General features: G+C 66.9%; 54 protein-coding genes (2 of these 54 running past the window's edge). 5 read left to right on the top strand and 49 right to left on the bottom strand.

Annotation, left to right across the window (positions count from 1 at the left end; genetic code table 11):
- The 29 genes from B5F40_RS06045 to ffh all read right to left on the bottom strand — a co-directional run.
- On the bottom strand, positions 1-174 hold the 5' end (the start) of the coding sequence (locus tag B5F40_RS06045) for a deoxyguanosinetriphosphate triphosphohydrolase (protein WP_087193478.1). 870 nt of this gene lie to the left of the window's left edge; the window shows 174 of its 1,044 coding nt (coding positions 1-174); it begins with the start codon at positions 172-174; the stop codon falls past the left edge of the window.
- Positions 175-244: 70 nt separating this feature from the next.
- Complete coding sequence (gene mtnA / locus B5F40_RS06040) at positions 245-1,294, bottom strand: S-methyl-5-thioribose-1-phosphate isomerase (protein WP_140396434.1); 1,050 nt, start codon at positions 1,292-1,294, stop codon at positions 245-247.
- Positions 1,295-1,506: 212 nt separating this feature from the next.
- Entirely contained in the window at positions 1,507-2,694 is a 1,188-nt protein-coding gene (locus B5F40_RS06035) for an XdhC family protein (protein WP_087193476.1), read from the bottom strand.
- Positions 2,695-2,772: 78 nt separating this feature from the next.
- A complete protein-coding gene (locus B5F40_RS06030; RefSeq protein WP_087193475.1) occupies positions 2,773-3,273 on the bottom strand; it encodes a hypothetical protein in 501 nt (166 codons plus the stop codon).
- Between the two features lie 25 nt (positions 3,274-3,298).
- Positions 3,299-4,390 (bottom strand): hypothetical protein, encoded by a 1,092-nt coding sequence (locus B5F40_RS06025; protein WP_087193474.1) that lies wholly within the window; start codon positions 4,388-4,390, stop codon positions 3,299-3,301.
- 22 nt (positions 4,391-4,412) lie between these two features.
- A complete protein-coding gene (locus B5F40_RS06020) occupies positions 4,413-5,354 on the bottom strand; it encodes an FAD binding domain-containing protein (RefSeq protein WP_162610909.1) in 942 nt (313 codons plus the stop codon).
- Positions 5,355-5,364: 10 nt separating this feature from the next.
- Complete coding sequence (locus B5F40_RS06015; RefSeq protein WP_087193472.1) at positions 5,365-7,662, bottom strand: xanthine dehydrogenase family protein molybdopterin-binding subunit; 2,298 nt, start codon at positions 7,660-7,662, stop codon at positions 5,365-5,367.
- Entirely contained in the window at positions 7,662-8,372 is a 711-nt protein-coding gene (locus tag B5F40_RS06010) for a (2Fe-2S)-binding protein (protein ID WP_140396433.1), read from the bottom strand. The genes B5F40_RS06015 and B5F40_RS06010 overlap by 1 nt, the downstream gene beginning before the upstream one ends.
- Positions 8,373-8,477: 105 nt before the next feature.
- Positions 8,478-11,075, bottom strand: coding sequence for a LuxR C-terminal-related transcriptional regulator (locus B5F40_RS06005; RefSeq protein WP_087193471.1), 2,598 nt, complete (start codon positions 11,073-11,075; stop codon positions 8,478-8,480).
- Positions 11,076-11,115: 40 nt separating this feature from the next.
- On the bottom strand, positions 11,116-11,505 hold the full coding sequence (locus B5F40_RS06000; protein ID WP_087193470.1) for an iron-sulfur cluster assembly scaffold protein: 390 nt from the start codon (positions 11,503-11,505) through the stop codon (positions 11,116-11,118).
- Positions 11,502-12,752: an aminotransferase class V-fold PLP-dependent enzyme gene (locus tag B5F40_RS05995; protein WP_087193469.1), complete on the bottom strand. Its 1,251-nt coding sequence runs from the start codon at positions 12,750-12,752 to the stop codon at positions 11,502-11,504. Before B5F40_RS05995 ends, B5F40_RS06000 begins: the two co-directional genes overlap by 4 nt.
- Positions 12,742-13,356, bottom strand: a complete 615-nt coding sequence (locus B5F40_RS05990) for a nucleotidyltransferase family protein (RefSeq protein WP_087193468.1) — start codon at positions 13,354-13,356, stop codon at positions 12,742-12,744. Before B5F40_RS05990 ends, B5F40_RS05995 begins: the two co-directional genes overlap by 11 nt.
- A 365-nt stretch (positions 13,357-13,721) precedes the next feature.
- Positions 13,722-16,460, bottom strand: a complete 2,739-nt coding sequence (gene ppdK, locus B5F40_RS05985) for a pyruvate, phosphate dikinase (RefSeq protein ID WP_087193467.1) — start codon at positions 16,458-16,460, stop codon at positions 13,722-13,724.
- A 292-nt stretch (positions 16,461-16,752) separates the two neighbouring features.
- Complete coding sequence (locus tag B5F40_RS05980; RefSeq protein ID WP_087193466.1) at positions 16,753-17,640, bottom strand: pyruvate, water dikinase regulatory protein; 888 nt, start codon at positions 17,638-17,640, stop codon at positions 16,753-16,755.
- A 1-nt stretch (position 17,641) separates the two neighbouring features.
- Complete coding sequence (gene glyS / locus B5F40_RS05975) at positions 17,642-19,738, bottom strand: glycine--tRNA ligase subunit beta (RefSeq protein WP_087193465.1); 2,097 nt, start codon at positions 19,736-19,738, stop codon at positions 17,642-17,644.
- Entirely contained in the window at positions 19,731-20,714 is a 984-nt protein-coding gene (locus B5F40_RS05970) for a glycine--tRNA ligase subunit alpha (protein ID WP_087193464.1), read from the bottom strand. Before B5F40_RS05970 ends, glyS begins: the two co-directional genes overlap by 8 nt.
- 45 nt (positions 20,715-20,759) lie before the next feature.
- A complete protein-coding gene (gene lepB / locus B5F40_RS05965) occupies positions 20,760-21,326 on the bottom strand; it encodes a signal peptidase I (RefSeq protein WP_087193463.1) in 567 nt (188 codons plus the stop codon).
- Between the two features lie 369 nt (positions 21,327-21,695).
- Positions 21,696-22,262: a signal peptidase I gene (gene lepB / locus B5F40_RS05960; protein ID WP_087193462.1), complete on the bottom strand. Its 567-nt coding sequence runs from the start codon at positions 22,260-22,262 to the stop codon at positions 21,696-21,698.
- 434 nt (positions 22,263-22,696) lie between these two features.
- Positions 22,697-23,431 carry a tRNA (guanosine(37)-N1)-methyltransferase TrmD gene (gene trmD, locus B5F40_RS05955; RefSeq protein WP_087193461.1) on the bottom strand — a complete coding sequence of 245 codons (735 nt, stop codon included), beginning with the start codon at positions 23,429-23,431 and terminating at the stop codon, positions 22,697-22,699.
- A gap of 26 nt (positions 23,432-23,457) precedes the next feature.
- Complete coding sequence (locus tag B5F40_RS05950; RefSeq protein WP_087193460.1) at positions 23,458-23,976, bottom strand: ribosome maturation factor RimM; 519 nt, start codon at positions 23,974-23,976, stop codon at positions 23,458-23,460.
- The gene (locus B5F40_RS05945) at positions 23,977-24,231 is read right to left on the bottom strand and encodes a KH domain-containing protein (RefSeq protein ID WP_087193459.1); all 255 of its coding nucleotides are present in this window, start codon (positions 24,229-24,231) and stop codon (positions 23,977-23,979) included.
- Positions 24,232-24,235: 4 nt separating this feature from the next.
- Complete coding sequence (gene rpsP / locus B5F40_RS05940; RefSeq protein WP_087193458.1) at positions 24,236-24,481, bottom strand: 30S ribosomal protein S16; 246 nt, start codon at positions 24,479-24,481, stop codon at positions 24,236-24,238.
- A gap of 235 nt (positions 24,482-24,716) precedes the next feature.
- On the bottom strand, positions 24,717-25,223 hold the full coding sequence (locus B5F40_RS05935) for a GNAT family N-acetyltransferase (protein WP_087193457.1): 507 nt from the start codon (positions 25,221-25,223) through the stop codon (positions 24,717-24,719).
- Positions 25,224-25,356: 133 nt separating this feature from the next.
- Positions 25,357-27,798, bottom strand: a complete 2,442-nt coding sequence (locus B5F40_RS05930) for an FtsX-like permease family protein (protein ID WP_087193456.1) — start codon at positions 27,796-27,798, stop codon at positions 25,357-25,359.
- Positions 27,799-27,810: 12 nt separating this feature from the next.
- On the bottom strand, positions 27,811-28,584 hold the full coding sequence (locus B5F40_RS05925) for an ABC transporter ATP-binding protein (protein ID WP_087193455.1): 774 nt from the start codon (positions 28,582-28,584) through the stop codon (positions 27,811-27,813).
- Positions 28,585-28,647: 63 nt separating this feature from the next.
- Entirely contained in the window at positions 28,648-29,826 is a 1,179-nt protein-coding gene (locus B5F40_RS05920; protein ID WP_087193454.1) for a sensor histidine kinase, read from the bottom strand.
- Entirely contained in the window at positions 29,823-30,524 is a 702-nt protein-coding gene (locus B5F40_RS05915; protein ID WP_087193453.1) for a response regulator transcription factor, read from the bottom strand. Before B5F40_RS05915 ends, B5F40_RS05920 begins: the two co-directional genes overlap by 4 nt.
- Before the next feature lie 76 nt (positions 30,525-30,600).
- On the bottom strand, positions 30,601-31,374 hold the full coding sequence (locus tag B5F40_RS05910) for an REP-associated tyrosine transposase (protein WP_162610908.1): 774 nt from the start codon (positions 31,372-31,374) through the stop codon (positions 30,601-30,603).
- 67 nt (positions 31,375-31,441) lie between these two features.
- Positions 31,442-32,860: a signal recognition particle protein gene (gene ffh / locus B5F40_RS05905; protein WP_087193451.1), complete on the bottom strand. Its 1,419-nt coding sequence runs from the start codon at positions 32,858-32,860 to the stop codon at positions 31,442-31,444.
- Positions 32,861-33,090: 230 nt separating this feature from the next.
- On the opposite strand from ffh, the gene B5F40_RS05900 reads away from it, so the two are divergent.
- Genes B5F40_RS05900 through B5F40_RS05890 form a run of 3 tightly spaced genes read left to right on the top strand, consistent with a single transcriptional unit; the run spans position 33,091 to position 34,745 of the window.
- Positions 33,091-33,447 (top strand): helix-turn-helix domain-containing protein, encoded by a 357-nt coding sequence (locus B5F40_RS05900; protein ID WP_162610907.1) that lies wholly within the window; start codon positions 33,091-33,093, stop codon positions 33,445-33,447.
- Complete coding sequence (locus B5F40_RS05895) at positions 33,437-34,201, top strand: ImmA/IrrE family metallo-endopeptidase (protein ID WP_087193449.1); 765 nt, start codon at positions 33,437-33,439, stop codon at positions 34,199-34,201. The genes B5F40_RS05900 and B5F40_RS05895 overlap by 11 nt, the downstream gene beginning before the upstream one ends.
- On the top strand, positions 34,194-34,745 hold the full coding sequence (locus B5F40_RS05890; RefSeq protein ID WP_087193448.1) for a hypothetical protein: 552 nt from the start codon (positions 34,194-34,196) through the stop codon (positions 34,743-34,745). The genes B5F40_RS05895 and B5F40_RS05890 overlap by 8 nt, the downstream gene beginning before the upstream one ends.
- A gap of 14 nt (positions 34,746-34,759) precedes the next feature.
- On the opposite strand, the gene B5F40_RS05885 is transcribed toward B5F40_RS05890, so the two are convergent.
- From B5F40_RS05885 to B5F40_RS05870, 4 genes are all read right to left on the bottom strand, one after another.
- Complete coding sequence (locus B5F40_RS05885) at positions 34,760-35,743, bottom strand: MBL fold metallo-hydrolase (protein WP_087193447.1); 984 nt, start codon at positions 35,741-35,743, stop codon at positions 34,760-34,762.
- A 6-nt stretch (positions 35,744-35,749) separates the two neighbouring features.
- Positions 35,750-36,670, bottom strand: a complete 921-nt coding sequence (gene ftsY / locus B5F40_RS05880) for a signal recognition particle-docking protein FtsY (RefSeq protein WP_087193446.1) — start codon at positions 36,668-36,670, stop codon at positions 35,750-35,752.
- Between the two features lie 479 nt (positions 36,671-37,149).
- Complete coding sequence (locus B5F40_RS05875) at positions 37,150-37,683, bottom strand: DUF2812 domain-containing protein (RefSeq protein ID WP_087193445.1); 534 nt, start codon at positions 37,681-37,683, stop codon at positions 37,150-37,152.
- Positions 37,676-38,017, bottom strand: coding sequence for a PadR family transcriptional regulator (locus B5F40_RS05870; RefSeq protein WP_087193444.1), 342 nt, complete (start codon positions 38,015-38,017; stop codon positions 37,676-37,678). Before B5F40_RS05870 ends, B5F40_RS05875 begins: the two co-directional genes overlap by 8 nt.
- 178 nt (positions 38,018-38,195) lie before the next feature.
- On the opposite strand from B5F40_RS05870, the gene B5F40_RS05865 reads away from it, so the two are divergent.
- Complete coding sequence (locus B5F40_RS05865; protein ID WP_140396432.1) at positions 38,196-38,516, top strand: hypothetical protein; 321 nt, start codon at positions 38,196-38,198, stop codon at positions 38,514-38,516.
- Positions 38,517-38,657: 141 nt separating this feature from the next.
- Here B5F40_RS05865 and smc read toward each other — a convergent pair whose 3' ends face one another.
- The 12 genes from smc to B5F40_RS05805 form a co-directional block, all read right to left on the bottom strand.
- The gene (smc, locus tag B5F40_RS05860) at positions 38,658-42,218 is read right to left on the bottom strand and encodes a chromosome segregation protein SMC (protein WP_087193442.1); all 3,561 of its coding nucleotides are present in this window, start codon (positions 42,216-42,218) and stop codon (positions 38,658-38,660) included.
- 3 nt (positions 42,219-42,221) lie between these two features.
- The gene (gene rnc, locus B5F40_RS05855) at positions 42,222-43,166 is read right to left on the bottom strand and encodes a ribonuclease III (RefSeq protein ID WP_239442926.1); all 945 of its coding nucleotides are present in this window, start codon (positions 43,164-43,166) and stop codon (positions 42,222-42,224) included.
- On the bottom strand, positions 43,163-44,203 hold the full coding sequence (plsX, locus tag B5F40_RS05850) for a phosphate acyltransferase PlsX (protein ID WP_087193441.1): 1,041 nt from the start codon (positions 44,201-44,203) through the stop codon (positions 43,163-43,165). Before plsX ends, rnc begins: the two co-directional genes overlap by 4 nt.
- A 270-nt stretch (positions 44,204-44,473) precedes the next feature.
- Positions 44,474-44,653, bottom strand: a complete 180-nt coding sequence (gene rpmF / locus B5F40_RS05845) for a 50S ribosomal protein L32 (protein ID WP_087193440.1) — start codon at positions 44,651-44,653, stop codon at positions 44,474-44,476.
- A gap of 142 nt (positions 44,654-44,795) precedes the next feature.
- Complete coding sequence (locus tag B5F40_RS05840; protein ID WP_239442925.1) at positions 44,796-46,613, bottom strand: ABC transporter ATP-binding protein; 1,818 nt, start codon at positions 46,611-46,613, stop codon at positions 44,796-44,798.
- The gene (locus tag B5F40_RS05835; protein WP_087193438.1) at positions 46,600-47,154 is read right to left on the bottom strand and encodes a YceD family protein; all 555 of its coding nucleotides are present in this window, start codon (positions 47,152-47,154) and stop codon (positions 46,600-46,602) included. Before B5F40_RS05835 ends, B5F40_RS05840 begins: the two co-directional genes overlap by 14 nt.
- The gene (locus B5F40_RS05830) at positions 47,154-47,627 is read right to left on the bottom strand and encodes an ATPase (protein WP_087193437.1); all 474 of its coding nucleotides are present in this window, start codon (positions 47,625-47,627) and stop codon (positions 47,154-47,156) included. The genes B5F40_RS05835 and B5F40_RS05830 overlap by 1 nt, the downstream gene beginning before the upstream one ends.
- Positions 47,628-47,803: 176 nt before the next feature.
- Positions 47,804-48,289, bottom strand: a complete 486-nt coding sequence (gene coaD, locus B5F40_RS05825) for a pantetheine-phosphate adenylyltransferase (RefSeq protein WP_087193436.1) — start codon at positions 48,287-48,289, stop codon at positions 47,804-47,806.
- Complete coding sequence (rsmD, locus tag B5F40_RS05820) at positions 48,286-48,906, bottom strand: 16S rRNA (guanine(966)-N(2))-methyltransferase RsmD (protein WP_087193435.1); 621 nt, start codon at positions 48,904-48,906, stop codon at positions 48,286-48,288. The genes coaD and rsmD overlap by 4 nt, the downstream gene beginning before the upstream one ends.
- A 1-nt stretch (position 48,907) precedes the next feature.
- On the bottom strand, positions 48,908-51,094 hold the full coding sequence (locus tag B5F40_RS05815; RefSeq protein WP_087193434.1) for an ATP-dependent DNA helicase RecG: 2,187 nt from the start codon (positions 51,092-51,094) through the stop codon (positions 48,908-48,910).
- A 177-nt stretch (positions 51,095-51,271) separates the two neighbouring features.
- Positions 51,272-52,903, bottom strand: a complete 1,632-nt coding sequence (locus B5F40_RS05810) for a DAK2 domain-containing protein (protein WP_087193433.1) — start codon at positions 52,901-52,903, stop codon at positions 51,272-51,274.
- 91 nt (positions 52,904-52,994) lie between these two features.
- Positions 52,995-53,342 (bottom strand): Asp23/Gls24 family envelope stress response protein, encoded by a 348-nt coding sequence (locus B5F40_RS05805; RefSeq protein ID WP_087193432.1) that lies wholly within the window; start codon positions 53,340-53,342, stop codon positions 52,995-52,997.
- 222 nt (positions 53,343-53,564) lie between these two features.
- Between B5F40_RS05805 and rpmB the strand changes: the two genes are divergently transcribed.
- Positions 53,565-53,756, top strand: a complete 192-nt coding sequence (rpmB, locus tag B5F40_RS05800) for a 50S ribosomal protein L28 (RefSeq protein ID WP_087193431.1) — start codon at positions 53,565-53,567, stop codon at positions 53,754-53,756.
- 380 nt (positions 53,757-54,136) lie between these two features.
- Here the strand turns inward: rpmB and B5F40_RS05795 are convergent, their stop codons facing one another.
- From B5F40_RS05795 to B5F40_RS05780, 4 genes are all read right to left on the bottom strand, one after another.
- Positions 54,137-54,856, bottom strand: coding sequence for a zinc ribbon domain-containing protein (locus B5F40_RS05795; RefSeq protein ID WP_087193430.1), 720 nt, complete (start codon positions 54,854-54,856; stop codon positions 54,137-54,139).
- A 47-nt stretch (positions 54,857-54,903) separates the two neighbouring features.
- The gene (locus B5F40_RS05790; RefSeq protein WP_087193429.1) at positions 54,904-55,812 is read right to left on the bottom strand and encodes a Nif3-like dinuclear metal center hexameric protein; all 909 of its coding nucleotides are present in this window, start codon (positions 55,810-55,812) and stop codon (positions 54,904-54,906) included.
- Positions 55,813-55,899: 87 nt separating this feature from the next.
- Entirely contained in the window at positions 55,900-56,709 is an 810-nt protein-coding gene (locus B5F40_RS05785) for a histidinol-phosphatase HisJ family protein (RefSeq protein WP_087193428.1), read from the bottom strand.
- Positions 56,710-56,728: 19 nt separating this feature from the next.
- Positions 56,729-56,979, bottom strand: partial view of a cysteine desulfurase family protein gene (locus B5F40_RS05780; protein WP_087193427.1) — the 3' portion only. It continues 961 nt past the right edge of the window; 251 of the gene's 1,212 nt are visible here — the last part of the coding sequence; the start codon falls outside the window, past its right edge; it ends in the stop codon at positions 56,729-56,731.

The raw sequence follows: 56,979 nt of genomic DNA, 5'->3' as shown, positions 1-56,979 counted from the left end.
GCGGCGAAACGATTTCGTGTGCAGTATCTTATCGCGGTCGCGCTGATAGTCCGTGCGCAGACGGTCGGGCTCGACCGAACGGTCGCGGCCCTCGCCCTCGTCGGAGAACGCAGCGTCGTCCGACAGCGTCGCGTGCTCGCGACGCTCCTGATCCTCGCGTTGGACGATGAGCATGGCGTCCCTCCTGTCACCCTCGGCCCTAAGCCGTCCAGCGGCTTGCGAACCGCCCGACCGACGACAGGAATCAGTATAGCAGTTCCGAAGGGCGCAATGCCCCCTTCTCGGTGACGATGCGCGTGACGAGTTCGGCCGGCGTGACGTCGAAGGCGGGGTTCCACACCTCCACGCCGGGCAGGGGATCGGCCACCTCGGCAGGATCCCGCTCCTCGATAGGGATGCGCGAGCCGTCGGGAACGGAACGGTCGATGGTCGATTCGGGCGCGGCCACGTAGAACGGAATGCCATGATGGCGAGCGAGCACGGCCACACCGTACGTGCCGATCTTGTTGGCCACATCGCCGTTGGCCGCGATGCGGTCGGCTCCCACCACCACGGCGTCCACCTCGCCTTCAGCCATGAGGCTCGCCGCCATGTTGTCGCAGATAAGCGTGACGGGAACGCCCGCGCGCGCCAGCTCCCAGGCGGTGAGACGCGCACCCTGGCCCACCGGACGCGTCTCATCGGCGTACACGCGAGCGACCTTGCCCTGCGCGGCAGCGGCGTACACGACGCCGAGAGCCGTGCCGAAGAACACGGTGGCGAGGCTTCCGGCGTTGCAGTGCGTGAGAACGCGCGCGCCTTCCGGCAGCAGCGCCGCACCGTGCGCGCCGATGGAGCGGTTCGCAGCCTCGTCTTCGGCCTCGAGGGCCTTTACGGCGTCGAAGAGGTCCGCGGCCACCTCCCCGGCCCCTCCTCCAGCGCGCACGCGCTCCCGCGCCGCGCGCTCTATGCGCCTCACGCCCCAGGAGAGGTTCACCGCCGTGGGGCGCGCCGAGGCCACTTGGGCGCACACGCGCTCGAGCTCAGCGAGGTAGGAGCCGTCTGCGCGCGACGATGCGCGCGCCTGGGCCCACAGCGCCACTGCCGCAGCCCCCGCCGCGCCGATGGCGGGGGCGCCGCGCACCGAAAGCGACCTCACGGCGTCCACGACCGCGCGCCAATCGCGCGTCCGCGAGAACGCGAGCCTGCCCGGCAGCAGGCGCTGGTCGACATAGACGAGCTCTGCCGCGCCATCGGCGGCCCGGACGAGCTCGATGGTGCGCGGCAGGTTGTCGAGGTGGAGGGCAAACGTCACGAACAGTCCCTTTCGTCGATGGCCAGCTGCAAAGAGCGACTCCCGGCAAGGATCGGCGCCCTCCTCCATTGTAGGGCTTCTCGAGGCTTCAAGGAAGGGGCGGCATGCGCAGCGCGGCCTCCGCGCTCCCAGGCGACCGCAAGCGCGCAGCGTTCCCGGGACGGATATCGCGATCCCGGCAAGCTCGCCACGCTCCGAGATCGCCGCAGATCCTATTTTAGCGCCGCTTCGGAGCAGGCTGCCTCCCTGCGCGCCGTTTCCTCCATGGTGGACATCGGAATCTGGCCGCCGTGGCGCACCGCCGTGATCTCGGCCATGATGGAGAGCGCGATCTCGGCAGGCTCGCGCCCCTTCAGATCGAGCCCGATGGGGCCGAACACGCGCGCAAGGGCCGACTCCCCGTATCCGAGCGCGGCGAGCTGGCGCGCTCGCGAAAGCTGGGTCGAAGGCCGTCCGAGCGATCCGAGGTAGAACGCCTGCGACTCGAGCCCGCTCGCAAGCGCGGGCACGTCGATCTTCGGATCGTGGGTGAGCGCGCACAGCGCCGTCCGCTCGGTGAGGCGTACGCGGCCGAACGCCTCCTGAGGCCAAGCGTGCACAAGCTCGTCCACGAACGGGAAGCGCTCGGCGGTGGCGAACACGCGCCGCGGGTCGACGACGACGGTGCGGTACCCGAGGGCCTTCGCCATGCGGCACAGGTGGATGGCTATGTGCACGCCGCCGACGCACACGAGCTGCGGCTGGGGGGACCGCCGAACGAAGAACCACGGCGATCCACCATGCTCGACCACGCCCGACTCCTCGAAGCGTGGCCGCTCCGCCGCCTTCCGGGTCACCGCGACGGCCGCCTCCTCCAACGCGGACGTCGCCTCCCCGCACGAGCGCATAAGGACGCAGAGCCCCTCGCCCGGAACATGGGCGAGCCCGATCCCCCCGTCGCCGCAACGATCGAGCGCCTCTTCGGCATCCGTCTCCGCGGCGACGATAAACGACGTCCCCGTCGGCGCGTCGCCGCAATCCCGCAGGACGCTCGCCCGAACGTATTCGCACTCCGTCCGGGCAAGCTCCGCCTCGACGTGGAACAGCCCCGGATCGAGCGGGGACACGAGCACTTCGACGCTCCCGCCGCACGAAAGCCCCGCTTGACGGGCGGACGCCGTGGACGCGCGGAACTCCTCGAGCGACCCCCGGCCGGCCTCTAGGCTCTCGACCGCGATCCGGGCGACCGCGGCCTCGATGCATCCACCCGACACCGACCCCGCGATCCGCCCGCTGCCGCTCACGGCCATGACGGAGCCCGGCAGCCTCGGAGACGATCCCCACGTCCTCACCACCTGCGCAAGCGCCACGGCTTCGCCCTCCGAAAGCCACCGCAACACGTCTTCAGCCACTTCTCGCATGCTCGTTCCTCCTCCAGAATCCCGATTCACCGAGGCCCGAGGCCCGTCGAGGCGCCTTCCGCCGGGCAAAGCGCGCTGCTATTCCGCCTCATGGCAAGAGGCGCACTCTTCGTTCCCGAGGCCCGCATCCTCGTGGCTCGCCGGCATGCGAACCGAGGTCCCTTCCCCTTCATGGCAGCTGAGGCACTCGGTGCGATCACCGTCGTGGCCCATGGCCGGAGCCTGATCCTCCATCCCGTAACGAGGAACGTAAGACCCTTCCGAACCATCGACGATGCCTTCGAGAGGCTCGAGGTTCTGCGACTTGATGGTCGTGTCCACCGCGCCTCCCGCGATGCGCTCCTGCTGCAGCTTCTCCTCATCGGAGCCCTCGATGGCCTTGCCGGCCGTGAGCTCGGCCTCCTTTGCAGGATCGTAGGGCGTGTACTCCCCCTTCACCGCCGTGTCGTTGCCGGCCGAGGCGCCCTCGTCGACGGTCGACGCCCCGTTCGGAGCGCACGAAGCCAGCGCGAGAACGAGCACGATCGCGGAAGCGAGCGCGCTCGCGCGCATCGCGCGCCTTCCCTTCGCTTTGTCCATTCCTTCCTCCATTCGTTCGATGTTGTCATTCGCCGAGCAAGGCGGCGATCCGGCTCAACCGGTTCTCGTCGAACCCGACGACGCGCCGCTCGACGGGCGCCACCGTAGGATCGTCGAGCATCCCATCGGGAAAAGCTCCTTCTTCGTCGAAGGTGACTGCTTGAACGGGCCGCTGCGAGCGCGCCGCATTGATCCGGGCCACGAACGAGCTCGTATGCGCCGGGCGAGACAGGTCGGCCGGCTCGAGCACCTCCACCATCAGATCGTTGGGCACCTGCCAACGCTTCTGTCGATCGACCACCACGCCCAGCTCTTCCACCGAGCCGAGCCGGTACAGCAGCAGCACCCGATGCGCGACGAGGCCCTCGGTGTTCCCGCCGGCGGACGTGTCGCGCCTCCGCTCGATCTTCACGCCGTAGTAGTCCAGCTCGCGCGCCGCCTCCATCTTGAGGGCGAACACGCGCCCGTCCGCCGTCTCGAAGGCGGCCTCTGGTATGCGCCGCTCGGGAGAGGCGACCTGGAAGCCCGCGCCCACTTCGTCGGTTTCCATGGCGCGAACGTCCTCGGCATCGACCGAGGCGGCCGCCCAGAACCTTCTCGGCCCGAGCGCCGCCACCACGCCGAAATAGACCCACGCCTCGTAGGCGTTGCGCCGCATCGAAGCGCAGAACGGCACGAGTTCGAGACGGGCGCGCTCTTCAAGGCCGTCGGGCTCCTCGCCCCGCTGGAGCGCGTCGAGCACGAGCGCGAACGCGGGCTTCGCGAGCGTCGCCTCCGCATCCTTCAAGAACCTCTCCAGCGTGGGAGCGACGCGATAGGCCCTCAGCCCGCTCATCTCGACCAGCCGCCCCCGCATGGCAGCAGCGCGCTTCGCCGTCTCGCGCGCCAACTCGAGCCGCGCGCCCAGCACCTCGCGCGCTAGACGCTCCTGCACGCGCTCGACCAGTCCGTAGAACTCGCCGCGCAACGCGCCCGGCACCGACAGGCCCATCTCGTCGATCCTGATATCCCCGCGCCCTCCCACGAAGCGCGCGAGCTCGACGTACGCCTCCCGCCACGAACCGCGGAATCCGTCCGCTTCGTCGGCGGCGGTTGCGCACGCATGCCGGACAGCCATGATCGCGCTCCCTCCTTCCGCGTCAGTCGGCAAGCTCGAGCAAGGTGCGCTTCACGAGCGTGCGGGCTATCTCGACCTTGTACTCGTTGTTCGACAGCGGCCTGCAATCGACCACCGCAGCATCGCCCGCCTTCGCGGCCGAAGACTCGCCGATGCCGCCTACGACCTCAGCCTCGGCGGATGCGGAGCGCACCGGAGCCGGATACACGCCGCCCAGGGCCACGCGCACCGAGCCGTCGGCCAGGCGCGCCGCCGCGCAATTCGCCACGGGGAAGTCGATGGACTTGCGCAAGGCGAACTTCTGAAACGCGCTCTTCTGCGCTTTCGGCACGCGGATCTCCGTGACGACCTCGCCGTCTTCCAGAACGTTCGAGCGAACGCCGTTGGCCTTGAAGAACTCTTCTGCGGGCACCTCGCGTTTCGTGGTCTTGACGACGGCGCCGAGCGCCACGAGCGCGGGCGCGGTGTCGTGGGAGCTGGACGCGAAGCAGCCGTCCTGGTCGCCGAAGATGGAGTGGTAACGGTTGTCTCCGATGCGCGCGGGACAATAGTCACCGCCCTTGCGTCGGCAATGGAACCGGTCGTCGGGGACGCGGAAGTACCAGCAGCGGTGCATCTGGCACACGTTGCCCCCGATGGTGCCCATGTGCCGGATCGTGGGCGACGCTGCGCGGGCGCACGCTTCGGCCAATGCCGAGCAGTTGGCGCGCACCGTCTCGCTCTCGGCCACGTCGGCAAGCTTCGCAAGCGCCCCGATGACCACGTCGTCGCCGTCTTCCGAGATGCCGTCCATGCCGGGGATCGCTTTGAGGTCGACGACCGTCTCGGGATACGTTGGAAGGATCTCGTCCTTCAACGTTCCCAAGAGATCCGTGCCGCCAGCCATGACCAGCGCATTGCCTTTTCCGATCACCGAAGCCGCCTCGTTGGCCGAGGAGGCCTGCATATGCTTGAAATGCCTCATGGTTGTCCTCCTACCGGCCGATCTTGCCCAAGGCGGCCAGCACTTTGTCGGGCGTGTACGGCAGCATCTCGATGAAGTCGCCGCCTGTCGCATTCTGGATGGCCAGACCCACCAGGCCAGGGTTCGCATGCGCATGAGCCACGCCGGTCGAGCCGTACGCGCCGCCGCCGCAACGGGTTTCCACAGCAACCGGTTCGAACTTCGGCTGGTCAAGCGACGTGGGCACCTTGTAGTCGTACATGGTCCCGTTCAGCAGCACGCCGGTGTCCGCATCCCAGACCAGCTCCTCGCGCAAGGCGCGGCCCGAGTTCATGGTGACGGCGTTCTCGATCTGGCCGAGCGCCGATGAGGGGCGGATGACCTTGCCGAAGTCGTGGGCCACGACGTAGTCGATGATCTCGACGAGCCCTGTCTCGGGATCGACCGCAACCTCGCACATGTCCACGTTCATCGTGCGGATGACGTCGTTTTGGAACGGAACTTTCGGCTTGCCGCAATAGCCGACGGCGAGCTGCCCGATGCCGACGAGCGAGACTTGCTTGGAAGGGTCGGATTTGAGGGTGATCATGGAGTCGACCAGATCGACCTCGTCAACGGAGGCGCCCAGAAGGGAGGAGCCCGTCTCGAGTATCTGGGCCTTCAGCAGCACGGCCGCCTCCTTCGCAGCCCACGTGCAGGTGGCGCCTCTATCAGCCGCGTCGCCCTGCTGCCAGTTGTTGTAGTTGGGCGCATAGTAGACGATGACGTCCTCAGGCTTCATGCCCATCTCCTCAGCCACCACCAGCTGCACGGCGTCGGGCCAGTACGTGCCGATGAGCGCCTCGGCGTAAGGCAGGTAGATCTTGCCGTCGACACCCATGCGCAGGTTGATGTTGTACGATATCATGCCCCAGGTCTGCGACGCTCCGTAACGGCATGCCACGCCGTGCAGGCGGCCGTCTTCGAGCGTGCGCTCCCCTGCGAGGTGCCACTTGCCCTCCCAGTCGAACGCCTCCTTGGCAGCGGCCATGCACGCGGACAGCGACGGCTCGGTCACTTTGACGTTCTTCATGATGACCTCGGAGACGTCCATCCCCAAGCTGTCGGCGATGCGCGCGAAGGCCAGGTTGACCGGCTCGTAGTTCGGCTGCCCGGGATCAGCGGTGGTGCAGGCGCCGTTCGTCACGTAGTAGGCCATCTCGGAGTAGATGTTGGGGCTGACCGTCTGCTTGAAACCCTGCGCGTTCGGCGGCAGCACCAGATGCCCGTGCGTCTTGTCGCCGTAACCGCCGCGCGCGCCCGTCTGGTGCACGTTCTTCGACTGCACGGCCACCAGCGTGCCATCGTCTTTGAAGCCGATGCGCACAGTGAGGTAGGTTTGCGGGACGGCCGCGTCGAACGACTCGCGGCGGCTCTGCACGTAGCGCACCGGAACGCCCCCCAAGCGCTTCGACAGCACCGGAGCGAACTGCGCGCCGCGCTTCTCGACGAAGTCGCAGTACCGGGCGGCCATGTACGGCGAGAGCGCGCGGTACTTGTCCGCGTACGATCCAGCGCCCATGAAGGCCGACACGATGGGGCCGTTCGAGGGGAAGTGCGCATGGTTCGTGACATAGCACATCTTCTCGCCATCGGGGTTGCCCCAAGGATCGTTCGCCCAGTAGGAGAAGTACGCGGGCGGCATGGGCCTGAACTGGCTCCACATGGGACGCCCGTAGTTGATCACCTCGATATGGTCGGCCTCCTTGAAGCCGTCCTCGACGCACCCCTGCTCCCACTGCACCGCGGCCCCGAACGTGTTGCCGGTCATGTTGGAGTCGGGGTTCATCTCGGGGCGCAGGATGGGCGCGCCGGGCTTGGCGGCCTCGCGCGCATCGAGAACGAATGGCAGGACCTCCCACTCGACCTTGATCGCGGAAAGGGCCTTCTTGCAGATCTCCTCGTTGAGGGCCACGACGACGGCGCCCACCTCGTCGCCTTCGAACTCGGCCTCGTCGCCCAGAAGAGGGCTGCCGCCGAACTCGTAGTAGGACGGACGGTACTTGGGCATGCTGGCAAGCTCTTCGTCCTCATAGGTGAGCACGAGCTTCACGCCCTCGATCTTCTCGGCCTCCGACACGTCGAGGCTCTTGACCTTGGCATGCCCGTAGGGGCAGCGCAATGCCATCGCGGTGAGCGTGCCCTCCATCCACAGGTCGGTGGGGTACTTGGCCGCCCCCGACACCATGTCCCACGACTGGCGGCCGGGATGGCCCCAGGTTCCCACTACCTTGAAGTCCTCGCGGTCCTGGTTGGTTCCTTCGGGAACCCACGTGCTGGTCTCGCCCATCAGTTGCCTCCCTCGATCGCGGCCGCGGCCTCCTGAATGGCCTGCACGTGGCGAGAGTAGGTTCCACACCGGCAGATGTTGCCGGAAAGCTCCGCGCGTATCTGCTCCTCGGTGGGCTGGCCGTACTTCTCGATAATGTACTTGGCCACGGTGAACTGGCCAGGGGTGCAGTAGCCGCACTGCGCGGCGTCGTGCTTCGCGTAGGCTTCCACGAGCGGGCGCCATCTCTCGTCGGCAGCGATGCCCTCGGACGTCTCGATCTGCTTGCCCTGGCATTCCACGGCCAGCGTCGTGCACGAGAGCGCCGGCACGCCGTCGATGAGCACCGTGCACGACCCGCAACCGCCGCGATCGCACATCTCCTTCGCATTGCCGGTGAGCCCGACCGCTTTCAGCAGCGTCTCGCGCAGCGTCCAGTGAGGCTCCACCTGCACCTTGAACTCCGTGCCGTTGATGGCGAGCGTCGCGCACTCCGGCACCGCCGCTTCGGGATGCTCCTCCTCGAAGTGCTTGACGAGCGCATCGTAATCCGTGGTCTGCCGGCCGCATAGCGGGCAGGTGTACACGAAATCGGTGACGGTGATCGTCTCGGCGCGCGCTTCGGCCGGAGCGCCGAGGATCGAACCGATCCCCAGGCCGACCGCGCTGGCGGCGACGCCGGCCATGCCGCCGACTTTGAAGAAGTCGCGGCGTGAAACCTTTTGCGCCATACAGGTCCCTTCTTCTCGTTTCCGGTTTTCCACGCCTCAAACGATACCCGGCGCTTCGAACGCAGAACATTACCCGCATGGGTGAGAAGAAGGGTGAAACGAAGGTCAGATGACCCCTTCGTCGCGCAGCACGGCAACCGCCTGCATCTTCGAGTGCACGCCGAGCTTCGCGTACGCATTCGCCAAATGCTTTTTGACGGTGTCACGCGACACGAACAGGCGCTCGGCTGTCTGGGCCACCGTCGCCCCCGATGCAACGCAGCGCATGACGTCGAGCTCGCGTTCGGTGAGCGACGAGGACGCCGCTCGCTCCTTCGGGCGGAGAAGGGCCTCGACATAGGCCGCCAGCCGCGGATCGTGCAGCGCGGGCGCCAAACGCTTGGCCGCCGGGCGCAGGTAGGCTGCGTTCTGTGCAAGCGCCTCGCCGAGGCCGAACTCACGCGCCGAACGAACGGCCTCTTCAAGGTACACGAGGGCGCGAGCGGGACGGGCCGTCTTGTCCGAGAACGCAGCCGCAACCGCCAAGCCGTGAACGCGAGCAAGGCGCTCGGCACCGTCGATGGCATCGATGCCCGCGCACGCCTCCTCGTACCGCTCGGGCGCGAGATGGAAATCGAGCATCGCATGAAACACCGTCGTCTGGGAATCCTCGGCCGGCAGCGCGCAGCGTTCGAGCGCCTTGGTCCGAAAAGCCGTGCAATACGCTCGAACGAAATCGAGCGGCGGAAATCCCGAAAGCGCGCCGAGCTCGTCTTGGTCGAGAGCACGGAAAAACACCTGATCGGCCTCAGGGCGCCCGAGCCGGAAAAGCGCTTTCGCCTTCACGGTAGCCGCCTCCGCAACGCAGCTCTCGACCAATCCTTCCGCAGAAAGCTCTGCGAACTTGCCGTGCAGTTCGAGGGCCTCCTCGAACGAACCGCGCTCGTAGGCCGCAATCATCTTCGTCAAGTACGCGTAGGCCAGCATGGGCTTGTAGCGCCGCTCGCGCTCGTCGTACAACCCGAACGCGAGATCGGCGTAGTAGTCGGCTTCCTGCAGATACCCCAGGTTGGCGCATACGCGGGAGAGATTGCAGTACGCCGAGCACGAGAGGTTGGCGTTGTTGCAGCCTCGTTGGAGCTCAACGGCCCGCTCGAACGAGGCCTTCGCCTTAAGGGGCTCGGCATCGAACGACGATGCCCGTATTTGAAGCATCATCCCCCTCAGATAGAACTCCCGCTCCGGAAGGTGGGCGAGAGCCTCTTCCGCGCACGACCGCATCTCGTCGCGACGGCCCTTGAACGAAGCGAGGTAGGCCTTCTGGACGAGGCAGAGCGAGGACAAGGGATCCTCTTCGTCGCGCAGAAGCCCGACAGCCCGGCTCAAAAGCTGCTCAGCTCTTTCGAACCACCCTCTGAGCGCATACGGCATGCTGAGAACCGCGCACAAGCCAGGACGCTTTTCGATCTCCCCCTCGGGAAGACACGCCGCCCAGCGCACGAGCACGTGATGACTGTCGTCCATGTACAATGCCAGCCAGTTCTCCATGATGATCCGGCTCACACGCTCGACGTCGCCCAGTTCGGCCGATACCTCGACCGCGGCGTCGAGAAAACCGTTCTCCTCGTACCAATCGCCCGCCGCGCGCTTCACGCGCGCGAGCTCCTCAGGCTCCAGCGCGCGCAAGCGATCATGCAGCATGTCGTTCAGGAGGCGATGGTAGCGGAACCAATCTTCGCCCTGCTGACGCTCGAACCGCTCGATAAACAGATCGTTCGCAACGAGATAGGCCGTATGCTCGGCAACCTCGGCGCGCGGGAGGCCCGTGATGCGCTCAGCCAGCGGCAAGCAGAACGACTCCACCGCCGACGTGCGCACCAGGAAGCGCCGAGTGTCCTCGTCGAGCACCGAGAACACCTCCTCGAACAGGTACTCGCTCATGCCGCGCTGGGCTTGCTCGAGCGCCTGGTCCAGACCCGCCTGCGATCCACCGCCGCACAAAAGGGCTACGAGCTTGTCGCCGGTCGCCCACCCTTGCGTCGTCTTGCGGATCGTCTCCACTTCGTCGTTCGTCGGATGAACGCCTTTTTGCGCGAACAGGGCCCGCGTTTCCTCGAACGAGAACCGCAGGTCGGCCTCGGTCAACTCCCCCAGCTCGCCAACCACTTTCATCTTGGCCGTCGGGAACAGGAGGGGTCGTCGGGAAGCGATGACGAAGTGGGCGTTGCCAGGCAGGTGGCGAAGCAGGTAGCGCACGCTCTCGCGCACCTCATCGTCCTCCTGGACTTCATGGAAGTCGTCCAAAACGCAGACGAACGCATCCGCGAACTCTTCCATCTGGAGCAGGAGGGAGTCGACGATAGGCCGCATGTCGGCGAAGCCGTCTTCCAGCCTCACGTCGTCGAGGGCCAGGCAGATGCGCTCGTCTGCCGCACGCAGGGCAGTCGTGAGATGCAGCCAGAAGCGCTCGAGCGGCGCATCCTCGGCCTCGATGCGATACCAAGCAGCCGGCAGATCGGAAAGCGAGACGACCCATGAGGCGATCGCGGTGGTCTTCCCGTAGCCCGCCGCCGACACCACCGACGTCACCGGCCGCGTCAGGGTCTGCGACAGCTTCTCGCGCAACGCGGGCCGATCGACGATGGTCGACGGCACCGTCGGAACGCCCACCTTCGAAGGCAGGACGACCCCGCCTTTGCCTCTTTCAGCTTTCCCCTCGCGCACGCTGATTCCCCCGTCGTCTCGCGCCCTGACGCTTGCGCCCCTATTGTAGCAAAGCGAGCGCCCGCTTCAGCACGATGAGGGGCAGCTCGACGCATCCCCGCCGGGTGCGTCCGACCTCGAGCCCCTCCCACAGCCCCAGCACGTCTTCGAAGGCAAGTGCCTCGGCTTCGCTGACGCGCATCCCCTCCACGCGCTCCATGAGCGCATCGGCGCACGCCGTGCACAGCGTGCAGGCGTAGCCGTCGAACGCCGCGCGGGCGACCGCCATGCCGCCGTCGCGGCGCTCGAGGGCCACGCGCACTTCGAGGGCGTCGCCGCAGAACGGGTTGTCGCCCTCCCCCTTCGCGTCGTAGGCTCCCGAGAAGCCCTTGCGCGTCGGATGCGCGGCGCGTTCCACTATCCTCCCGTCGTCGATGCGCACGGCCCTCACGCCCTCCGCTCGACGAGACGCGCCACGGCGCTCAGCAGCGCGTCCACGTCCTCATCGTTCGAGTAGCCCGCGAAGCTGGCGCGCACGCTGGCCCGCGCGCCGAGGGCCGCATGGAGCGGCTTGGCGCAGTGGTGCCCGGCGCGCACGAGCACGCCCTCCGCATCGAGGGCTGCGCTCGCGTCATGGGGGTGCACGTCGTCCACCGTGAAGCTCACGAGCGAGGCGCTGGCGGGAGTCGGCCCGCCCAGCACGCGCACGCCCGGTAGCTCGCTCAGCCCGCGTTGCGCGCGTAAAGCCAATGCGGCCACGTGGCGACGCACCCTTTCCATGCCCGCCTCCTCCAGCATGCGCAGCGCCTCGTTCCAGGCAACCGCCGCGGCGATGGCGGGCGTGCCCGCCTCGAAGCCCTGCGGGCCGCAAGCGGGCACGTAGCCGCACGCGTCCACCTGCGCCACCATCCCGCCCCCTCCGAAAACGGGCCGCATGCGCTCGAACGCCCGGGGCGAGCATGCGAGCGCGCCGATGCCGGTGAGCCCCATCATCTTGTGCGCCGACAGCGCGTAAAAATCGACGGGCAGCGCGGCCAGGTCCACCGGCCCGTGGACAGCCGCCTGGGCGCCGTCGAGCGCCGTGAAGGCCCCCGCCAGGCGCGCGTCGTCCAAGATGCGGGCCAGGTCGGGCTGCTCCCAGCCGACGACGTTCGACTGCTGCGCCAGCGCTGCCAGCTTGGGGCCGCGCTCGGCGATGCGGCACCACTCACCGTAGTCGAGCTGTCCGTCCGCATCGACGGGTATCCAGGCGATCTCGACGCCGCGCCGCTCGGCCAGCATCTGCCAGCACACGATGTTGGCGTGATGGTTGTCCTCGGCCACGGCCACGACGTCGCCCGGGCCGAGCGCATGCTCCGCCCAGCCGAGCGCCGCCAGGTTGAGCGACTCGGTGGCGCCGTGCGTGAACACGACGCGCGCCGGATCGTCCACGCCCAGATGGGCCGCGAGGTGCTCCCGGGCGCACTCGTAGGCGTCGGTGGCCTCCTCTGCCAGCATGTGCGCGCCGCGATGGATGTTGGCGCAACTCGTATGGAGGAAGCGCGTCACGGCTTCGGTCACGCGCAGCGGCACGAGGGAGGTGGCCGCGCTGTCAAGGTAGACGAGCGGGCGGTCGCCGCCGCGCCCGATGCGGCGCTCGAGCACGGGGAACTGCGCGCGGTCGAGCGGCGTCGCGTCCGCCGCGGGCCTAGCGTCCATCGAGGATCGCCTCCTCGATGCGGGCGAGCTCGTCGGGCGTGTCCACGTCGTCGAGCACGCGCGCGTCCGCCGGCACGGCGCGCACGGCAATCTCCGGATGCGCACGCAGCATCGAGCGCGCCCCCTCGTCGCCGTCCAGCTCCTCGATCAGGGGGAAGCACGCCCGATCAAACAGGCAGGGGTTGCCGCGGCGAAGCGCATCCTGCGTGACGCACGCATGCACGCCGCCCGCCGCGTACGCGCGCAGCAGCGCGTCGAGGTGCTCCGCCTCCACGTAGGGCTGGTCGGCCACCATGACCAGCAGCAGGTCGTAGCCGTGCGCCGCGGTGAAGCGCGCCGCCGTGCGCACCGAGGTCGACTGCCCGCTTCTCCACGATGGGTTGTAGGCCTCGCGAACGTCGGCGCGCGCAATCGCGTCCGCCATATCGTCCCGGTACGCGCCCGTCACCGCCACGGCCTCCTCGGCTGCGCATCCGACAGCCGCTTTGAGCGCCCGCTCGAGCAGCGTCGAGCCTGCGAACGGCGCGAGCAGCTTGCACGAACCCATGCGCTTCGACTCCCCCGCCGCGAGCACGCAGACGCACGCGCGCGGAAACACCTGCATCGGCCCCTCCTTTCCTCGCTGCAAGCATAGGGGCTTCGATATCGGCGCGCATCACCCGAACGGGTAGTCTTCAGGGGGAGGTAGGCGTTTGACGGCCTGCGATCAACCGTGCCGGGCGCGGATCGAGCCCGCAGGGCGAAAACTGAGGAAGCCAGGCGAATTCCGTCGACGCGACCGGAGGCCCGATCCTTCCACGGTCTCCAAGCTCGCGAAACGAAGGCCTCCGGCCTCGCGTTCCGAGATCCCCCGATCCAGCGGGCGAGAAGCGCCCTTGCCTTGCGGCTTCATCGGCACGGAGGATGAAGGCCTGCAAAAAGGGTCCGCAGAGTTGCGGACCCTTTGGTCGGAAACGGTCGGGAATGCGGTTACTTGTCGCGCCCGTCGCCCATCTTCTCGGCGAGCGCCGCCTGGCCAGCGGCCAAGCGCGCGAGCGGCACGCGATACGGAGAGCAGCTGACATAGTCGAGCCCGATCTTGTGGAACGTCTTCACCGAATCGGGATCGCCGCCGTGCTCGCCGCACACGCCGCACACGAGATCGGGATTGCCCTCGTGCCCCAGCTCGACGCCCATCTTCACGAGCTTCGCCACGCCCGGGTCGATGGTGGCGAAGGGGTTGTACGGCAGCAGTCGCTCCGCCAAGTACTGTGGAACGAACTCGGCCTCCACGTCGTCACGGCTGAAGCCGAACGTCGTCTGCGTGAGATCGTTCGTGCCGAAGCTGAAGAAGTCGGCCTGCGTGGCGATCTCGTCGGCCGTCACAGCGGCGCGTGGCAGCTCGATCATCGTGCCCACCGGGATGTCGAGCTCCACTCCCTCCTCGGAGGCCACCTGGGCGATGACATCCTCGGCCACACGGCGCAGCTTCTCGAGCTCGGCCGTCACGGACACGAGCGGGATCATGATCTCGGGCTTGGGGTCGAGGCCCTCCTTCTTGAGCTGGGCGCAGGCGGTCGCGATGGCGCGCACCTGCATCGTCGGCAGAATGGGGTAGACGATGCCGAGGCGGCAGCCGCGCAAGCCCAGCATGGGGTTCGCCTCGCTCATGCCGTCGATCTGCTCCATGAGCAGGCGTTTGCGGGCGATCTCTTCCTTGTCGCCGCCCGTGGCCTCCAAGCGCGCGATCTCCACGTCAAGCGCCCGCGGACTCTCCAAGAACTCGTGCAGCGGCGGGTCGAGCAGGCGCACGATCACCGGCAGCCCGTCCATGGCGCGGAACATGCCGAGGAAGTCGCCTGTCTGCGCCTCGAGCAGCTCGCCCACAGCGCGCTCGCGCACGACCTCGTCCTCGTTCAGAATGAACGTCTGGATGATCTGCTTGCGATCACCTAGGAACATGTGCTCGGTACGGCAGAGCCCGATTCCCTCGGCGCCGAAGTTTCTCGAGAGCTCTGCGTCCTCGGGATTGTCGGCGTTGGCCCGCACGCCGAGCGCGCGGAACTCGTCGGCCCATTCGAGGATGGTGTCCAAATCGCCCGTCATCTCCGGCAGCACGAGCTCCACCGCGCCCAGGACGACCGTGCCGGTGGTGCCGTCGATGGAGATCATATCCCCTTCGCGGATAACGATGTCGGTGCCCGTGACGGCGGCCTGCTTGCGCTCCGCGTCGATCTTGAGCGCCTCGACGCCGCAGACGCACGGCGCGCCCATGCCGCGGGCGATGACGGCCGCATGGCTCGTCTTGCCGCCGTGCGAGGTGAGGATGCCCTCGGCGGCGATCATGCCGGCCAGGTCGTCGGGGTTCGTCTCCCAGCGCACGAGCACGCACTTGCGACCGGCCTCGGCGCAGGCCACCGCATCGGCAGCCGAGAACACGGCCTCGCCCACCGCGGCGCCCGGGGAGGCGTTGAGGCCCTTGGCGATGACGTCGTAGCTCGCGTTCTTGTCAAACTGCGGGTGCAACAGCTGGTCGAGCTGCTCGGGATCCACGCGCATGACGGCCTCCTCCTTGGAGATGAGGCCCTCCTTCTCCATCTCGATGGCGATGTGCAGCGCGGCGGCCGCGGTGCGCTTGCCCACGCGGGTCTGCAGCATCCACAGCTTGCCCTGTTCGATGGTGAACTCGATGTCGCACATGTCGCGGAAGTGGTTCTCGAGGGTGACGAACACCTCCTCGAGCTCGCGTCCGGCCTCCTCGAGACCGGCGACGTTTTTCAGATCGGCGATCGGCGAGGTGTTGCGGATACCGGCCACGACGTCCTCGCCTTGGGCGTTCACCAGGTAGTCGCCGTAGAACTCCTTCTCGCCGTTGGCGGGGTTGCGCGTGAACGCCACGCCCGTGGCCGAGGTGTCGCCCTTGTTGCCGAACACCATGGACTGCACGTTGACGGCGGTGCCCAAATCGTCGGCGATCTTGTTCTGCTTGCGGTACAGCGTGGCGCGCGGGTTGTTCCAGCTGCCGAACACGGCCTCGATGGCAAGCTTCAGCTGCGCCATCGGGTCCTGAGGGAACTGGACGACGCCGTCGACCACGAGCGCAGGATGCTCGTCGGCCGAGACGTTCTCGGAGAAGATCTTCTTGAACTCGGACACGAGCTGTGTGAGGTCCTCGGCGGTGAGGTCGGTGTCGGAAGCCGCGCCACGCATGTTCTTCATAGCGGTGATGGCGTTCTCGAACAGGTCGCCGTCGAGGCCCATCACCACGTTCGAGAACATCTGGATGAAACGACGATAGGAGTCCCAGGCGAACCGGGGGTTTCCGGTCTGCTTGATCAGGCCGTTGATGGACTGGTCGTTCAGACCCAGGTTCAGCACCGTGTCCATCATGCCGGGCATGGACATCGGCGCGCCGGAGCGCACGGACACGAGCAGGGGATCCTCGGCATCGCCGATCTTCTTGCCCATGCGAGCTTCGAGATCCTCGCGGTAGGCCTGGATGGTGTCGAGCGCGCCCTCGGGCCAGGTGTTGCCCGCATTGGCGTACTCCATGCAGGTCTGGCACGTGATGGTGAAGCCGGGCGGCACGGGCAGCCCGATATTGGCCATCTCGGCGAGGTTGGCGCCCTTGCCGCCGAGGATCGCCTTCATGCTCGTGTTGCCTTCGGTCACGTTGTTGCCCTCGGCGTCCTTGCCGAACGCATAGACTCGCTTGACTTCTTCGGTCACCTTTTTCTCCTTAACCGCTTGGTTGCAGAAACGCGCCCCGCCTCGTGCGAGCGGAGGCCGCTGCGGCCCGCCCGCGCGTCCGGCGAAGGATGGACGCTCTCGAATCGTAGCACAAAACCCTTCCCGCAGGATCATAGACGCGCCCTGCGGTAAACAAGCTGTGGCAGACGGCCCCTTTATGACCGAGCGCGACAGGCAAACGAGGCAACGCCACGCCCCCGAAAGCCGACGACCGCCCGACATCCGCGGGAACTTGGCTCCGCCCCGCTCTCTGCGCATCCCCTTGCCGCGATCAACGCAGAGCAGGGGTGATCGAAGGAGGATGGACGCGCTCGTAGTAGCGCAGTATCTCCTGAGCAGTCTCCTCCACGGCCCGGTTCTCCGTGTTGACGACGATGCACCCGAGCCTGCGCATGAGCGAGCGAGCCTTCTCAAGATCCTCGTACACGTACTCGGGATCGGCATAGCGCGATGCAACCCCGACAGCCCGCCCAAGGCGGCGCTGACGGATGCCGATGAGCACTTCAGCGGTCGTCATCAAGCCGAACAGACGCGTCCGATCCACGCTCTCCAATTCGGCGGGAGGCTCGGTGGACGGATCGAGCGGGATGTTCGCCACCTTGTAGCCCTGCTGGGACAGATAGATCGACGTCGGGGTCTTCGACGAGCGAGACACGCCTAGAAGCACGATGTCCGCCTGATGCAGCTCCTGCGGGTTGCGCCCGTCATCGTGCGCGATGGTGAACTCGATGGCCTCGATGCGCTGGAAGTAGTATTGGTCCGCCACGTGAAGGCCGCCGGGCTTCGTGGACGGCTCGCGGCCCGTCATGCGCGAGATGGCCCCGATGGCGTCGGTGACCAGGTCGACGGCCACGATGTCGTCGCGCTCGGCGGCGTAGGCGGCAAGCTGGCGCGACAGCACGCGGTCGACGAGCGTGTAGAATATGAGCATGCGCCCGTCTCCGATGTTGCGCGCATGGACGGCCCCGTGCTCGTCGATGAACCGGCGGATCTCCTCGAACGTGCGCACCTTCGGCAGCACCTCGATAGTGGGATTCGTGACGCCGAACTGGGCGGCGGCCGCACGGGCCACCGCCTGGGCGGTGAGCCCCACCGAGTCGCTGATCACATGGATCGTGGGCAGCTCGGTGGAGCTTCCATAGGCGATGAACTCCGACATGCTACTTGCCCTTCGCCATCTTGCCGAAGTCGGCCACGCCCTCGAACACGGCCACGAAACGGTTGAGCAGGCGCAGGCGGTTCTCGCGCAGGGCCCGGTCCTCGTCCATGACCATGACGCGCTCGAAGAACAGGTCGACGGGCTTGCGCAGGCTTGCGAGCTCGGCGAGAGCGGACGGATAGTCGTCGGCGGCCAGCGCGCGCGCCACGCGGCCCTCGGCTTGCACGACCGCGCACGACAGCGCATGCTCCACTTCGGTGAGCAGGGCCTCGTCCACCTCCGCGCCGAGCGACGCGTCGCGCAGGTTGTTCGCGCGGGCGTAAGCCGTCGCCAAATCCGCGAACGCGTCGGGGTCTCCCTCGCGCGCGGCATCGAGCGCACGCACCCGCGACACGAACTCGACGGGCTCCCGAACGCCCGCGGCCAGAACCGCGTCGATCGCGTCGGGCGCGCGCCCCTCGTCGCGCAGCAGCACTTTCGCCCGTGCGACGAAGAAGTCCGCCACCTCATCGCGAACGACCTGCGCATCGAAGGCCACGCCTTGGCGCGCGTAGGACGAGAGCGCCTCGTCGATGGCGCGCAGAAGCCCGATACGAAGCGGCAGCGCCTCGTCGAGCAGCATGGACAGGATGCCGAGCGCGCTGCGCCTCAGCGCGAACGGATCTGACGAGCCCGTGGGCCCCTGGCCCACGGCTATTAGGCCGCAGATGGTGTCGAGCTTGTCGGCCATGGCCACCACGCGTCCCGCAGCGGATGCCGGCAGCTCATCGCCGGCGAAGCGAGGGCGGTAATGGTCGGCGATGGCGCGCGCGACCTTCTCGCCCTCGCCGCACGCCGCGGCGTAGTAAGAGCCCATGACGCCCTGCACGCTCGTGAACTCCACGACGGCGCTCGTCACGAGATCCGCTTTCGCGAGGTGCGCGGCGCGCTCTGCGTCGGCCGCATCGGCCGGGGAGAGCCCCGCATCGGCCGCGAGGTGCCGCGCGAGCGCCGTGATGCGCTCGGCCTTCGCGCGCATCGTGCCGAGCGACTCCTGGAACACCACCTCGTCCAAACGCTCCACGTAGGCCTCGAGCGGACGCTTGAGGTCCTCCTCGTAGAAGAACTTCGCGTCGGACAGGCGCGCGCGGACAACGCGCTCGTTGCCGTCCACGATGGTTGAGGCGCACGCCGGATCGCCGTTGCTCACCACGATGAAGCGGTTCGTCAGCTTGCCGTCCCCGTCGTAAAGCGGAAAGTAACGCTGGTGCATGAGCATCGCGTCCACGATGATCTCCTCGGGCACCTGCAAGAACTCCTCATCGAACGCTCCTGCGAGCACGGTGGGCTGCTCGCAGAGGTTCACGACTTCCAGAAGCGTCTTCTCGGGCAGCTCGGCATGTGCGCCGCACTCCTGCTCGACGCGGGCCACGCCCTCGCGGATGGCCCGTTCGCGCGCTCCCTCGCTCGTCACCACGTGAGCCGCTTCGAGCACGTCCAAAAGCGCGCGCGCCGTCGGCACTTCGTGCGGGCCGGGCGCGAGGAAGCGGTGGCCGCGCGTCAGGTTGCCGGCCTCGAGGCCCGCGAAGCGCACGGGGACGACGCGCTCGTCGAGCATCGCCACGATCCAGCGCACCGGACGCGAGAAATACTCGCTCGTCGAGCCCCAGCGGCACGACTTCGGCCACGAGATGCCGACGATCACGCCCTCGAGCACCTCCGGCAGAAGATCGGCGGCGTCGCGCGCCTCCACGCGGCGCGTAGCGAACACGTGCTCGACGCCCTTCTCCTCGCGCACCTCGAGCGAACCCACGTCAACGCCTTTGCCGCGGGCGAAGCCGACGGCGGCCTTCGTGGGATTGCCGTCGGCGTCGAAGGCGATCTTGACCGAGGGGCCGCGGAACGTCTCCGTAAGGGCCTCGGTGCGCTCGGCCACGTCCTCGACGATGGCGACGAGGCGGCGCGGCGTCGTATGGACGGTTACCTCGCCATGCAGGATGCGCACGGCGTCGAGCGCGTCAGGAACGAGGCGGGCCAGCTGAGCGGTCGCGCGATGCAGGTCGAAGGCCGGGATCTCCTCGGTGCCGATCTCGAACGCGAGCGTGTGCAGGTTACTCACGGCCGTCCTCCTTCCCCGCCGCTTCCGCGGCGGACTCGCCCTCCTCGGCGGGCACGATGCCCACCACGTGCTCCATGTAGCTCGCACAGCACGCCTTCGCGAGCGTGCGCACGCGCAAGATGTAGGCCATGCGCTCGGTGGCCGATATCACGCCGCGCGCATCGAGCAGGTTGAAGGCGTGGCAGCACTTGAGCACGCTGTCGTAGGCCGGCAGCGGCAGGCCCGCCTCGAGCGTGCGCAGGCACTCGGCCTCGCGGTCGTTGAACTCCTGGAACAGGAAGTCGGTGTCGGCCACCTCGAAGTTGTAGCGCGAGTACTGGCGCTCGTTCTCGAGGTACACGTCGCCGTAGGTGAACACGACGCCGTCCGCGCCGCGGCTCCACACGATGTCGAACATGCTGTCCACGCCCTGGATGTACATGGTGAGACGCTCGAGGCCGTAAGCGATCTCGACTGGCACGGGCGCGCACTCGAAGCCGCCCACCTGCTGGAAGTAGGTGAACTGCGTCACCTCCATGCCGTCGATCCACACTTCCCAACCCAGCCCCCACGCGCCAAGGGTGGGGCTTTCCCAGTCGTCTTCGACGAAACGCACGTCGTGCGCGTCCACGTCGATGCCGATGGCGCGCAAGGATCCCAGGTACAGCTCCTGGATATCGTCGGGCGAGGGCTTCATGAGCACCTGGAACTGGTAGTAAAACTGGGTGCGGTTCGGGTTCTCGCCGTAGCGGCCGTCCGTGGGGCGGCGGCAGCCCTGCACATAGGCGGTGCGCCACGTGTCGGGACCGAGCGAGCGCAGCGTGGTGGCCGGGGCGTTCGTGCCGGCGCCCACCTCGTTATCGTAGGGCTGCAGGATGACGCAGCCCTGATCGGCCCAGTAGCGCTGCAGGTTCATGATGACGTCCTGGAACGTCGGCGTGGGTCGTCCTTCGGCTCGGTCGCGCCCCCCGTGCGCTGATGCGGTGTGCGTTGCCATGGTTCTCCTTGTCTCGATCAAACCCGTCGCCCTCGACCTTGCGCGCTAGTCGAGGAGCTTGAAATCGTTGAGCGGCCAGTACACGAGCGCCCCCCGGCCCGTCACGGACGAGACGGGGACGGCGCCGAAGAAGCGGGAGTCCTGGGAGTTCGTGCGGTTGTCGCCCATCACCCACACGTGCCCCTCGGGCACCGTGTAGGGGTAGACCACGCCGCCGGCCAGCCGGTACGACGGCTTCCCGTCGACGTAGGGCTCCGAGAGCGGCTCGCCGTCCACGTACACGAGCCCGTCCTCGTCGTTGATGTCGACGGTCTGCCCGCCCACGGCGATGCAGCGCTTGATGAGGATGCGGCCCGGGATCTCGGGGTCCTTGAACGTCACGATGTCGCCCGGCTCGGGGTCGCGGAAGAGGTAGCTCACCTTCTCGGCGAACACCATGTCGCCGGTCATGATGGTCTCCTCCATGGAGCCGGAGGGTATCTCGTAGGCCTGGAACACGAACGTGCGCAACAGCCACGACAGCACGAAGACGAAGGCCACCATGACGAGAAGCCCGAGAAGCGTCCTGAGAATGCCCGGACGCTGTCGAACGGCGTGCTGACCGGAATCCATGAGGTATGTCTATCCTTTCGACGCGGGCGGAGCGCCCGGCTGAGACCACGAGAGCATATGATAGCGCGTCCGCGCCATGTGTTCGCCACGTTCGACAAAGTTTGCAGAAATTCCCGATCATCCGGCGAAAAGGCAACAGCATGCGACGCTCGCGGCGAGCATGGTTTCCCTCAGCCGAGCAAAGCCATCGGCACTCGGCGGCGCGGTAGGCCGGACAACGGGCGGAAAGGGCGCGATCTCGCCGCCTCTCCGAATCGACCCAAAAAGCCCCGAGGCTGCTCTTCGAAAGCGCTCATCCGATCTTTGGAGTGCGGCAAGCCCGTCCGCCCCACCAAGCTGGCAACGATTCGGCGCGTTCCACCTTGCGCGTCACGAAAGCAAGCGCATCTCGTCAAACGGCCACAGTACGACCAAGCCGCGCGCCTCCACCGTCGACACGGGGACGGCGCCGAAGAAGCGGGAGTCCTGGGAGTTCGTGCGGTTGTCGCCCATCACCCACACGTGCCCCTCGGGCACCGTGTAGGGGTAGACCACGCCGCCGGCCAGCCGGTACGACGGCTTCCCGTCGACGTAGGGCTCCGAGAGCGGCTCGCCGTCCACGTACACGAGCCCGTCCTCGTCGTTGATGTCGACGGTCTGCCCGCCCACGGCGATGCAGCGCTTGATGAGGATGCGGCCCGGGATCTCGGGGTCCTTGAACGTCACGATGTCGCCCGGCTCGGGGTCGCGGAAGAGGTAGCTCACCTTCTCGGCGAACACCATGTCGCCGGTCATGATGGTCTCCTCCATGGAGCCGGAGGGCACCGCGTAGGCGCGCCCCACGTACGCAAGCGTCAGCCACGACAGCAAGGCGACGAAGCCCAGCCATGCGAACGAGTTGAGAAAGCGGCGCGGTAGGGCGGGCCTTTGCATGGCGACATGCTTTCCGGAGTTCATCAGCTGAGTGCATCCTTTCGAAGCGGACACGGCGACCAATCGGGAAACAAGGCTCATGATAGCGCACCGCCGCGATGCGATCGAGCGGAATTGCGAGGGTGCGGGCATGCGCAAAAAAACGGACCGAGAGATAAGCGAGGGACCCCCTTCGACCGTTTCCCCAAACGGCACAGGCTCGACACCGCCCCTGCCGGACAGCTTTTTTCGGCAGATCAGGGGCTCATCCCCTCCAAGCACGCCGCGTAAAGCCGACAGGCCGCTGTGTCGCGAGGACGGCGAGACTCACCACCCCTCGTCGACGGACAGCGCGGCATCCCACGCGCTTACCCAACCGCTCCGCATGAAATTCCCCATCGCAGTCCGACCGCGCACTGAAACTCTCGCGACGTCTTTCGAGCGGTCGATGCGCGGCGCGCTTTAGCGAAGCGCGACGCCTACGCCTCGGCCGCCGTCCCCAGCGCTTCGAGCAGCTCGAGGTCGGCGCTCGAAAGCTCCGCACGCTCCAAGAGGTCGGGGCGCAGGCGCGCGGTGCGCTCCAAGCTCCGCTCCCGACGCCAGCGCGCAACAGCCGCATGGTCGCCCGACAGCAGCACCGGAGGCACGTCCATGCCGCGAAACGTCGCCGGGCGCGTGTACTGGGGGTATTCCAAAAGGCCGTCAGCGAAGCTCTCGCCGAGCGCTCCCGTCTCGGCGCCCAGCACGCCGGGGAGCTTCCGCACGGCGGCGTCGATGACCACCATGGAGGCAAGCTCGCCGCTGGTCAGCACGTAGTCGCCGAGCGAGATCACGCGGTCGGCCAGCGCGTAGGCGCGCTCGTCGATGCCCTCGTAGTGGCCGCACACGAACAGCAGGCGCTCCTCGCGCGCGAGCTCGCACGCCACGGCGTCGTCGAAGGGCTCGCCGCACGGCGAGAGGAACACGGTGGTCGGGCGCGGGCCCGTGCTCGCGATGGCGTCGTGCGCCTCGAAGATGGGCTCGCACTTCATCACGAGGCCGTCGCCGCCGCCGTAGGGATCGTCGTCGGTGGTGCGATGGCGGTCGTGGGTCCAATCGCGCAGATCGTGCGCCTTGAACTCGAGGATGCCCTTCTCCTGGGCTATGCGCATCATGGAGGAGCCCATGACGGAGGCGTACATGCCGGGGAACGTCGACAGCGTTTCGATGATCATGGGGCAGGTCCTTTCGTCGGCGCAAGCTACAAGTCGAGCAGGCCGTCCGGCACGTCGACGTCGATTCGACGCGCATCTTCGTCGACGCTCACGACGAAGGCGTCGACGAAGGGCACGAGCGATGTGCGCCCGTCGGGCCGTTCGACGGAAAGCAGCGTCTGGCCCGGCCCCTCCACCATCTCGGCCACAAGGCCCACGCGCCCTGCGCGCGCATCACGCACCTCGAAGCCCTCGAGCCCCTCCCCAGGAGCGACGAGCGCGTCCTGCGGAAGGTCGGCACGCCGCACAAGACAGCAGCAACCGGCGAGGCGCTCGGCGACCTCGATGGAATCGACCCCCTCGAACGTCACGAGAAAGGCACCCTTCGCCTGCTCCTGCACTGAAACGACCCTCGCTCGGCGCGGCGCGTCGAGCTGCGGCGGGACGAAAGCAACCTCGAGCCCCTCTCGCAGCAAAAAAGGAAGGCCCGGCGCGCTGCGCGCGACGAGCCCCCCGATCAGGTTTTTCGGCTTGGCCAACTCGGCCACGTTCGCCCACGCGCGCATCTAGTCGAGAAGCTCCACTTCGACATGGGCACCCGTGCGCGAGGCAGCTGCGCGAGCGAGCGTGCGGATCGCCTTGATGACCCGGCCCTGGCGGCCGATGACCTTGCCGGCGTCTTCTTCGTTCACGCGCATCTCGACAAGGATCGACCCGTCTTCGGCATCGCTTGCCGAGATATCCAGATCGTCGGGGAAATCGACGAGGGGACGAACGACCGACTCGACGAGGCCGACGATGTCTTCGGTCTGCTCGGCCATAGGGCTAGGCGTTCTCGCGAGCCCGCTTGAGCAGCGCGGCAACCGTGTCGGTCGGCTGCGCGCCGTTCTTGATCCACTGGTCGACCTTGTCCATGTCGAACTTCACCATGGAGGGCTCGACGCAGGGATTGTAACGGCCCACCTCTTCAATGAAACGCCCGTCTCGCGGGCTGCGCGAGTCGGCGACGACGATGCGGTAGTAGGGGCGCTTCTTCGCGCCGTGACGAGCGAGGCGGATTTTGACTGCCATGAAGTTGAACTCCTTTTTTGCTTCTTGCCTTCGATTAGACGCTCGACGCCGCGATCCGCAGCGTAGCGAAAACAGTAATTGCTTATGATACGACGTGAACGGCCGTTTGACAAGCTGGTTACCGAACAGAATTGTAGCGAAACGAACCAAGCCGGCCAACGCCGAGGCCGCGCATCCTCGAAAAGCCCACGTTTGGAAACGCGCGAGCCGCCCGACCGGGCGGCAGCCGCTAACCTCAACAAGCACGCCATGCGGGAACCGTGCTCTTGTAGTAGATGCGAACGTCCTCGTAGTCGCCCATGAAATTCGCGAAGCCGCCGGGGATGGTTCCGACGTGCGCGAAGCCCAACCCCTCGCAAAGACGGATGGCGGGCTCGTTTCCGGCCGCCACGGCATTGAGCTGCAGGCCTCGGAAGCCCTTGCGCGCCGCCTGCGCGAGCGAGTCCTCCACGAGGGCACGGCCCAGACCGAGACCGCGCACGCTCGACGCCACGGCGTAGCTCGCATTGCCCACGTGCGCGCAGCGTCCCACGTCGTTCGGACGGAGCACGTACAGTCCCATGACCCTTCCATCGAGGTCGGCCACCACGGAAAGCGTCTGGGCCGCGAAGAGTTCCTCAGCCTCCGCATGCGTGAGCGGCTCGATCTGAGGGAAGGCCTCGCCACCCTCCACGACCTCGTTCCACACCTTGAGCATTCCCGCGACATCCTCTTCGCGGTACGGCCGGATCTCCAGGGCCATGGGCGCATCCTTTCTCGCGGGCTTCGCCATGTGCGGCGCCAGTATAGCAGAGGGCGCCGCGCCGTCCATGCGGCTCGGCGGCAACCGTCGGATGCGGGAGGGAGGAGGACCCGGGGAGGTTGGCGGAGCCGCCCTACTCGGCCACCAGCTCGCGCACGTCCACGCGCCTCACTTTTCGGGCGCTCGCGTAAGCGGCGATCAGGAACACGAGCGCGAGGCCGAGGGTGAGGCCGCCCACCATGAGCGGGTTTGCGTCGATGGCGAACCGCGACACGCCGAACAGGCCGAACAGCTGCCCCATGAGCCAGCTGCCGCCGAGCGCCGCCGCCGTCGCGCCCAGCGCGCAGCCGACGAAGGCCACGAGGAAGAAGCGCAGCGCGAACTGCAGGCGCAGGGCGCGCGACGTGAAGCCGAGCGCGCGGTAGACGCCCAGGTCGTGGCGCTCGGCCGTGAGCATACGCCCGATGATGAGCGACACGGCCAAAAACGCGAGCGTTGCCGCGACGGCCGCCATCGCATAGCCCATGGCGGCGAACAGCTGCTGGATGAGATCGATTATACTGCCGGTGTCGGCGAACATGCCGGTCGCGCGCGTGTCCACCGCATCGCCGAACCGCGCTTCGACGACGGCGCGCGCATCGTCGGCGGCATCGGGGTCGGCCAGCTGGTACTGGCGCGACGGCTCGGCGGCGTCCTCGGCGGTTCCGGCCAGGTCGCGCACTCCGTCGTAGGTGAGGATGGTGCCGTAGCCTGCGTTGAACATGGCGGAGAGCAGCCCGCACACCACGAACCGGCGCTCCTTCCCGTCCGCGCCGTCCACAACGAGCTCGTCGCCCACTCGCAGATCCATCGACTTCGCCAGGTTGACGCCGACGAGCGCCTCGTTGTCGTGCTCGGGCAGACGGCCCTCCGTCACGCCTTGCACGAGGGTTAGGTCGCTCAGACCTGCGAACGAGCGACCCTCCCCGCCGAAGTTCACCATGGCGAACGCCTCCTGCCACGACTTCTCGATGGGGCTCGTCTCCTCGATGACGCGCTCGACTTCGGCTATGTCCACGTCGGGCGACGCGAGGGTGATCGACAGATCGCTCTCCCACATGCCGAACGCGTCCTGCGCCGAGTTCTCGCCGCGCAGCGTGCCGCCGATGCCGAACACGAGCACGATGAACGCGCACAGGACGCACGCGCACCCTGCGAGCCCCACGTAGCGCCGCTTCGCCGACATGATGGCGCGCACCGCCAGCTGCAAGCTCAGATGGCTGCCGCCCAAGGGACGCTCGCCGCGGCTGCGGAAGCGCACGTCGGACGTTCCGCCGCGAAACGCCACGAGCGGCGAGATGCGCGCGAGCTTGGCCGTCTTGAGCGCGACGACCGCCGCCACGAGCGCGAGCAGCACGGCCAGGAGGGCTATCGCCGCCGGCGGCGGGGCGGCGTTGCTCGCCAGCACGCAGGTGAGCTGGGCGAAGAACGGAAGCGCAAAGGGCACGAGGACAGATCCCAGCGCAAGTCCCGCGGCGAGTCCCGCCAGGCTCACGCCCGCGTACTCGACGACCAGCATGCCGCGCAGCGCGCGGTTCGGCAGGCCGAGGGCCTTGAGCGTGCCGTAGTCGGCGTAGCCCTCCTCGATGGAGGTCGACACCGTGTGCGTGCAGATGATGAGCGCTATCGCGAACAGAAGCAGCGCGAACACGCCCATGACGGCGCCCCCGATGACCACCACCATCATCGCGTAGCCCACGAGCGTGTCGGAGGCGAACATGCCCGTCGCAGTGTTTGCCCATGCGACCTCCTCGGCGAGGATACGCACGAGATCCGCGCCGGTCAAGCCCGCTTCGCGCGCGTCGTCGGACAGGTGCGCATTCATCTCGGCCATACGGTAGGCGGCGAACTTCGCCTGCGAGGCGAAGGGGTCGGCCGGAGCCTCGACCAGAGCTGCGGCCTCGTCGACAAGCGACCCCACCTCGTCGTAGGCGCTCTGCGCCACCACGAAGCGCTTCATCTCCAGAAACGGCGTGCCGAGCTGCGGGTCCTCGAAGAAGCCCGCGATGGTGAAGCAACGCGCCTCGTCGCCCACGAGCACCTCTAGCTTGTCGCCTTCCTGCACGCCGGGAGATGCCTTGAGAGACACCGGAACGTAGACCTCGTCTGGCCCGGGCTCGGGCGTATCGTCGGAAAGGCGCATCCCGTCGTCGGAGAGCAGACGGAAATCGAGGGCGTCGCCCCAAGCCACGAGCGCGGTGCCCGAGGTGGGGTTCTCGCCCACGGCCTCGCCGTCCGCGCCATAGAACCGCACGGGAACGGAAAGCGCGCCGTTCAGACGGATTTCGCCCACCTCGGGTAGCGCCTCGATCTCAGCGACCACCTCGCCATCGATATTCGCCGCCACGTCGACGGCGTACACGTCGCCCGCTTCGATCTCGGCAAGGGCCGCTTCCTCGCGGGCGTTGAGGTCTGCGTACATGCTCACGGTGAACGAGAGCGCGGCGGCCGTCAAGGCCATGAGCAGGAAGATGCCGGCGAACGAGGCCCTACCCCGCTTGAGGCCGGCCGCGACGAGCGTTCGCATGAGCGCCATGACGTCCACCCCCTACCAGGCCAGCGACGACAGCCAGGCATTCACCTGGGCGTCGCGGGCCTTGAGGTAGGCGGCGTCGCCTTGCGTGCGGAAGGCGGGCAGGTCGAGCTCGCCCTTGATCGAGCCGTCCTCCAGGTACAGCACGCGGTTCGCGCGCAGAGCGCATAGCACGTCGTGGGTGACCATGCAGATGGACTGGCCGCTGCCGTTCAGCTCGCAAAGCAGCGAGAGCACCTCGGGCGTGTTCGCGCGGTTGAGGGCACCGGTGGGCTCGTCGGCGAACACGATGTCGGGGCCGTTCACCACGCTGCGCGCCACGGCGCAGCGCTGCTGCTGGCCGCCGGATGCCTGGCTGGGAAGGTGGTGGGCGTCCTCCGCGAGGCCCATGCGCTCGATGAGTGCGCTCGCGGCCGCCCGCGTGTCGGCTGGCGCGCGGCCGTCCTTCAGGTAGCCGGGCACGGCCACGTTCTCGAACAGCGTGAGGTTCGACACGAGATGCGCCTGCTGGAACACGAAGCCGAAATACTGCGCGCGCAGCTCGGCCATGTCCTGCTCGCGCAGGCTCGTGATGCTCTTGCCCCGGTAGAGCACGTCGCCCGCCGTGGGGGCGTCCATGCCCGACAGGCAGTAGAGCAGCGTCGACTTGCCCGAGCCCGACGGTCCCATGATGGCGGTGAAATCGCCTTCGTAGAGCGTCAGGTCGACGTTGCTCAGCACGTGGGATTGCACTCCGTCGGCCGCGTAGCTCTTGCACAGCCGCTCGGTTTGGATGATGGGTTCTTTCATGATGCCCTCTCGTCTCGCTTGGTCTCTGGAAGGCATCGTAGCCGTGCCAACATTAAGGAGTCTTTAAGGTTCGAGGGGGAATTCGACCCGAACGCGCAGACCCGGCTCTGCGTCCTCGAGGCTTAAGCTGCCGCCCATCTGCCCTACCAGGTGGCGCACGATGAACAGGCCGAGGCCCGCTCCAGGGGCGTCGTGCGCGTTGGAGCCGCGGTAGAAGCGGTCGGCGACGAAAGGCAGGTCCTCCGGCGGGATGCCGGGACCGTGGTCTCGCACGCGCACGCAGTAGGCGCGCGCGGCGGTGTCGAAGACGCCCTCCACCTCCACGCCTGCGCCGGGCGCGTACTTGGCGGCGTTCGCCAGCAGGTTCTCCAGCGCCTGCTCGAGGCGCTTCGGATCGTGGGACACCCGCGCCTCGTCGACCCGGCCGAGCGCCACGTTGCCCGTCACGCCGAAATCCGCGACCGCCTGGCGCACGGTGCGGGCGATGGGCGCGTCCTCGCAGCGCACTTGGATGCGGTCGAGGTCGGCGAGCGCGTGGAGGAACAGGTCGTCGGTGAGCGAGGTGACCTCGTCGCACTTGCGCGCGATCGTGCGCGCGTAGCCCTCGCGCTCCTCGTCGTCGCGCGCGAGGCCCAGCTCGAGCGCCTCTGAGTAGGCGCGGATGGACGCGATGGGCGTCTTGATATCGTGCGAGAGCGCCGCCATCGCCGTCTTGCCCTGCTCCACGGCCTCGGCCTCGGCGGCGCGGGCACGCTTGATCTCGGCGCGCATGTTGTCGAACGCCCAGGTGAAGCGTCCGAACGGGTTGCTGCGCTCGTAGGCGAGCGGAGCGTCGAGGTTGCCCGCCGCCACGTCCTGCGCGAACGCCTCCAACCGCATGAACGGACGCACGACGCTGACGTGAAGGTAGACGACGACGCCCCACACGACCGCCGCCCCGAGCGCGGCGAGCGCCCAGACCAGAGCGATGGGGAGGCCGCCCCTCACGTCGGTAGCCGTGCGCAGCGCCTCCTGCGCGCGAGAGAGCGCGGCGTCGGCGGCCTCCGCGTCCGCGCCTTCGGGCAGCTCGGCGCGGGCCGCGTTCAGCTCCACGGTCTGCGCCCGCATCTCGGCGGCCGGCCCGTCGCCCGCGAGCAGGGCCGTGGCCGCGAGCGCCGCCAGGACGAGGACGAGCGTCGCAGCGACGGCGATGCCGACGAGCCGTCGCGCGATGCGCGCGCCCTCGCGGGAGGCCGCCGTCACGACGCGCCGCCCTCGGCGTCGAAGCGGTAGCCCCGCCCGCGCACGGTCTTGAAATAGGCGGGATGCGCCGGATCGTCCTCGAGCTTCGCCCGCAGCCAGCTCATGTGCACCGAGACCGTCTGCGGCTCCACCTCCGAGAACGCGCCCCACACCTCGGCCAGCAGGCGCTCCTTCGACACGGCCTCGCCCTCGTGCGCCATGAGGAACCGCACGAGCGCGAACTCCTTGGGCGAGAGCGCAACGGACTCGCCGTCCTTCAGCACCGCGCCCGCCCCCTCGTCGAGGACGAAGGGCCCGGCCGAAAGCGCAGCGCCCGCCGCTCCCCCGCCCGCTCGCCCACATGACCGCCTGAGCAGCGCGTTCACGTGGGCCAAGAGCTCGCGCAACGAGTAGGGCTTCGGCAGGTAGTCGTCCCCGCCCGTGTCGAGCCCGACGATGCGGTCGGTCTCGCTCGTGCGCGCCGAGGCGAACACGATGGGCACGTCGCTTGCGCGCCGCAGCGCCGCGCACGCCGCGAACCCGTCGTCGCCCGGCAGGTTGATGTCGAGCAGCACCAGGTCGAACGCACGAGCGGCAAGGACGTCGTAAGCCTCCTCCGCGCTCGCCGCGCGCTCGACCGCGAACCCCTCGCTCTCCAGGTAGCGTGCCACGATGGCGGACAGGTCCGCATCGTCGTCGACTATGAGTATGCTCGGCATCGCACTCCCTTCCCCTTCCCGGTCGGACAAATAAGGACAAATAAGGGACGGTTCTTTTTTGTCTTGCGAAACAGCATCACAACCGGAGAAGCTGCTTGCGCCATGCTTCGACAACTCCTTTGCCCAAGCCGGTTATTCGAGCGACTTGCCGAATGGACGAGCCCTGTTCGAGAAGCCCGCAGACAGCTCTGCGCTGCTCCTCTTTCGGCAGCCTCTGGAACGCACCGGACGAGGAAACCCCGCTCGCCTCCTTCAGAACCTCCATCGCCTCTTCATCGCTCAGACGCGGCTTACGTCCCTTCCGCGTCGCAGGAAAAGGCTCGAGGCGCTCCTTTCCCGCATGCTCAGCCTCCGCGATCTCCTCACGCGGCACGATATCGAACAAATTCGATTCGTCCACGAGACTGTCCGCGCAGCCTAACCGCCCGCAACTGCTCCATTTGTACTGCTCGGCGCTGGAGCATAGCCCCGCTTTGACAGGATTGTCATGAATGTAGCGCAAGACGGTTATGAAATATCCATCATCCTCTACTGGCTCGCTTTTGAAACGATCCTGAAAGAGATGCCCGCTTCGATCGTGCCTCTGATTGAATCGATACGCATACGAGACCCCTATGCGCTGGATGACCCGCGACAGAGAGACGTCTTGCTCGCCGAGAAGGAGATGAACATGATTGCTCATCAGGCAATAGGCATACAAAACGAATGGGCTTTCCCGCTTCACGCGCGCAAGTATCTTCAAGTAAAGGGCAAAATCAGCGTCGTCTTCGAAAATTCGCTGCTGGTTGATCCCTCTTGCAAGCACGTGGTAAATGCCGCTCGCGCTTTTCTTCCTCGCAGCCCTAGGCACGTTCGCCTCCTCATGGCCATTCTCCTGCTCTGACGGGGGCAGCAAGATGACAAAAAGGAACCGTCCCTTATTTGTCCTCCATCATGTCCTGGAGCTTTTTCAAGTCGGCCATGCTCATGCCTCCCATGCCGGGCAAACCCATGCGGCGCCGTCGACCCTTCTTGCCCTTTCTGCCCTTCTTGCCGCCCTGCATGTCCTCCACGGCGGGCATCATCTTCTTCATCATCTTCTTGGCTTCGTTGAACTTCCTGATCAGTTGGTTCACATCCGAGACGGTCACGCCGGCGCCGGCCGCGATGCGGGCGCGTCGAGATCCGTTCAACAGATCGGGCTTCTCGCGTTCAGCCTTGGTCATAGAGTTGATGATGACCTCCATATGGTCGAGCGCGCCTTCATCCACCTGGCCTGCCGCCATGGCCTTGTCGCCGCCCGGCAGCGCAGAGACGAGCTTCGCGATGCCGCCCATTTTGCGGATCTGACGGTTCATCTCGATGAAATCGTTCAGATTCAGGTTCGCGCGCATCATGCGCTCTGCCTGCTCCTGCTCGATCTCCTCCTGCTGCACCTTGACGGCGCTCTCGATGAGGCTGACCACGTCGCCCATGCCGAGGATGCGTTTCGCCATGCGGTCGGGGTGGAACTCCTCGAGCGAATCGGGCTTTTCGCCTGACGAGACGAACTTGATGGGCTTGCCCGTGACCTCCCTGATGGAAAGCGCACCGCCTCCCCGAGCATCGCCGTCCATCTTCGACATGATCACGCCGTCGAAGTCCACGCGCTCAGCGAAGGCCGCAGCAACGTTCACCACGTCCTGGCCAGTCATCGCATCGACCACCATGAGGATCTGATCGGGCTTTACGGCCGCTTTGATGGCCTCGGCCTCGTCCATCATCGCCTCGTCCACATGCAGGCGGCCCGCCGTGTCGACGATCACCACGTCCCGCAGGTTGTCGATGGCGTCCTGAACGCCTTCTCGCGCGATCTCCACCGGATCCCGCCCGTCTCCGCGGTACACGCGCACACCGATCTCGCCGCCAAGCGTCTGCAGCTGATCGGCGGCGGCGGGGCGGTACACGTCGCACGCCACGAGCAGGGGCGAATGGCCTTCCTGCTTGAGGCGCCAGGCCAGCTTCGCGGCCGCGGTCGTCTTGCCGGAGCCCTGCAGGCCCACGAGCATGATGACGTTGGGGATGCGGCTGGAGAGAACCAGCTTGCTGTCCGTGCGGCCGAGAAGCTCGGTGAGCTCGTCGAGCACGATCTTGATGACGTTCTGCGCCGGCGTGAGCGAGTCGAGCACCTCCGCGCCCAGACAGCGCTCCTTCGTGCGGGCGATGAAACCTTTCACCACCTTGAAGTTCACGTCAGCTTCCAAAAGCGCCATGCGGATCTCGCGCATCGCGCCGTTGATGTCGTCCTCGGTCAGGCGGCCCTTGCCGCGCAGGCCGCTGAATATGCCTTGAAGGCGTTCGGAGAGGTTCTCGAGCATGAAGGTGCGCTCCCGTCGTCGGTCATGTCGTTCGTTAGGGCAAGATTATACCCGACGACCTCCGCCGGAGATGAACTTCACCTTTTCAACGGCTGGGAGGATGCCTCCAGAGATCAGACTCCCGCATCTCCGCCCGCCTCGTCGCCAACGATCCGTCATATTTCCTGAAACTATTCTTGCCCCAAATATGACAAGACATGGTATCCTGTCAAGGGAAAGGAGGCGGCCGTATGGCGAACATCAACGCGACCGTTGGGGCGAACGTCAAGCGTCTGCGCAAGCGCGGCGGGCTCACGCAGGAGCACGTGGCACAGTACCTTGGGATCGATCAGACGCTTGTGAGCAAGGTGGAGGCCGGTCAACGCTCCCTCGGGGTAGCCTCGCTCGAGCGGCTCTGCGACCTGTTCTTCTGCACGCTCGACGACCTGCTCGACGACGGCCCCCAGACGTCGGAAGCAAAGGCGGTGGCGTTCCGCGCGGACGGGTTCGGCGTCGACGATCTCCAGGCCCTCGCCGCCATCGGGCGCATCGTGCGCAACCTCGAGGATCTGGCCGCGCTCGAGAAGGCGACGGGCCATGAAGCGTAGGGACGAGGCGGCGCGCCTGGCCGAGGAGCTGCGCGCCGATTTCGGCAAGGACAATCTCTCCCCTGTCGACGTGCTCGCCTGCGTCCGCGATGTCCCACGGCTCACTACGGTTGCCTACCCGCTGGGCGACTCCATAAGCGGCATGTGCGTCAAGCACGACGATTTCTCGCTCATAGCGTACAACTCGGCGCAGACGCTCGGGCGGCAGCGCTTCACCGTCGCCCACGAGCTGTACCACCTGTTCTACGACGATGCGTCCTCAACGACCATCTGCCCGAAGAGCACGAAGCGCTACGACGAAACCGAGTGGGCGGCGGATGCGTTCGCCTCGCACTTCCTGCTCCCTTACCACGCCCTCCGAAACGAGCTGCGAACGCACGGGCTCACGGAAGGCGAGGCGGCCGACGACGAACGACTGCTCGCGTCCGTGGTGGCCATCGAGCAGAGGTTCGGCATCTCGCGCCTAGCCCTGCTCGTGCGTCTGCAGGACGAAGGGGTTGTGAACGCCGCGCAGAAGGAAGCGCTCGGCCGCAACGTGAAGGCGGGCGCCCGCAAGCTCGGCTACCCGACGGCCTTGTACGAGCCGCTGCGCGGGAGCAAGACGCGTATGGCCGACGGCGACTACGTCGACCGCATCGCGGATCTCTTCGGCCAGGGCGCTCTGTCGCAAGGCAAGGCAGAGGAACTGCTAGCGGACGGGTTCCGCGACGACATCCTCATCGAGACCTTCGAGGACGGCGAGCTCGTTGACTGATCCGCTGTTCTTCGACACGGATTGCCTCTCGGCCTTCCTCTGGACCGGTCGGGAAAGCATCGTCACGCAGCTCTACCCCGGGCGCGTCGTCATCCCCCAATCGGTGCTCGACGAGCTCTCGCGCGTCTGCGCGCCCGCATTCGAGGAGCGCGTGGCGTCGCTGGCCGCAGACGCCGCCGTGGAGGTCTGCGACATCGACCTCGCCTCGCCGGCTCTCCCCCTGTACCGTGAGATGACGAGCCGTCCGAAGCCGGGATTCAAGGTGATCGGCCGCGGCGAGGCGGCGGCCATGGCGTTCGCCATCGCCCATGGGGGCATCGTGGCCAGCAACAACTTCCGCGACACCGCCGCCTACATCCGCGCCTTCGGATTGAAGTACAAGACGACGGGCAGCATCCTCGTGGAAGCATACGAGAACGGACTCGTATCGGAAGCTGAGGCGAACGCGATCTGGGCCGACATGCTGGCAAAGGGACGTTGCATCGGCGCGCGCAGCTTCACGGAGTTCCTCGCCAAGCCCGTCGACCCGTTGGCGGGTCGGTAAGGACCCGCCGATCCTCAGAAGTACCGGCGCACGCCCGCCTCGTCCTCGTCCCTGCGGACGAGGCCCCGGTCAACGAGGTGGTTCAAAAAGACGAGTCCCTCCATGACGATGCACCATCGCTGCATGAAGGAGATGTCCTCCCATCGCTCGAAGGGCACGTTCCATTTGATGGAACGGACGACCTCCTCGCCGGACAAGCCCGGGCAGGACCGCACGATGCCCTGCGCCTCCTCAAGACGTCCCAGATGGTGAGCGCGCAACCAGTCGATGCGCGCCTCGAAATCGGCGCGCTCGTCCCCATGGGCCACGAACAGGCGCGAGCAACCGAGAGAGCGCACCTTCTCCAAGCTGTCGAGGTAAGCCTGAAGGCCGTCGCGGCCGTCGGGGAACAGGGCGATACCCGGCGAGATGACGAACAGCACATGATCGCCGCCGAACAAAATACGCGAGGCAGGATCGAACAAAGCAAGGCTGCCAGGCGTGTGGCCCGGCACCTCCACCACTCGCAAGCGCCGCCCCCCGACGGGCACCTCGTCCCCCTCGACCGCGAAACGCACGTCCACGCGCGCAGGATCGAACAGCGGCATCTCGACCGAATGGCGCGCGTACCCAGACGCATCGGACAGGGACACCCCCTCCGATGCGAGCAGACGGCGCATCCGCTCGTAGGCTGACGCGCCCGAGGCCCGCATCGCGTCGAAATCGGCCGAGCCCACGAGAACCGTCGCGCCCTCGGGCGCCACGCGGTCCACAAGCCCTGCGTGGTCCAAGTGCAGGTGCGTGAGGAAGAACGTCGCCCGCGAACGCTCGACCCCGATCTCGTCGAGCGCCGCGTCGAGCACAGCCGCGCCCTCTTCGGTGGGAGCGCCCGTGTCCACCACAAGGGCCTCGCCGCCGTCCATCACGACGAAGCAGTTCGTCGCGCTCGTGGACACGTTTTGGAAGGGCACCCTCACCTCGTACACATCGGGATCGGAATGAACCTTGCTCCACGACATGTGGCCCTACCCCCGCTCGTCGAAATCGCCGACGAGGGCGCGGGCGAAGTCGTGCGCGTCGAAGTCCTTGAGATCGTCGAGGCCCTCTCCCACGCCGATTTTGAGCACCGGCAGTTCCAATTCGTGAGAGACCGCGAGCGCGATGCCGCCCTTCGCGGTGCCGTCGAGCTTCGTGACGATCACCCCGTCCAGATCGAGGGCGCGGTCGAACTCGCGGGCCTGCTGCAGGCCGTTCTGGCCGGTGGTGGCGTCGATGACGAGCACGGTGAACACGGGAAGCTTTGAGCGCTTGCGCACCACGCCCACCACCTTCTCGAGCTCGCGCATGAGGTCGGACGAGGTGTGCAGACGTCCCGCCGTGTCGATGAGCACGAGCTCGGCGCCTTTCCGCTCGGCGCGATCGAGGGTGTCGTAGCACACGCTGGCCGGATCGCTGCCGCGCTCGCGCGTGACCACCTCCACGCCCGCGCGCCTCGCCCACTCCTCGAGCTGCTCGATGGCCGCTGCGCGAAACGTATCCGCGCTGCCGAGCAGCACCGTGCGGCCCTTATCCGCAGCCTCCTTGGCGAGCTTGCCCACCGTGGTGGTCTTGCCCGTGCCGTTGATGCCCACGAACAGCACCACGGCCGGTCCGCCCGAGAGCACCTCCCCGCCTCCTGTCGCGAACGCATCGGCTATCCGGTCGTTCAGCAGATCGAGCACGGCATAGGCGTCCGGCAGCGCCTTGCGCACGGCCGTGTCGCGCAGACCCTCCACGATCTCGCTGGCCGCTCCGCCACCGATGTCGGACAAGACGAGCGTCTCCTCGAGATCCTCCCAAAACTCCTCATCGAGGTCCGGCCCGCGATCGAGAAGAACGTTCATCTGCTCCTTGAACCGATCACGCGAACGCGCCAGCCCCTCGCTGATCCTGTCGAACAATCCCATGTTGGGCTCCTTTCGCCGTAATCTGCTTAGTGTAGCTCAAACGCCACCGTCCGTCAGCGCCCAAGCCCCGACACGTGATCGAAGCCGCCAACGGCAGAGCGCTCGAGGCCCGAGAGCCGATACCCATCGGCCTCTTTGCAAAGCAAACGACGACCAATCTGGGAGGATTTAGATAGCGCACCCCAACTGATCGCATGAAAAGCGGCGGTGGCCCTTTCACGTTTCCTCGAGGCTGAAAAACGACACGCCGCCCCGGAAAACCTCCTGGCGCATCGCCGCACGGGGCATGCGAATCGCACCATGGGCGCACCGCGGCAAAACGCTTGGAGAGCGCACGGGATCCCTCGTCGCTTCGACCAGCATGCGATTCTAAGGATCGAGCCGGCTAAAGGACGCATCGGCCGCAGAGGCCAAAGGTGCCAGCGACCGCAAGGCTTCGGGATGCGGCGCGGCATCCGGACGCGCAAAGCGCTCCGACGCTACCGGCCGGAACGGAGCCTGCGCAGCGAGAACGAGTAGCCAAGGAACGGCAGCGCGGTGCAAACGAGTCCCGCACCCGATGCGACCGCTCCCACAAGACAGGCCGCAGCGACCACTTCGGCGCCCTGTGCGTCGAGGAAAGCCTCGGCCGCGAGCAACGCAGCCGAAAGGATCGTCCAGACAAGCGCCCATCGACCCGTTCTCGCACGGATCGCGCGCAGCGACTCCTCCTTCGATTCCTCATCGGTGAACAGCGGCGTCGCGCCCGCTTCGGCGCGTAGCACTTGCCAACCGGACCCTGTGACAACGGGATGCCAGCCGCCTGCGCGGAACAGCTCCTGCACATCCGGCGTGAAATCGAGCACGAAGCTCACCGCGTAGTCGAAATCGCGCGGCGCGCCCTGCTCGAAACGGTAGAGAAGGCCGCCGGACAGGCCGCACACGTGCCATCCCTTCGCGCTCATGTCCTTGAGCAGCTCCATGTCGCGCTCGACCGCCATCGCCAAGCCGCCGCACACCCGGTACTTAGCCATCGTCCTCCTCGCTCGCCGTCCCCAACCGCTCCTCCGCGACGGAGACGAGCCTCTTTCGCCGCGCGAAGTCGCGCCGCAGCACCTTTCGGCCCTCGTCGGTCGCCGCGTAGAGGATGCGCCCCCCTTCCTCGGCGATCTCGACGATCCACCCCGCCGCCTTGAGCTTTTTGAGCGTCGTGTACATGGTGGCGGGGCCCACCTTGACCGCGCCGCGCGTGGACGACTCGATGTCGTGCATGATGCGATATCCATGCACCGGCTCGAAAGTCGCCAACAGGATGAGGAAGATGCTGTCGGAAAGCTCCCCCGTCTCGTAGGGGCTGCGCTTCGCCATCGCGCTCCTTCCCTATATCCATAATGGATATAGTATGCTATACTCTCGCTGCTTGCAAGCGGATCACACTATACCCCATCGAAGGACCGCGCGCGAAACCATGGGCGAATTCATCGATGGACAAACGCTCCCGCCGAAAACGGGAAGACGACCCCTGCCCGAAAGGAAAGAAGGAACCATGACCGAGATATGCAGCGACGAGGCGCGCCCGAGGATGACCGAGAAGACGGCGGGCGAGAAGCGGGACACCGTGGTCGCGTTGATCCTGCTCGTCGCATCCATGGCACTGTTCATCTGGTATTTCGCGAAACTCGCCCTCGGGGACGCGAACGGCGCCGAAAAGCTCGAGCTGCCCGTAGCCATTGTGTTCTTCGGCTCCGTGGGCTTCGATCAGGCACGGCGCACGACGAGCCCCGCCGTGCACGCCCTGACAAAGGCGAACTGGGCGCTCATGGCCGTGTTCGCACTCACCGTGATCGTCCCGATCCTGCTCGGCTAACCTTTCGCGTCGGCCTTCGCGCGCGATGTGCGAAGGCCGACGCGAACCTGAAGCGAAGGATTCCTGCGCATCGAAAGCCCGAGGCCCGCCGTGCAGGAATCCCGTCATGTGCGCTCCGCCCCGTGCGGCACAAGGCGCGCCCTACTCCGCGTGGCGCAGGGCGTTCTCGAGCTTCTGGCTGACCACCTTCGTCACGCCATCAGACTGCATGGACACGCCGAACAGCACGTCGGCCATTTCCATCGTGCGGCGCTGGTGCGTGATCATGATGAGCTGCGTGGAGTCGCGCAGACTGTCGAGGTAGGCCGTCAGGCGGCGCAGGTTCGAGTCGTCGAGCGCGGCCTCGACCTCGTCCAAGATGTAGAACGGCGTTGCGCGAATGCGGTACACCGCGAACAGGAGCGCAAGCGCCGTCAAGGACTTCTCGCCGCCGGACATGAGCATCATCTTCGTGATGCGCTTGCCCCTCGGCTGCGCCGTCACCTCCACGCCCGTGTTCTCCAGGTCGTCGGGATCGACGAGCGAGAGGCTCGCAGATCCGCCGGGGAACAGCACGGCGAATATCTCGCGAAAGTTCGCGTCCACCGCTTCGTAGGTTCGGACGAAGTCGTCCTTCATGCGCGCGTCGATCACCCGCACGATCTTGGCGAGCGCGCGTCGCGCGCCGTCGAGGTCGGCCAGCTGGGCCGACAGGTAGTCGTAGCGAGTTTTGATCTGCTCGTACTCCTCGGCCGCATCGGGATTGATGGTGCCCATGTTCGCGATGCGGCGGCGCAGTTTGAATGCCGCTTCCTCCGCAGCGCCACGATCTTCGAGCGCGGGCACCTCGAGCGCGCGGTCGAGCGGCACGCCGCAATCGCAGACGATGGCGTTCACCGCCGCATCGACCTGCACTTCGAGACGCCCTTTCTCCACGCGCGCCGCCGAAAGCCGCGCGTTCGCATCGTCGAAGGCATCATGGGCCGCCCGGGCGGCGGCCCGGGCGTCGTTCGCCTGGGCATGCAGCCCCGCCGAGGAGTCCTGCGCCGCGGACGCGGCATCCTCGAGCTCGCGAGTCCACCTCCGTGCGCTCGCCTCAAGCTCCTCGAAGAGCGCGAGCAGAGGCTCGACGCGCTCCTGCGCCGCTACTTTTCTCGCCAAAGCCTCCCTCGCCTCGGCGTCGCTTCGGGCGACGGCCTCGAGGTCGCGCGCACGGGCGTCGACGACGCGGGCCGTGTACGTCTCGCGCTCGGCGAGCGTGGCGGCCTTGAGCTTGGCTTCAGCCAGAGCGTCGCGCACGCGTGCCGCCTCCTTGCGCAACGGCACGACCGCCTCCTGCGCCTCGTCGAAACGCGCAGCGCCCTCCTCGAGCTTCCGACCCAGCTCGCCGAGCCGCGACTCGAGCGCCTCGGCCGAGGGACGCGCCTCGGCCACCGTGCGCTCGGCCTGGGCGCGCTGGCGCTCGATGTCCTCGAACTCGCGGCGCACGCTCGCGAGCTTCTCCTCGGCCCGTCGGGCGTCAGCGCGGGCAGCATCGGCCGTCCCCCGCAGCTCGGCGAGCCTCTGCGAAAGCTTGAGGCTGTCGGCCTGCGCGCGACGCAGCTCCTCTTCGGCCGCCTCGGCGGCCTCCTCGGCGGCGGCGCGCGCCTCCTCGGCGGCGGCGCGCCGCGAACGCAGCTCCTCCAACCGTCTGGCGCGAGCAAGCGCCCCCTCCTCGTCGTCGACGACCGCCGCCCCAAGGCTCACCTTGCCGTTCGGCCACACGACGCAACCGTCGCGCGTCACGAAGCGCACGCCGTTCGCTCCGCATGCGTGCGCCGCGAACGCCTCTTCAACGCCGTCGCACACCGCCACGTCGCCGAGCAGCGCCTCCACAGCGTCGGCGTCGGCGTCGGCGTACGACAGTTCGTCCACGAGCGCGAGGCCCAAGCCGGCAGCCGCGGCTTCGCGCGCGGGACATGCGGCCCGCGCCTCCCCCGCGCGCGGCATGAGCACCACTTCGCCCTCCTCCTCGCAGGCGGACAATGCGGACGCCACCGCCCGCGCGCGGGACGCATCATCCACGAGCAGGGCGGACACATCCGATCCGAGCAGGCGCTCGACAAGCGCCTCGAAGCCCTCCGAGGCTCGCACGGCATGCGCGACCGGCTCGATGCGATCTCCAAGATCGTCAGCATGGTCGAGCACCCATGCGCGGGCCGGCCCAGACACGGCGCTCGCGCGCTCGAGCTCCTCGAGACCGCGTATCTCCGACGACAGCGACGACGCCGCATCGCGGGCTTCGTCCAACGCGCGGCGAGCGGCCTCGCGAGCGGACAGCGCCGCGCCTACCCGTTCGCGGGCGGCTCCTTCCTCTTTGGCGACCTCCTCGCGGGAGGCCTCGGCATTCTCGGCCGCCTTCGACAACGACGAGGCCTCGGTCTGCGCGCGCTCGAGCTGCAGCTCGAGCTCCTTGCCGTGCCCCTCGATGAGCCGCACGTGCGCCAGACCGCTTGCGAGCGACTCCTGCGTCTCGGCCAACTCGCGACGGACGCGCTCGCGCTCGCGCTCGGCGTCCCGCTTGGCGCGCTCAAGCTCGTCGGCCTCGCGCTCGAGGGCGCGCCGGCTCTCGGCGTTGCGCGCTTGGTCGGATGCGAGGCGCTCCACATCAGCGTCGGCGCGAGCCCGCTCGCGGCGCACCTCGGCCAACTGCTCCTCGGCCTGCGCGCGGTCGCCCTCGGCCTGGGCGCGCCTGCCCTTGTTCGCCTCGAGCGTCACGCGAAGCTCGGCCTCGTAGCCCTGCGCAGCGCGGCGCTTCTCGTGCAAAAGCAGCGTCGCCCCATCGAACCGCTCAACTGCCGACGACGCTCTGCGATGGCGGCGCGACAGCTCGCCCGCATCGGCGCTCTCGCGCCTGATGCGCTCCTGCAACTCCTCGGACAGCTCCTCGGCCTTCGCGATCGCGGCGCGCTTCTCCTCAAGCTCGGCCGAGAGCGCTTTCTCGCGCGCAGACGCCTCGTCCCAGCCGCCTCGCAGCGTGCGCAGGTCGTCCACGGCCAAGGCGAGGCTCATCTCGGCGAGCTCGGCAGCCAGCTCCTGGTAGGCACGCGCTCGCTTGGCCTTGCGCTCAAGCGGCCCCAGCTGGCGCTCGACCTCGGCGGCCACATCCCTCACACGGGCGAGATGCGCGTCCATGGCGGCGAGCTTGCGCTCGCTTTTCGCCTTGCGCTGCTTGTGCTTGAGCACGCCAGCGGCCTCCTCGATGAGCGCGCGACGGTCCTCCGGCCTCGATTGCAGGATCGAGTCGAGCGAACCTTGCGAGATGATGGAATGCGTGCCCGTGCCCAGGCCCGAGTCATGCAGGATGTCGAGCACGTCCATGCGGCGCGCAAGCACTCCGTTGATGAGGTACTCGCTCTCTCCCGAACGGTACATGCGGCGCGTGATGGCAACTTCGGAGTACTCCACCGGCAACGTGCCGTCCGAGTTGTCCAACACGAGATCCACCTCGGCGACACCCACGCTTTTGCGCGCGGACGACCCTGCGAAGATGACGTCTTCCATGGCCTGACCGCGCAAATGCTTCGCATTGCGCTCGCCGAGCACCCACAGAACCGCATCGGAGATGTTCGACTTGCCCGAACCGTTCGGTCCCACCACCGCCGTGATGCCCGGTTCGAGCGATAGAGCGCTTCGATCGGCGAAGGACTTGAAGCCTTTGAGCACAAGTGACTTCAGGTACATGCCCTACCCCTGCCTGCGCTGGCGGGCGCGCTCGCGTTCCGACTTCTTGCGGGCCCTCTCCTCGGCGCGGGCCGCCGCCTTCTCGGCCTTGGCCTGCTTGGCGGCCTCGGCCCTCTCGGCCTTCGCGACTTTGGCGGCTTCGGCCTTCTCCGCGCGCTCCTCGTCGGTGGCACCGAGCCCGAAGAACTCCCCGAGGCGCGCGAGCGTGCTCTTGGCGGCTTGGCTCTCGGCCTCCTTCTTCGTGCGGCCCGTGCCGCGCGCAAGGCCTTGGCTTCCGGCGAACACCTGCGCCACGAACGTGCGGTCATGGGGCGGCCCCTGCGTCTCAACGAGCTTGTAGGTGGGCGTGATGCCGCCCTCCTGCAGCTTCTCCTGCAGCGCGCTTTTGGGGTTCTCCGGCTCGCGCGCCATGTCGAGCGACATGCGCGGTATGAGCGTCGCGCGTACGAAGTCGCAGGCCGCGTCGATGCCGCCGTCGAGGAAGAGCGCCGCCACCACGGCCTCGTAGACGTTTTCGAGCGCCGAGTGCAAGCCGCGCTTGCCCGTGCCCGTCTCGGATGACCCGAACACGATGACGTCGGCGAAGCCGAGACGCTTTGCCACGTCGGAAAGGCTCGCACCCGACACGAGAGCAACCTTGATCCGCGTGAGGCCGCCCTCGTCGAGGTCGTGGAACCGGTCGAAAGCGATGGACGAGACGATGGCCCCGAGGATGCTGTCACCGAGGAACTCGAGACGCTCATAGGAGAACTTGACCGATTTGCCCTCCGTTGCGGACGGATGCGTGATGGCCGACAGGAGAAGCTGCTCATTGCCGAAACGGTAGCCGAGGACCTCCTGCGCACGGTCGAGCTTGCGCCGCTGTTCGTCAGTGAGCGCCCCGTCGAACGCGGGATCGATCCGCCGTCCCCCAGCCGCCTCTTTGGCCCTCGAGCTCCTGCCCATCATGCCGTCCCCCCGATCAAACCAGATCCCGGCCCGCTCGCGGAGGAGAATCCTCCCCCCGCCGTTCGGGCGATGACGCCCGCCACGTCGGCGCGCGCAATGCGAGCTGTGGTCAGCACGCCGTTTCTGATGGCGAGCGCGCTCGACGATCCATGGCCCACGAGAAGCGCGCCCCTCACGCCCAGAAGCGGAGCGCCTCCGTAGGTGTCGGGGCTCACCTGGGTCATGAGCTCCTTGAGGCCTCCTTTGAGGGCGAGCGCGCCGAGCTTTGTGGCAAGGGTTCCCAGCATGACGTCCTTCAGCGCCTTGAACAGGGTTTTCGACGTTCCCTCGATGGTCTTGAGGCACACGTTGCCCGTGAAGCCGTCGGTGACGATCACATCGAACGTCGCGGACAGGATGTCGCCGCCTTCCGCGTTGCCGGCGAAGTTTTCCAAGCGCTCCTTCATGAGACGGTGGGCCTCCTGAGCGAACTGAGAGCCTTTCGTGTCCTCCTCGCCGATGTTGAGCAACGCCGCCCGGGGGCGGTCGATGCCTACAACCTTCTCGGCGTAGACAGACGCCATCTGGCCGAACTGCACGAGGTACTCCGGCTTGCAATCGGCGTTCGCTCCGATGTCGCTCATGACGACAGGCCTCACCGGCGACGGGATGACCGTAGCGAGCGCCGGCCGAGCGATGCCGCGAACGCGCCCCATGACAAGCGTCCCGGCCGCCAAGCATGCCCCCGTGGAGCCTGCGGAGAAGAAGCCGTCGGCCGCCCCCTCTTTCACGAGCCGGCAGCCCACCACGATGGAGGAGTCTTTCTTCGCGCGCACCGCGCCCGCCGGATGTTCGGCCATGCCGATGACTTCGGAGGCGACCCGGGCCACGCAGCGTTCGTGCACTGCAGCGAACGGCTCCACCACCTCGCCAGGGCCGCACAGCACGACGCGCAGGGCCGGATCGGATGACAGCGCGCCCTCGACGCCCTCGAGCACGACGCCGGGTGCGTCGTCTCCTCCCATGGCGTCCACGGCGATGGTCACTGTGTCGGGCATTCCAAACCTCCCTCTCGCAACACGTTCGGCGAGAGGCTTCGAAGTGCCTGATGGCGTCTTCCCCGCCGAGCGCCGCAAGCGCGTCGGCCCTTCTCCCGCGAAGAGGGGTGAGCATGATCAGGTGCATCGAAGCCTCGCGGCATCGGCCCGCCCGCGCCTTGCGGCGGCGGACCCTAGCAAAAAGCCTCCCGGCGCGTCGCGCGGTCGCGCGATGTGCGGGGAGGCTTTCCATGCGCGCCGAACAACGCCGACGCGCGGACGTGAACCGGGCTACTCGGTCTCGATGACCTCACGGTTCTTGTAAAAGCCGCAGTTCGGGCACACGCGATGCGGAAGCTTCGCCTCGCCGCACTGCGGGCACACCGAACGCGAAGGCGCAGCGATCCTATCGTTGATGCTGCGACGGGCGTGGGTGCGGGCACGGCCCATTTTGCGCTTAGGTACAGCCATGGCTCTCTATCTCCTTCAGGTACGTCGGGCGCGCGAACGCTCGCTCGTTTTCACTCGGTAAACACGCGAAAAAGTATGATACCAAAGGCATCACCCTATCGCAAGGGGTCTACGGACACATTTTCCCAAACGAGCACAGAGCTCACAGAGCGGACCGACGCTCCCCCATGGGCCCGAACTGCATTTCGCAATAGCGCGCATATATTCCGCCGAGGCCGAGCAGTTCCACGTGGGTGCCCACCTCCGCCACGCGGCCGCCCTCGATGACGGCGATGAGGTCGGCGTTGCGGATCGTGGACAGCCGGTGCGCGATGACGATCGTCGTTCGACCGGCAGACAGCTCGGCGAGCGAACGCTGAATGGCCCGCTCGCTCTCGTTGTCGAGCGCGCTCGTGGCCTCGTCCAAGATGAGGATGCGCGGATCCTTCAGGAACACGCGCGCGATGGCGATGCGCTGCTTCTGGCCACCGGACAGACGCGCGCCGCGCTCACCGACGAAGGTGCCGTAGCCGTCTGGCAGGCCCATGACGAAATCGTGGACGTTCGCGAACCGCGCCGCCCGCTCGACCTCCTCGTCCGAAGCGCCCGGACGCCCATAGGCGATGTTGTCGCGAATGGTGCCTCCGAACAAGTACACGTCCTGCTGCACGATGCCGACGGCGTCGCGCAAGGACGATACGGTGAGCGAGCGCACATCGATGCCGTCGATCTCCACCGATCCTGCCGTCGGATCATAGAAGCGCGGCAGAAGCGAGCACGTGGTGGTCTTACCGCCGCCCGAAGGCCCCACGAGCGCAACGGTCGCGCCCGCGGGCACGTCGAGGTCGAGCCCGCGCAAAACCTCGTGCTCGCCATCGTAGCTGAAGCTCACCCCCCGATAGCGCACCGACGAGGGAGCGCGACCGCCGTTTCGGGCGCGCTCGAGCTCGGCGAGATCCGACGCCCCCGGTGCGTCGACGATGTCTGGATGCAGGGCGAGCACCTCAACGAAGCGGCGGAAACCAGCGTATCCTTTCTGGAACTGCTCGGTGAAGTTGATGAGCACCTCGATTGGCGAGAGGAATATCCCGATGTAGAGGGCGTAGATCGCCAGATCCGTCGCGTCGAGTTCGCCCATGGCGACGAAGTAGCCCCCTCCCACCACGGTGATCGCGTACAGGACTCCCGTGAACGCCGAGCTCACCGCATGGAACGACCCCATGAACCGGTACGAGCTCTCCTTCGTGGACACGAACCGCTCGTTTGCGCGTGCGAACTTGCCCATCTCGACATCTTCGTTGCCGAAGGACTTCACCACGCGGATGCCGCCGAGCGAATCCTGCAAGCGCGCGTTGACGTCGGCCATCTTCTTGCGGTTCTCGGTGAACACGACGCGCTTTCGGTAATTGCGCCACAGCGCGTAGGCCGCCATGAGCGCCGTTGCCGCCAGCATGACGGCCGTGAGCGGCACGTTGACAAGGAACAGCAGCGCGAACGATCCCGCTATCTTGAGCGCGCACACGAACAAGTTCTCAGGACCGTGGTGTGCCAACTCCGAGATGTCGAACAGGTCGGTGAGCAACCTGCTCATCATCTCGCCGGTGTTGTTGCGGTCGTAGTAGCTGAAGGAGAGGCGCTGGTACTGGGCGAACAAGTCGCGACGCATGTCGGCCTCCATGCGCGCTCCCATGATGTGCCCCCAGCTCGTGATGAAGTACTGGCAACCGGTCCGCAGCGCGTACAAGGCAAGGAACAGCAGCGCGATTCCGCCAAGCGAAGCCAAGACCTCCCCGGAAGGCCTTTGGAAGAACTCCTTTGTGAAGAAATTGAGCAGCTGCGGAAACGCCAAGTCGACCCCTGCGAGCGCCGTTGCGCAGACGAGATCGAAGAAGAGCAACCCCTTGTAAGGACGATAGTAGCTCGCGAAACGCGCAGCCACCTCTCGCGCGCAAACGCGCGCAGCGGCGTCATTCCTTCTCAAAGGGAAAATCCTTGAGCACGGAGAACGGTCCGGCAGGCGCATCGCCCTCGCCGTCTTCGCCGTTGCGCTCGCAGGTGCACAGTCCTTCATTGAGGTCCGCCCCGCACAAAGGGCACAGCCCGCGACAGTCGTCACCGCACAGCGGCACAAGAGGAAGCTCGAGCAGAAGAGCGGCCTTCAGAAGCGGCTCGAGGTCGATCACGTGGTCCTCGGGCAGAACGTCGAATTCGTCGTCATCCATGCCCTCGGGCGCTTCGTCGCGGGCGTCGAGCAGAAAATAGCCCTCCACCTCGCCTTCGAGCGGAAGCACGAACCCGTCGAGGCAGCGCGCGCACTCCGTTTCGGCCTCTCCGGCCACCGTGCCGGACACGAGCAGCGCTTCGCCCGTGTTGGTCACATCAACCTGCCAAGCCAAAGGCTCCCGGAACCGGTAACGATCAAAACCGGCTTCCAAGCAGGGGAGCCGAAGAGCCCCTTCGAAACGGGAAGTCTCCGCCGGCGCAAAGAGCTCGGCGGGGATGAACACGCGCGCGTCGGACATCAGCGGCCTGCGGCCATCGAGTTGGCGTTGAGGCGGTCGCGGCAGCGTCGCACGTTGCCGAGCAACGTGTCGAGGCTCTGCTCCACATGGCCGAACACCTCGTCGGCGTAATCCTCGGCGCCGGCCCTCGTCTGACGCTCGAGTTCGCGCGCGTCGGCGAGCACCTGATCGGCCTGCTGCTGCGAGATGCGCACGATCTCTTGCTCGCTCGCGATAGTCATCGCTTGGCTGCGCGCGTCCTCGATCATGCGGTTCGCCTCGGCCTCGGCGTCGTCGAGCAGGCTCTGGCGCTCGCGCACGATCTGACGGGCCTGGGCGAACTCGCTCGGGAACGTGTCGCGGATCTCATCCATGATCTCGAACGCCGCGGCGATATCAACCTGGCGCATGTTGCTCTTGCCGAACACCGGCTTAGAGTCCTCAAGCAGAATCGAGAGCTCTTCCAAAAGCCCCAAGACTCCTGTTTCGTCCATGATCGTCCTTCCACCTTGGCGTGCTGCGTTTTATCTGCGTGAGCGCGCGCAGGTATCGAGCGCGCATGCGTCGCATCATTCTAGCATTAAAGCCGCCCACGCCGCCCTCCAATGCACAAAGCATGCACATTTCTCCCGGTCGGAGCGCCACCTGTCGCCGACTTGCTTCCGCGCCGTCAACGGGCCGAGGCGAATTTGCCCTCCAGAGCCCCGACCACGCACGGGGGCACGAAGCGCGCCACGTCGCCCCCAAGGCTCGCAATCTCGCGCACGATGGACGACGAAAGGTACATGTACTGAGGCGGCGACATGATGAACAAGGTCTCGAGCTCTTGGCTCAGCTGGTAGTTGAGCGCCGTCATCTGGAATTCGTACTCGAAGTCGGTGATGGCGCGCAGGCCCTTCACCACCACGGTTGCGTCCATCTTGCGTGCGAAGTCGACGAGCAGGCCGTCGAACGGCTCGACGCGCACGTTGGGAAGATGGCTCGTGGCCGCGCACACGAGATCGACGCGCTCCTCGAGGCTGAACAGCGGCCCTTTCTTCCGAGAGACCGCCACCGCCACCACCACCTCGTCGACCAGCTGGGCGGCGCGGGTGATGACGTCGAGGTGCCCGCTCGTGATGGGATCGAACGTTCCGGGCGTGAGTGCTCGTTTCATAGGAGGTTCCCGTCCTTCTCTCGCTCTTCGGCGCCGTCCTGCGCACCGAAGCGCAGGACATCCACGACAGTATCGCCGTACCTCTTGCGACGCGCAAGGGTCAAACCGCCCGCATCGGCCGCTGCGTCCGCATCGGCGCACGTCGAGACCGCATGCTCGTACACAACGAACGCCCCTTTCGCAAGCGCGCCACGCGCCGCGAGGGCGGCCGGCACGCCGAGCGCCTCCGACGCGCCGAGCGCGTAGGGGGGATCGAGGAACACGAGATCGAACGGCTCGGCTGCCCAGACGGGCGGCTCTTTGAGCACGTCGGCGCGATGGACGCGGGCGCGAACCTCGTCGAGGCCGAGCGTTCGCACGTTGCCGAGCAGCGCGCGCAGAGCCTCGCCCGAGCGCTCGTAGAAATGAGCGCAGCGCGCCCCGCGCGAGAGCGCCTCGAGCCCAAGCGCTCCCGATCCGGCAAAGGCATCGAGCACGACAGCGCCCTCGAAGCCTCCCCGCGCGCTCGCCACTGCGCTCATCGTCGATTCGCGCACGCGATCGGTGGTGGGACGGGTGCGATCACCCCTTGGAGCCTTAAGCGGGCGGCCTTTGAACTGGCCCGAGACAATCCTCATGTCAGCCTCCTTGGGCGGCGTTGTCTTCGTGAAACGTCCGGCGAACCTCGCGGGCGAGCGCGCGATGCTCGGGCAGATCGAGCCCAGGGTCCTCCTCGAGAAGGGAGAGCGCGTCGGCATGGGCGGCCTCGACGATCCTCCCGTCGCGCACGACGTTCACGAGCTTGAGCGCCGATGCGCCATGCTGGCGGTTGCCCAGGATGTCTCCCTCGCGCCGCAGCGACAGATCGAAGGAGGCCAGCTCGAAACCGTCGTCAGTGCGCTCCATGGCGGCGAGGCGCGAAAGCGCGGCATCGGACTTCGACGCGGACACGAGGTGCACCTCCGCGTCTTTCTCGCCCCGCCCGACGCGCCCGCGCAGCTGGTGGAGCTGAGCGAGGCCGAAGCGGTCGGCATCCTCCACAATCATGACCGTGGCGTTGGGCACGTCCACGCCCACCTCGATGACGGTGGTGGCCACGAGCACCTGCGTCTCGCCTTGGCGAAAGCGCTCCATGACCGCCTGCTTCTCGTTGGCGCCCATACGCCCGTGCAAAAGCTCGACGCGATAGTCGGCGAACACGTGGGACTGCAGGTAGGCGGCCTCCTTCGAAGCAGCGGCTACGTCGTCGCCCTCGAAGTCTCCTTCCCCTTCGATGCTGATGGCCGCGTACTCGTAAGCCTCCTCGTCCGCCTCGCGCCGGCGCGTCCCTGCCGCCTTCGCATCACGCTCTCCAGTGTCCTGGCCGATAAGCGGGCACACAACGTAGACCTGCTCACCGCGAGCGAGCGCCGCGCGCGCAGCATCGTAGGCGCGCCCGCGGTCTTCCTTTCGATGGACCTTCGTCGAACGGCTCGCCGCGCCATGCGGACGGCGCTTAAGGTAGGACAGCGTAAGGCCCCCGTAGAGCGCGAGCGCGAGCGTGCGCGGGATAGGAGTGGCCGTGAGGTAGAGCGCATCGGGCGCCTCCCCCTTCGAAAGGAGCCGAACGCGCTGATCAACGCCGAACCGCTGCTGTTCATCGATCACGACGAGGCCGAGACGGCGAGGGGCCACATCGTCCTCCAAAAGAGCATGCGTGCCGATGAGCACGTCGAGATCCCCCGACGAGAGGCGCGCGAGGATGTCGTCCCTCTCAGCAGCTGGCGTGGAGCCGACGAGCACGGCCCATCCCATGCCCGCCGCGTCGAACAGGGGCCCCAAGCTCTTGCCGTGCTGGCGCGCGAGCACCTCTGTGGGAGCCATGAGCAACGCCTGCACCCCCGTGTCCGCCGCTGCAGCCAGCGCGAAGGAGGCCACGGCCGTCTTACCCGTGCCCACGTCCCCCAAAAGCAGGTGGTTCGCGGGGCGAGGGGCGGACAGCGCGGAGAGGATGTCTTCTTTGGCCCTTTGCTGCTCGTCGGTCAGCTCGAAAGGCAGCGCCGCGGCCAGCGCCGCCATGCGGGGGCCGTCCACGACGTGGCGCACGGGCTCGCATCCCCGCTCGCGCTCGCGCGCCTGCATCATGAGCATGAGCTCGAGCAATAGCAGCTCCTCGTACGCAAGACGCCGACGCGCTTCCGCCGCCTCGGCCATCGTCTGGGGGAAATGGATGCACGTCAGCGCAGTTCCGCGACTCATGAGCCGGTATCTCGCCCGCAGCTCAAGCGGCAGCGGATCGAGCAGACCCGTGCACGCGGAAAGCGCGTTGCCCACGAGGCGGCGCATCCACGCAGCCGACACCTTCTCGCACGCAGGATGCACGGGGATGACCATGCCCTCCGCCGCCCCTTCGTCGCCGAGAACTTCGAGATAGGGGTTCGTCATGCGCTTGAACCCGTAGTTGAACTCCAGCTTGCCCGCCACGGCGATGCGCATGCCAGGCTTCACTTGTTCGGCAAGCCACGGCTGGCGAAAGCACGTCACCACGAGCACGCCCGTACCGTCGACGAGCGCGATCTCGACGAGCGGAAGCCGCGGCTTCGGCCGCTTGAGCTTCACCTCGTGGGCAACGCCCTCGATAGTGCAGGACTCTCCTATGACGCTCGATGCCACCGTCTCCTTCGCGGACAGATCGATGTAACGACGCGGGAAATGGGTGACGAGGTCGCGCACCGTCTTGATGCCGAGCCCCGCGAGCGCGCGAGCGCGCGACGGGCTCACCAGACGAACGCGCTCGACGGGTTCGTCGAGCGCGAGCGTTGCTGCTAAACGGTCAGGCGCGTCCATGCACTTCTCCAGGTCGTTCGTAAGGCCAACGAGGGGCGCTCTCGCGCCGAAGATCGACCCGCCGCGCCGCCAAGCGTACTTCGGCACGCGCCGCGCAGCGCACTAGGGTCGAGATTCGGCGCCGGAGCGCCCCGCAGCGTCGAGCAGGTGCGCCGTTCGGAGAGCGACGCAACGGTTTTACTCAACCGACATCACAACAGGATACAGGGGCTGGCCGCCGCGATGGGCATCCACCTCCAGCTCGTCGAAGGCGACTTCGATGCGCTCGACAAGCTCATCGAAAGCCTCGTCGGAGAGGTCCTCGCCCGCAAGGATGGTGAGCGTGTCCGCCTCCGCGGCGCCCATCGCAGTCAGCAGCGAGAGCACAACGTCTTCGACGGAAGAGCCCACGGCTTCGATGGATCCGTCCGCAATGCCGATAACGTCGCCTTTCTTTATGGGATTGTCATGGGCGTCCTTCGAGTCCTTGATGGCGCAGGTCACCTCGCCGGTCCTCACCTCCGCATACGCCTCGGTCATCGACTCGACGTTCTCCTCGAGGCTCGCATCCTCGTCGAAACCGAACAGCGCTGCGAACGCCTCGGGAACGCTTCTCGTTGGCACGACGGCACACGGTATATCGGCCAGATCGCAGGCGCTCTGGGCCGCCATGACGATGTTCTTGTTGTTCGGCAGGACGATGACGGACTCAGCGTTGACCGCGCCGATCGCGTCGAGCAGATCCTTCGTGGAGGGGTTCATGGTCTGCCCGCCGGACACAACCACGTCAACCCCCAGGCTCTCGAGTATCTTCGCGTTGCCCTCGCCTGCGGCCACGGCCACGAAGCCAAGGGGCTTGCGCTCGACGGCCTGCTCGGCCGCGAGCGCATCCGAGCGCGCGGCGCTTTGCAGCTGCATGTTGTGGATGTGCACCTCGGAGACCTGCGCGCCGCGATCCAGAAACCACCCGAGCACCTCGTCGGGGCGGTTCGAGTGCACATGCACTTTGAAGTTGGGGTGCATGCCCACCATGAGGTCGCAGTCGCCCATCGTGGGCAGGAACGCCTTCGCCGCGTCCACCTCGACGTCCTCGGAATGCACGAGGAATTCGGTGCAGTAGCGGTACGCCGACCCCTCCCAATCGTTGATCTGCTCGATCTCGACTTTAGGAGCGGCGCTGCGCGCGAACGCGAGCTCGTCGCCGAGCGGGCCCTCCCTTCCCGTGAGGGCCGCAGCGAACGCGTCGAAGAAGATGGCGAGGCCAAAACCTCCCGCGTCCACCACGCCGTTCTCCTTCAGCACGGGCAGAAGGTCGGGCGTGCGCTGCACCGAGGCGTAGGCCTCCTCGACCACGGAGGAGAGCGCCTCGTCGGTGGAGAGCTTCTTCTTGCGCGCGCGCTTCGCGGCGGCGGCGCTGTCACGCAGAACGGTGAGGATGGTGCCCTCCACCGGCTTGCGCACGGCCTGGAACGCCACTTCGACGGCCGAGGAGAACGCCGCGTCGATTCCGACGGCGTCGAGCTCGTGCCCGACGCTGCCCTCGCACAGGCCGCGCAAAATTTGCGAGGTGATGACACCGGAGTTGCCGCGCGCGCCCATGAGCGCCCCGGTCGTGATCGCCTTGCGAATTTCGACGGCCTCGGCCCCGATGGGCAGCTTGGCCAGGTTCTCGACGACCGTCTCCAGCGTCAACGACATGTTCGTGCCCGTGTCGCCGTCGGGAACCGGGAAGACGTTGAGACGATTGATCTCGTCTTTTCGCTCGCTCAGGGTCTTGCTCGCCGCAGCGATGGCGTTGAGCAGATCGTTCGCGGTGTAGGATTCTGACATTGCTTTCGATTCTCCTTTATACGCGTACACGCCGCATCGCGCCGCCCCTCCCTCCTCGGCGACCCTGCGGCCCGTCGAAGCCGCCTTGGCGCTATTTGCGCACCTTCACGCCCTGCACGTGCACCTCGACCCCGTCGAGGGGGACGCGCGCGTACTCGGTAAGCGCGAACGAGACCTGGTCGATGAGGTTCTGGGACACCGTGTTGATGTTCGTGCCGTACTCGATGACCACGTAGAGCTCCACGTGAACCCCCGAATCGGTTGCGGAAACCACCACTCCGCGACGCAGGCGGGAGGCGGGGAGTATCTTCGCGATGCCGTCAGCGGCGCTGGGGGCTGCCATGCCCACCACGCCGTAGCACTCGAGCGCCGCGTTGCCGACCATGTCGGCCAGAACGTCGTTGGCAACATGGAGGTTGCCCGGTATCGTGTCGCTCATGGCACTCCTTTCACGGCGCGGACCCCTCCGCGCACGACGAGACGCTGTTTGAGCAGTATAGCGCATGGGCCCCGAACTGTGCGTCGCGCCGGATCGCAACAGAGAGCATACTACACGAAAAATTCTTGTGACCGGCTCAGTTTATGTGCTATAGTATGAGGGCTTTTTTGCCAACAACGGCTTAAGCCGACGAGCAACCGACGTAATTGGAGTGAGAGAACGATGTCGAAGGTTTGTGAAATTTGCGGCAAGGCGCCGGTCGCGGGGCGCAGCATCAGCCACTCGCACCGCGTGACGAACCGCTGGTTCCGTCCCAACATCCAGAAGGTGACGATCAAGGACAGCAAGGGTCGCGTCCGCAAGGCCAATATCTGCACGAAGTGCATGAAGGCCGGCAAGGTCGAGCGCGCGTAGCCCCCTTCCTCGATCCCGCGGACGGAGAACCGCGCCCGATTGAGCAAAAAGCCTCCTGCACTGAATCTCGCCCTGTCTCGCCGTTCGCGTCTTCGGGCCCGGCAGCGAATAGGGTGTTTCGGCGCAGGAGCTTTTTCTGCACCCCACAGGGCGAACCGCATGACACGAAAAGCTCGCTTTCGCGGGCTTTTCGTCGTTTTCGGCAGCGAACGGACGCCCGTCGACGGAACCCGCACCCGCGTTGTCGCCCGAAACGGTCGGTTCCAGCGCGAAAACCGACCGTTTCGGGCGACAACGGCACCTCGCGCTCGCACGCTTTGCTGCGAGGAGCGGCCAGAGAACCGGCAAGGCGGAGGGCGCACGCCCCCCCCCTCGCCTCGCTACTCCAAAACGAGCAAGCGGCCGCACTGGGGGCAGACGCCCACGTTTCCCTGGCCCTTCATGTCGATGAGGCGGCCCCTCTCTATGGCCATGCGGCACGCTCCGCAGCTCTCCCCCTGCAACCGTCCCACCGCAACGCCGCCCGTGCGGGCCGCGGTCTTCTCGTAGGAGGCGAGGAGCTCCTCGGGCAGCGAGGAGGCCAAGGCCGTCCGCTCGGCCTCTCCGCGGAAAACGACGTCCTTGAGCACGCCGCCCTCCTTCACGAACGACTCGGTGGCAGCGCGCTCCTTCTCATCGAGAGCGACCAGCATCTGCGCCACCTGCCCCTGGACGCCCTCGATCCTCTCGAGCTCCTCGCCGATCGCCGCGAGTTCGGCCTCGAGCGCCGCGCGGCGTTTCGCAAAGCCGTCGAGTTCCTTCGAACGCGCCTCCACGCTGCGGTAATCACCGTGAGCCTCATCGATCTCGGCCTGCACGCGGCGTTGCTTCTCGGCAAGCGCAGCGTCCTCGTCGCCCACGTTCGCCAGCCTCTGGTCGGCGTCGGCGCGCAGCGCGTCAAGCCGGACGCGCTTCTGCTCGACGGCCTTCCTCTTCGTACGGGCCTCGAGAATGGCCGCGCGCTGAGGAAGTTCCTCGAGGCGCTTCTTAGCGCGCAGGATCTCCAAATCGATGTGCTGCAGTTTGAGCAGCATGGCAAGGTCGTCGGTGTCTACGCGCATGGGATCCCTTCGCTCTCGTCAAATCGCCGTCCGCGGCGCTCTCCCCATTATATCCGCACTGTCTCGGGATAGGCCCAATTATCCTGCTGGGCGATCACGCTCACGCGCTCGCCGGGCACGCCGACGGCCTCCACCGCGCTCGCAAGCACGCCCGCAAGGGGCAGTTCACTCGTGTCATGACCCAGATCCACGATGGCGAGGCCCGCCTGAGAGAGGTCAAGCGCCTCGTGGTACTTGATCTCACCGCACACGAGGCAGTCGGCCCGCGCCCCGAGGCACGCCCGTCCGAGGTCGCCCGCCGACCCCGTGCAGGTGACCACCCGGTCGAGGGGCCGGTCGAAGCCTCCCCAGACGCGCGGCGGGCGGGCGAACACCGACGTGCAGCGCGCGGCCAGCTGCCCGAGCGAAAGCCCGCCCTCGTCGACGACCGCGCACAGCTGCCCATACCCCTTGTCCGGCGCCCCCGGCAAGGGTTCGAGCACCCGCTCAAACGAAAGGCCCAGCATGCCGGGCAGCACGCGCTGAGCGCGAGCGCTCACGTCGAGCGCCGTGTGGAACGCCATGAGCGCCACACCGCGCTCGATCGCCTTCCACACAACAGCGCCCGGACTGACCGCAGGCGAGGAAGCGGGCGCGAAAGAGTCGGGAGGGGCAAGGAAGGCGGGATGATGGGTCACAAGGACGTTCGCCCCCGCATCCGCCGCGGCCTCCACGGCCCTCGTCGTGGGATCGAGCGCCACGGCCACTCCTGAGACGAGGCGCGCGGGATCTCCCGCGATCAGCCCCGTGCGATCCCACGTCTCGGCGTCGACGACGGGGAACTCTGCGAGCAGCGCCCGCTCGAGCGCGCCCACGGTGAGGGAGGGCGCGGGTTTCGAAAGGGTGCCCGACGACCGCGTGGCGAGACCCCTTTCGGATGAGTCCTCCCTCTTCCGATCCTTCTTCGCTCCAACCATGGCAACCACCTTTCAACGTCGTCTTCCCTCCAAGCCCCTCCGGACCGACAGGAGCCCGCCCGGCACGCGCAAGGGCACCGGTGCGGGCTATTCGATGGTAACCTCGCGGCGCCCGCCGTCGGCTGTCGGCACCGTTACCGTTCGATAACCGGCCTGCGCCATGAGGCGGTACGCCTGCTCGATGCCGCGCGCCACATGTTCGGGAGCATGCGCGTCGGTCCCCACCGTGCAGGGGACGCCCGCACGGCAAAACGCCGCGAGAAGCGCCGGGGCTGGGAACATCTCCTTGCAGGCGTACTGCAACCCCGAAGTGTTCACCTCCACCATGCGCCCTGCGGCAGCGCACGCCTCGGCCGCCTGCTCGTAGAGCGGCTGCGGATCGAAGCTCGGCATGAAGCCGAACTTCTTGACCAGATCGGGATGGGCCATGATGGTGAACGGCGCGTCGGAAGAGACGGCCTCGCACCACACCTCGAAGTAGCGCCGCCAGATGGCGTCGACGCCCACCTCGTCCCAACGATCTCGCTGGGCAGGATCGTCGAACGGCCAATGGTCCACGAAATGAACCGAACCGAGCACGACCTGAAACGACGAGAAGTCCTCATGCGAGAGGTCGCGGTCCTCGTCGTCGCCGAGCCAATCGAGCTCGCAACCGACGATCACCTCTATCTCGGGATGCGCGGCGCGCGCCGCCTCGACGGCGGCGAGATACTCCCCCACCCTCTCTGCGCCCATCGACACGTAACGAACCGGATCGAACGCATCGGAGAGCGGATAGTGCTCCGTCACCGCGATGGTGGAAACGCCCGCCGCGGCAGCGGCCGCGACCAGCTCTCCCACCGTTCCCTCGCCGTGGTTCGTGAAGCAGGTGTGCGTATGCGTGGTGACAAGCTCCATGACGGATCCTTTCCGCTTTTCACGTGTTCCAATCCAAGCTCGCCTCGAGCGCACGGACGAAGGAGTCGACATCGTGCTCAGTGGTCCAGCGCCCCATCGAAACGCGCAAAGCCCCCAACGCCCTGTCCGCATCCACGCCGAGCGCGCGCAGCACGTGGCTCGGCTCGAGCGAATGAGACGAGCATGCCGAACCGCCCGAGACGCCGAACCCCTGCATGTCGAGCCGCAGGACGAGGGTCTCGCTCTCGAACCCGTCGACGAGCACGTGCA

It is taken from the genome of Gordonibacter sp. An230, assembly GCF_002159915.1.
Taxonomy (GTDB): Bacteria; Actinomycetota; Coriobacteriia; order Coriobacteriales; family Eggerthellaceae; genus Rubneribacter.
The sequence above is the reverse complement of the archived record's forward strand: the minus strand, read 5'-3'. Positions and strand labels throughout refer to the sequence as shown.

Bases quoted from the DNA above. Each gene is read 5' to 3' on its own strand.
- lepB (WP_087193463.1), bottom strand. From the start codon at position 21,326: ATGGATTCCGGTCAGCACGCCGTTCGACAGCGTCCGGGCATTCTCAGG.
- coaD (WP_087193436.1), bottom strand. From the start codon at position 48,289: ATGAAACGAGCACTCACGCCCGGAACGTTCGATCCCATCACGAGCGGG.
- B5F40_RS05875 (WP_087193445.1), bottom strand. From the start codon at position 37,683: ATGGCTAAGTACCGGGTGTGCGGCGGCTTGGCGATGGCGGTCGAGCGC.
- plsX (WP_087193441.1), bottom strand. From the start codon at position 44,203: ATGCCCGACACAGTGACCATCGCCGTGGACGCCATGGGAGGAGACGAC.
- B5F40_RS05795 (WP_087193430.1), bottom strand. From the start codon at position 54,856: ATGCGCGTAGACACCGACGACCTTGCCATGCTGCTCAAACTGCAGCAC.
- B5F40_RS06020 (WP_162610909.1), bottom strand. From the start codon at position 5,354: ATGAGGCATTTCAAGCATATGCAGGCCTCCTCGGCCAACGAGGCGGCT.
- B5F40_RS05870 (WP_087193444.1), bottom strand. From the start codon at position 38,017: ATGGCGAAGCGCAGCCCCTACGAGACGGGGGAGCTTTCCGACAGCATC.
- B5F40_RS05915 (WP_087193453.1), bottom strand. From the start codon at position 30,524: ATGCCGAGCATACTCATAGTCGACGACGATGCGGACCTGTCCGCCATC.
- B5F40_RS05810 (WP_087193433.1), bottom strand. From the start codon at position 52,903: ATGTCAGAATCCTACACCGCGAACGATCTGCTCAACGCCATCGCTGCG.
- B5F40_RS05990 (WP_087193468.1), bottom strand. From the start codon at position 13,356: ATGCAGGTGTTTCCGCGCGCGTGCGTCTGCGTGCTCGCGGCGGGGGAG.
- B5F40_RS05815 (WP_087193434.1), bottom strand. From the start codon at position 51,094: ATGGACGCGCCTGACCGTTTAGCAGCAACGCTCGCGCTCGACGAACCC.
- rnc (WP_239442926.1), bottom strand. From the start codon at position 43,166: ATGATGGGCAGGAGCTCGAGGGCCAAAGAGGCGGCTGGGGGACGGCGG.
- B5F40_RS06030 (WP_087193475.1), bottom strand. From the start codon at position 3,273: ATGGACAAAGCGAAGGGAAGGCGCGCGATGCGCGCGAGCGCGCTCGCT.
- lepB (WP_087193462.1), bottom strand. From the start codon at position 22,262: ATGAACTCCGGAAAGCATGTCGCCATGCAAAGGCCCGCCCTACCGCGC.
- B5F40_RS05950 (WP_087193460.1), bottom strand. From the start codon at position 23,976: ATGCGCGCGTGGGCGAACGTGGCCGAGTTGGCCAAGCCGAAAAACCTG.
- B5F40_RS05835 (WP_087193438.1), bottom strand. From the start codon at position 47,154: ATGTCCGACGCGCGCGTGTTCATCCCCGCCGAGCTCTTTGCGCCGGCG.
- B5F40_RS05925 (WP_087193455.1), bottom strand. From the start codon at position 28,584: ATGAAAGAACCCATCATCCAAACCGAGCGGCTGTGCAAGAGCTACGCG.
- ffh (WP_087193451.1), bottom strand. From the start codon at position 32,860: ATGCTCGAGAACCTCTCCGAACGCCTTCAAGGCATATTCAGCGGCCTG.
- B5F40_RS05865 (WP_140396432.1), top strand. From the start codon at position 38,196: ATGACCGAGATATGCAGCGACGAGGCGCGCCCGAGGATGACCGAGAAG.
- trmD (WP_087193461.1), bottom strand. From the start codon at position 23,431: ATGATCATCGAAACGCTGTCGACGTTCCCCGGCATGTACGCCTCCGTC.
- B5F40_RS05785 (WP_087193428.1), bottom strand. From the start codon at position 56,709: ATGGAGCTTGTCACCACGCATACGCACACCTGCTTCACGAACCACGGC.
- B5F40_RS06015 (WP_087193472.1), bottom strand. From the start codon at position 7,662: ATGGGCGAGACCAGCACGTGGGTTCCCGAAGGAACCAACCAGGACCGC.
- rpmF (WP_087193440.1), bottom strand. From the start codon at position 44,653: ATGGCTGTACCTAAGCGCAAAATGGGCCGTGCCCGCACCCACGCCCGT.
- B5F40_RS05805 (WP_087193432.1), bottom strand. From the start codon at position 53,342: ATGAGCGACACGATACCGGGCAACCTCCATGTTGCCAACGACGTTCTG.
- B5F40_RS05970 (WP_087193464.1), bottom strand. From the start codon at position 20,714: ATGGCAACGCACACCGCATCAGCGCACGGGGGGCGCGACCGAGCCGAA.
- rsmD (WP_087193435.1), bottom strand. From the start codon at position 48,906: ATGAGGATTGTCTCGGGCCAGTTCAAAGGCCGCCCGCTTAAGGCTCCA.
- B5F40_RS05790 (WP_087193429.1), bottom strand. From the start codon at position 55,812: ATGGTTGGAGCGAAGAAGGATCGGAAGAGGGAGGACTCATCCGAAAGG.
- B5F40_RS05930 (WP_087193456.1), bottom strand. From the start codon at position 27,798: ATGGCGCTCATGCGAACGCTCGTCGCGGCCGGCCTCAAGCGGGGTAGG.
- B5F40_RS05895 (WP_087193449.1), top strand. From the start codon at position 33,437: ATGAAGCGTAGGGACGAGGCGGCGCGCCTGGCCGAGGAGCTGCGCGCC.
- B5F40_RS06035 (WP_087193476.1), bottom strand. From the start codon at position 2,694: ATGCGAGAAGTGGCTGAAGACGTGTTGCGGTGGCTTTCGGAGGGCGAA.
- B5F40_RS05980 (WP_087193466.1), bottom strand. From the start codon at position 17,640: ATGTCGGAGTTCATCGCCTATGGAAGCTCCACCGAGCTGCCCACGATC.
- B5F40_RS05830 (WP_087193437.1), bottom strand. From the start codon at position 47,627: ATGGACGAAACAGGAGTCTTGGGGCTTTTGGAAGAGCTCTCGATTCTG.
- B5F40_RS05935 (WP_087193457.1), bottom strand. From the start codon at position 25,223: ATGGCCCTGGAGATCCGGCCGTACCGCGAAGAGGATGTCGCGGGAATG.
- ftsY (WP_087193446.1), bottom strand. From the start codon at position 36,670: ATGGGATTGTTCGACAGGATCAGCGAGGGGCTGGCGCGTTCGCGTGAT.
- smc (WP_087193442.1), bottom strand. From the start codon at position 42,218: ATGTACCTGAAGTCACTTGTGCTCAAAGGCTTCAAGTCCTTCGCCGAT.
- rpmB (WP_087193431.1), top strand. From the start codon at position 53,565: ATGTCGAAGGTTTGTGAAATTTGCGGCAAGGCGCCGGTCGCGGGGCGC.
- B5F40_RS05900 (WP_162610907.1), top strand. From the start codon at position 33,091: ATGGCGAACATCAACGCGACCGTTGGGGCGAACGTCAAGCGTCTGCGC.
- B5F40_RS05995 (WP_087193469.1), bottom strand. From the start codon at position 12,752: ATGGACGCTAGGCCCGCGGCGGACGCGACGCCGCTCGACCGCGCGCAG.
- rpsP (WP_087193458.1), bottom strand. From the start codon at position 24,481: ATGGCAGTCAAAATCCGCCTCGCTCGTCACGGCGCGAAGAAGCGCCCC.
- B5F40_RS05885 (WP_087193447.1), bottom strand. From the start codon at position 35,743: ATGTCGTGGAGCAAGGTTCATTCCGATCCCGATGTGTACGAGGTGAGG.
- B5F40_RS05945 (WP_087193459.1), bottom strand. From the start codon at position 24,231: ATGGCCGAGCAGACCGAAGACATCGTCGGCCTCGTCGAGTCGGTCGTT.
- B5F40_RS06010 (WP_140396433.1), bottom strand. From the start codon at position 8,372: ATGGCGCAAAAGGTTTCACGCCGCGACTTCTTCAAAGTCGGCGGCATG.
- B5F40_RS06025 (WP_087193474.1), bottom strand. From the start codon at position 4,390: ATGGCTGTCCGGCATGCGTGCGCAACCGCCGCCGACGAAGCGGACGGA.